The organism is Eikenella sp. Marseille-P7795 (assembly GCF_916618725.1).
GTDB lineage: Bacteria > Pseudomonadota > Gammaproteobacteria > Burkholderiales > Neisseriaceae > Eikenella > Eikenella longinqua.
On the sequence record NZ_CAKAJZ010000005.1, the window covers coordinates 1 to 55,177 of the forward strand.

General features: G+C 59.5%; 57 protein-coding genes, 1 tRNA gene and 4 pseudogenes. 30 read left to right on the top strand and 32 right to left on the bottom strand.

Annotated elements, in window-relative coordinates:
* Positions 1-77: 77 nt before the first annotated feature.
* Positions 78-1,433, top strand: coding sequence for a M23 family metallopeptidase (locus tag LG371_RS08215; protein WP_225748239.1), 1,356 nt, complete (start codon positions 78-80; stop codon positions 1,431-1,433).
* Between the two features lie 180 nt (positions 1,434-1,613).
* Positions 1,614-2,468: a protease HtpX gene (gene htpX / locus LG371_RS08220; protein WP_067594167.1), complete on the top strand. Its 855-nt coding sequence runs from the start codon at positions 1,614-1,616 to the stop codon at positions 2,466-2,468.
* A 233-nt stretch (positions 2,469-2,701) separates the two neighbouring features.
* Here htpX and LG371_RS08225 read toward each other — a convergent pair whose 3' ends face one another.
* Positions 2,702-2,896, bottom strand: a complete 195-nt coding sequence (locus tag LG371_RS08225) for a cyanate hydratase (protein WP_067594169.1) — start codon at positions 2,894-2,896, stop codon at positions 2,702-2,704.
* A 78-nt stretch (positions 2,897-2,974) separates the two neighbouring features.
* Complete coding sequence (locus LG371_RS08230) at positions 2,975-3,835, bottom strand: phosphoribosylaminoimidazolesuccinocarboxamide synthase (protein WP_067594171.1); 861 nt, start codon at positions 3,833-3,835, stop codon at positions 2,975-2,977.
* A gap of 189 nt (positions 3,836-4,024) precedes the next feature.
* Here LG371_RS08230 and LG371_RS08235 point away from each other — a divergent pair, with 189 nt between their 5' ends.
* Positions 4,025-4,354 carry an FKBP-type peptidyl-prolyl cis-trans isomerase gene (locus LG371_RS08235; RefSeq protein ID WP_225748314.1) on the top strand — a complete coding sequence of 110 codons (330 nt, stop codon included), beginning with the start codon at positions 4,025-4,027 and terminating at the stop codon, positions 4,352-4,354.
* A gap of 310 nt (positions 4,355-4,664) precedes the next feature.
* Here LG371_RS08235 and LG371_RS08240 read toward each other — a convergent pair whose 3' ends face one another.
* Positions 4,665-5,660, bottom strand: coding sequence for a malate dehydrogenase (locus tag LG371_RS08240; protein ID WP_225748240.1), 996 nt, complete (start codon positions 5,658-5,660; stop codon positions 4,665-4,667).
* A gap of 517 nt (positions 5,661-6,177) precedes the next feature.
* Here LG371_RS08240 and sdhC point away from each other — a divergent pair.
* From sdhC to LG371_RS08300, 12 genes are all read left to right on the top strand, one after another.
* A complete protein-coding gene (sdhC, locus tag LG371_RS08245) occupies positions 6,178-6,555 on the top strand; it encodes a succinate dehydrogenase, cytochrome b556 subunit (protein ID WP_067594181.1) in 378 nt (125 codons plus the stop codon).
* On the top strand, positions 6,549-6,890 hold the full coding sequence (sdhD, locus tag LG371_RS08250) for a succinate dehydrogenase, hydrophobic membrane anchor protein (RefSeq protein ID WP_067594185.1): 342 nt from the start codon (positions 6,549-6,551) through the stop codon (positions 6,888-6,890). Before sdhC ends, sdhD begins: the two co-directional genes overlap by 7 nt.
* A gap of 5 nt (positions 6,891-6,895) precedes the next feature.
* Positions 6,896-8,680 carry a succinate dehydrogenase flavoprotein subunit gene (gene sdhA, locus LG371_RS08255; protein WP_067594187.1) on the top strand — a complete coding sequence of 595 codons (1,785 nt, stop codon included), beginning with the start codon at positions 6,896-6,898 and terminating at the stop codon, positions 8,678-8,680.
* A gap of 143 nt (positions 8,681-8,823) precedes the next feature.
* Positions 8,824-9,531, top strand: a complete 708-nt coding sequence (locus LG371_RS08260; RefSeq protein ID WP_067594191.1) for a succinate dehydrogenase iron-sulfur subunit — start codon at positions 8,824-8,826, stop codon at positions 9,529-9,531.
* A 62-nt stretch (positions 9,532-9,593) separates the two neighbouring features.
* Positions 9,594-9,854, top strand: coding sequence for a succinate dehydrogenase assembly factor 2 (locus LG371_RS08265; protein WP_067594194.1), 261 nt, complete (start codon positions 9,594-9,596; stop codon positions 9,852-9,854).
* A 654-nt stretch (positions 9,855-10,508) separates the two neighbouring features.
* Positions 10,509-13,325 carry a 2-oxoglutarate dehydrogenase E1 component gene (locus tag LG371_RS08270; RefSeq protein WP_225748241.1) on the top strand — a complete coding sequence of 939 codons (2,817 nt, stop codon included), beginning with the start codon at positions 10,509-10,511 and terminating at the stop codon, positions 13,323-13,325.
* Positions 13,326-13,424: 99 nt separating this feature from the next.
* On the top strand, positions 13,425-14,621 hold the full coding sequence (odhB, locus tag LG371_RS08275) for a 2-oxoglutarate dehydrogenase complex dihydrolipoyllysine-residue succinyltransferase (RefSeq protein WP_067594198.1): 1,197 nt from the start codon (positions 13,425-13,427) through the stop codon (positions 14,619-14,621).
* Positions 14,622-14,808: 187 nt separating this feature from the next.
* The gene (gene rnhA, locus LG371_RS08280) at positions 14,809-15,261 is read left to right on the top strand and encodes a ribonuclease HI (RefSeq protein ID WP_067594200.1); all 453 of its coding nucleotides are present in this window, start codon (positions 14,809-14,811) and stop codon (positions 15,259-15,261) included.
* 233 nt (positions 15,262-15,494) lie between these two features.
* On the top strand, positions 15,495-15,971 hold the full coding sequence (greA, locus tag LG371_RS08285; RefSeq protein WP_067594202.1) for a transcription elongation factor GreA: 477 nt from the start codon (positions 15,495-15,497) through the stop codon (positions 15,969-15,971).
* 13 nt (positions 15,972-15,984) lie between these two features.
* A complete protein-coding gene (locus LG371_RS08290; RefSeq protein WP_067594204.1) occupies positions 15,985-16,590 on the top strand; it encodes a hypothetical protein in 606 nt (201 codons plus the stop codon).
* Positions 16,591-16,876: 286 nt separating this feature from the next.
* Positions 16,877-17,215 carry a hypothetical protein gene (locus LG371_RS08295; protein WP_067594208.1) on the top strand — a complete coding sequence of 113 codons (339 nt, stop codon included), beginning with the start codon at positions 16,877-16,879 and terminating at the stop codon, positions 17,213-17,215.
* Positions 17,216-17,397: 182 nt separating this feature from the next.
* The gene (locus LG371_RS08300) at positions 17,398-18,681 is read left to right on the top strand and encodes a DUF945 family protein (protein WP_225748242.1); all 1,284 of its coding nucleotides are present in this window, start codon (positions 17,398-17,400) and stop codon (positions 18,679-18,681) included.
* Positions 18,682-18,806: 125 nt separating this feature from the next.
* On the opposite strand, the gene dut is transcribed toward LG371_RS08300, so the two are convergent.
* The 4 genes from dut to guaB all read right to left on the bottom strand — a co-directional run bounded on the left by dut (position 18,807) and on the right by guaB (position 22,721).
* Positions 18,807-19,259, bottom strand: coding sequence for a dUTP diphosphatase (gene dut / locus LG371_RS08305; protein WP_225748243.1), 453 nt, complete (start codon positions 19,257-19,259; stop codon positions 18,807-18,809).
* Between the two features lie 98 nt (positions 19,260-19,357).
* Positions 19,358-20,104 (bottom strand): 3-oxoacyl-ACP reductase FabG, encoded by a 747-nt coding sequence (gene fabG, locus LG371_RS08310; RefSeq protein ID WP_067594215.1) that lies wholly within the window; start codon positions 20,102-20,104, stop codon positions 19,358-19,360.
* A gap of 68 nt (positions 20,105-20,172) precedes the next feature.
* Positions 20,173-21,099 carry an ACP S-malonyltransferase gene (gene fabD, locus LG371_RS08315; protein WP_225748244.1) on the bottom strand — a complete coding sequence of 309 codons (927 nt, stop codon included), beginning with the start codon at positions 21,097-21,099 and terminating at the stop codon, positions 20,173-20,175.
* A 155-nt stretch (positions 21,100-21,254) separates the two neighbouring features.
* Complete coding sequence (guaB, locus tag LG371_RS08320) at positions 21,255-22,721, bottom strand: IMP dehydrogenase (protein WP_067594221.1); 1,467 nt, start codon at positions 22,719-22,721, stop codon at positions 21,255-21,257.
* A gap of 168 nt (positions 22,722-22,889) precedes the next feature.
* On the opposite strand from guaB, the gene LG371_RS08325 reads away from it, so the two are divergent.
* The 3 genes from LG371_RS08325 to pgsA all read left to right on the top strand — a co-directional run bounded on the left by LG371_RS08325 (position 22,890) and on the right by pgsA (position 25,877).
* A complete protein-coding gene (locus LG371_RS08325) occupies positions 22,890-23,360 on the top strand; it encodes a DUF4124 domain-containing protein (RefSeq protein ID WP_067594223.1) in 471 nt (156 codons plus the stop codon).
* Positions 23,361-23,435: 75 nt separating this feature from the next.
* Positions 23,436-25,265, top strand: coding sequence for an excinuclease ABC subunit UvrC (gene uvrC / locus LG371_RS08330; RefSeq protein WP_225748245.1), 1,830 nt, complete (start codon positions 23,436-23,438; stop codon positions 25,263-25,265).
* 21 nt (positions 25,266-25,286) lie between these two features.
* Positions 25,287-25,877: a CDP-diacylglycerol--glycerol-3-phosphate 3-phosphatidyltransferase gene (gene pgsA, locus LG371_RS08335; protein WP_067594227.1), complete on the top strand. Its 591-nt coding sequence runs from the start codon at positions 25,287-25,289 to the stop codon at positions 25,875-25,877.
* Positions 25,878-25,925: 48 nt separating this feature from the next.
* Here pgsA and LG371_RS12265 read toward each other — a convergent pair whose 3' ends face one another.
* Positions 25,926-26,051 (bottom strand): hypothetical protein, encoded by a 126-nt coding sequence (locus LG371_RS12265; protein ID WP_255593108.1) that lies wholly within the window; start codon positions 26,049-26,051, stop codon positions 25,926-25,928.
* 107 nt (positions 26,052-26,158) lie between these two features.
* Between LG371_RS12265 and LG371_RS08340 the strand changes: the two genes are divergently transcribed.
* The 6 genes from LG371_RS08340 to LG371_RS08365 all read left to right on the top strand — a co-directional run bounded on the left by LG371_RS08340 (position 26,159) and on the right by LG371_RS08365 (position 32,202).
* Positions 26,159-26,848, top strand: coding sequence for a uroporphyrinogen-III synthase (locus LG371_RS08340; RefSeq protein WP_225748315.1), 690 nt, complete (start codon positions 26,159-26,161; stop codon positions 26,846-26,848).
* A gap of 149 nt (positions 26,849-26,997) precedes the next feature.
* Positions 26,998-28,167 (top strand): uroporphyrinogen-III C-methyltransferase, encoded by a 1,170-nt coding sequence (locus tag LG371_RS08345; protein ID WP_225748246.1) that lies wholly within the window; start codon positions 26,998-27,000, stop codon positions 28,165-28,167.
* Positions 28,164-29,384, top strand: coding sequence for a heme biosynthesis HemY N-terminal domain-containing protein (locus LG371_RS08350; RefSeq protein ID WP_067594238.1), 1,221 nt, complete (start codon positions 28,164-28,166; stop codon positions 29,382-29,384). The genes LG371_RS08345 and LG371_RS08350 overlap by 4 nt, the downstream gene beginning before the upstream one ends.
* 417 nt (positions 29,385-29,801) lie before the next feature.
* Positions 29,802-30,641: a basic amino acid ABC transporter substrate-binding protein gene (locus LG371_RS08355; protein ID WP_067594241.1), complete on the top strand. Its 840-nt coding sequence runs from the start codon at positions 29,802-29,804 to the stop codon at positions 30,639-30,641.
* Between the two features lie 436 nt (positions 30,642-31,077).
* Complete coding sequence (nrdR, locus tag LG371_RS08360; RefSeq protein ID WP_067594248.1) at positions 31,078-31,557, top strand: transcriptional regulator NrdR; 480 nt, start codon at positions 31,078-31,080, stop codon at positions 31,555-31,557.
* 54 nt (positions 31,558-31,611) lie between these two features.
* Positions 31,612-32,202: a hypothetical protein gene (locus LG371_RS08365; RefSeq protein WP_225748247.1), complete on the top strand. Its 591-nt coding sequence runs from the start codon at positions 31,612-31,614 to the stop codon at positions 32,200-32,202.
* Between the two features lie 212 nt (positions 32,203-32,414).
* Here the strand turns inward: LG371_RS08365 and LG371_RS08370 are convergent, their stop codons facing one another.
* The 4 genes from LG371_RS08370 to LG371_RS08385 all read right to left on the bottom strand — a co-directional run bounded on the left by LG371_RS08370 (position 32,415) and on the right by LG371_RS08385 (position 35,530).
* Complete coding sequence (locus tag LG371_RS08370; RefSeq protein ID WP_225748248.1) at positions 32,415-32,909, bottom strand: DUF1841 family protein; 495 nt, start codon at positions 32,907-32,909, stop codon at positions 32,415-32,417.
* Positions 32,910-32,929: 20 nt separating this feature from the next.
* Positions 32,930-33,508 carry an RDD family protein gene (locus tag LG371_RS08375; protein WP_225748249.1) on the bottom strand — a complete coding sequence of 193 codons (579 nt, stop codon included), beginning with the start codon at positions 33,506-33,508 and terminating at the stop codon, positions 32,930-32,932.
* A 146-nt stretch (positions 33,509-33,654) separates the two neighbouring features.
* On the bottom strand, positions 33,655-34,176 hold the full coding sequence (locus tag LG371_RS08380) for a DUF3465 domain-containing protein (protein WP_225748250.1): 522 nt from the start codon (positions 34,174-34,176) through the stop codon (positions 33,655-33,657).
* A gap of 136 nt (positions 34,177-34,312) precedes the next feature.
* Positions 34,313-35,530: a uracil-xanthine permease family protein gene (locus tag LG371_RS08385; protein WP_067594258.1), complete on the bottom strand. Its 1,218-nt coding sequence runs from the start codon at positions 35,528-35,530 to the stop codon at positions 34,313-34,315.
* A 310-nt stretch (positions 35,531-35,840) separates the two neighbouring features.
* Here LG371_RS08385 and LG371_RS08390 point away from each other — a divergent pair, with 310 nt between their 5' ends.
* Entirely contained in the window at positions 35,841-36,311 is a 471-nt protein-coding gene (locus LG371_RS08390) for a Dps family protein (RefSeq protein ID WP_225748251.1), read from the top strand.
* Positions 36,312-36,494: 183 nt separating this feature from the next.
* Here the strand turns inward: LG371_RS08390 and pyrH are convergent, their stop codons facing one another.
* The 3 genes from pyrH to LG371_RS08405 all read right to left on the bottom strand — a co-directional run bounded on the left by pyrH (position 36,495) and on the right by LG371_RS08405 (position 39,112).
* Positions 36,495-37,208, bottom strand: coding sequence for a UMP kinase (pyrH, locus tag LG371_RS08395; RefSeq protein WP_067594262.1), 714 nt, complete (start codon positions 37,206-37,208; stop codon positions 36,495-36,497).
* Positions 37,209-37,350: 142 nt separating this feature from the next.
* Positions 37,351-37,950, bottom strand: coding sequence for an SMI1/KNR4 family protein (locus tag LG371_RS08400; RefSeq protein ID WP_067594264.1), 600 nt, complete (start codon positions 37,948-37,950; stop codon positions 37,351-37,353).
* A 190-nt stretch (positions 37,951-38,140) separates the two neighbouring features.
* A complete protein-coding gene (locus tag LG371_RS08405) occupies positions 38,141-39,112 on the bottom strand; it encodes a YheT family hydrolase (protein ID WP_067594265.1) in 972 nt (323 codons plus the stop codon).
* Positions 39,113-39,372: 260 nt separating this feature from the next.
* Between LG371_RS08405 and LG371_RS08410 the strand changes: the two genes are divergently transcribed.
* Positions 39,373-39,660, top strand: coding sequence for a hypothetical protein (locus LG371_RS08410; RefSeq protein ID WP_067594266.1), 288 nt, complete (start codon positions 39,373-39,375; stop codon positions 39,658-39,660).
* Positions 39,661-39,974: 314 nt separating this feature from the next.
* On the opposite strand, the gene LG371_RS08415 is transcribed toward LG371_RS08410, so the two are convergent.
* The 13 genes and pseudogenes from LG371_RS08415 to ccoN form a co-directional block, all read right to left on the bottom strand.
* A complete protein-coding gene (locus tag LG371_RS08415) occupies positions 39,975-40,658 on the bottom strand; it encodes an alpha/beta hydrolase (protein WP_067594267.1) in 684 nt (227 codons plus the stop codon).
* 84 nt (positions 40,659-40,742) lie between these two features.
* A complete protein-coding gene (locus LG371_RS08420) occupies positions 40,743-41,288 on the bottom strand; it encodes a hypothetical protein (protein WP_225748252.1) in 546 nt (181 codons plus the stop codon).
* Positions 41,289-41,488: 200 nt separating this feature from the next.
* The gene (gene radA / locus LG371_RS08425; RefSeq protein WP_225748253.1) at positions 41,489-42,868 is read right to left on the bottom strand and encodes a DNA repair protein RadA; all 1,380 of its coding nucleotides are present in this window, start codon (positions 42,866-42,868) and stop codon (positions 41,489-41,491) included.
* Positions 42,869-42,974: 106 nt separating this feature from the next.
* Positions 42,975-43,081: pseudogene (locus LG371_RS08430) on the bottom strand (IS5/IS1182 family transposase); the annotation flags it as partial.
* 43 nt (positions 43,082-43,124) lie between these two features.
* Positions 43,125-43,520, bottom strand: a complete 396-nt coding sequence (locus tag LG371_RS08435; protein WP_225748254.1) for an Imm63 family immunity protein — start codon at positions 43,518-43,520, stop codon at positions 43,125-43,127.
* 551 nt (positions 43,521-44,071) lie between these two features.
* On the bottom strand, positions 44,072-44,239 hold the full coding sequence (locus LG371_RS08440) for a hypothetical protein (RefSeq protein ID WP_156503567.1): 168 nt from the start codon (positions 44,237-44,239) through the stop codon (positions 44,072-44,074).
* A gap of 151 nt (positions 44,240-44,390) precedes the next feature.
* The gene (locus tag LG371_RS08445; protein WP_067594271.1) at positions 44,391-44,660 is read right to left on the bottom strand and encodes a hypothetical protein; all 270 of its coding nucleotides are present in this window, start codon (positions 44,658-44,660) and stop codon (positions 44,391-44,393) included.
* A gap of 65 nt (positions 44,661-44,725) precedes the next feature.
* On the bottom strand, positions 44,726-45,559 hold the full coding sequence (locus LG371_RS08450) for a PHP domain-containing protein (protein WP_067594273.1): 834 nt from the start codon (positions 45,557-45,559) through the stop codon (positions 44,726-44,728).
* Positions 45,560-45,629: 70 nt separating this feature from the next.
* Entirely contained in the window at positions 45,630-46,922 is a 1,293-nt protein-coding gene (gene serS, locus LG371_RS08455; protein ID WP_067594275.1) for a serine--tRNA ligase, read from the bottom strand.
* A gap of 183 nt (positions 46,923-47,105) precedes the next feature.
* Positions 47,106-48,122 (bottom strand): annotated as a pseudogene (gene ccoP, locus LG371_RS08460) (cytochrome-c oxidase, cbb3-type subunit III); the annotation flags it as partial.
* A complete protein-coding gene (locus LG371_RS08465; protein ID WP_067594279.1) occupies positions 48,122-48,334 on the bottom strand; it encodes a hypothetical protein in 213 nt (70 codons plus the stop codon). The gene LG371_RS08465 and the pseudogene ccoP, both read right to left, overlap by 1 nt.
* Before the next feature lie 17 nt (positions 48,335-48,351).
* On the bottom strand, positions 48,352-48,975 hold the full coding sequence (ccoO, locus tag LG371_RS08470; RefSeq protein WP_225748255.1) for a cytochrome-c oxidase, cbb3-type subunit II: 624 nt from the start codon (positions 48,973-48,975) through the stop codon (positions 48,352-48,354).
* Positions 48,976-49,012: 37 nt separating this feature from the next.
* Positions 49,013-50,455 carry a cytochrome-c oxidase, cbb3-type subunit I gene (gene ccoN, locus LG371_RS08475; protein ID WP_067594283.1) on the bottom strand — a complete coding sequence of 481 codons (1,443 nt, stop codon included), beginning with the start codon at positions 50,453-50,455 and terminating at the stop codon, positions 49,013-49,015.
* A 289-nt stretch (positions 50,456-50,744) separates the two neighbouring features.
* Here ccoN and LG371_RS08480 point away from each other — a divergent pair.
* The 4 genes and pseudogenes from LG371_RS08480 to LG371_RS08495 all read left to right on the top strand — a co-directional run bounded on the left by LG371_RS08480 (position 50,745) and on the right by LG371_RS08495 (position 53,398).
* A pseudogene (locus LG371_RS08480) lies at positions 50,745-52,515 on the top strand (M61 family metallopeptidase).
* 152 nt (positions 52,516-52,667) lie between these two features.
* Positions 52,668-52,970: an integration host factor subunit alpha gene (locus LG371_RS08485; RefSeq protein ID WP_067594286.1), complete on the top strand. Its 303-nt coding sequence runs from the start codon at positions 52,668-52,670 to the stop codon at positions 52,968-52,970.
* A complete protein-coding gene (locus LG371_RS08490; protein WP_067594290.1) occupies positions 52,954-53,298 on the top strand; it encodes a hypothetical protein in 345 nt (114 codons plus the stop codon). Before LG371_RS08485 ends, LG371_RS08490 begins: the two co-directional genes overlap by 17 nt.
* Positions 53,299-53,321: 23 nt before the next feature.
* Positions 53,322-53,398, top strand: a tRNA-Pro gene (locus LG371_RS08495).
* A gap of 167 nt (positions 53,399-53,565) precedes the next feature.
* Here the strand turns inward: LG371_RS08495 and LG371_RS08500 are convergent.
* From LG371_RS08500 to LG371_RS08515, 4 genes and pseudogenes are all read right to left on the bottom strand, one after another.
* The gene (locus LG371_RS08500; RefSeq protein WP_225748256.1) at positions 53,566-54,474 is read right to left on the bottom strand and encodes a site-specific integrase; all 909 of its coding nucleotides are present in this window, start codon (positions 54,472-54,474) and stop codon (positions 53,566-53,568) included.
* 59 nt (positions 54,475-54,533) lie between these two features.
* Positions 54,534-54,668: pseudogene (locus tag LG371_RS12425) on the bottom strand (helix-turn-helix domain-containing protein); the annotation flags it as partial.
* A gap of 25 nt (positions 54,669-54,693) precedes the next feature.
* The gene (locus tag LG371_RS08510) at positions 54,694-54,870 is read right to left on the bottom strand and encodes a hypothetical protein (protein ID WP_225748257.1); all 177 of its coding nucleotides are present in this window, start codon (positions 54,868-54,870) and stop codon (positions 54,694-54,696) included.
* The gene (locus LG371_RS08515; protein ID WP_225748258.1) at positions 54,870-55,175 is read right to left on the bottom strand and encodes a MazG-like family protein; all 306 of its coding nucleotides are present in this window, start codon (positions 55,173-55,175) and stop codon (positions 54,870-54,872) included. Before LG371_RS08515 ends, LG371_RS08510 begins: the two co-directional genes overlap by 1 nt.
* Positions 55,176-55,177 lie beyond the last annotated feature (2 nt).

Consider the following 55,177-nt stretch of genomic DNA (forward strand, 5'->3'; position numbering starts at 1 on the left):
ACCCCCGCCCGAGTGCAAGTAAAAAACCGCAAAACGGCAGGCAGCCCCCGCAGCCTATCCATTAAAATAGCGCATCTTTGATAAGCCCCGCCGGCGCCCCGCGCCGCCCGTTTTTGCAACACATGCCCGCCTTATTTGTCCGATTCCTCCGCCTGCCGCGCCGCATCCGCCTGGCCGCTTATGCCGCAGCCGCCCTGCTCGGCGTTTTCGTGCTGCTTGCCGCCATCGCCGGCAGTGCGAAAACCGACGAACCTATGCAAAGCGCGCCCGTTACCGAAACGCTACCCGCCGTGCAGGCCAAAGGCAGCCCCGCCGCCACCGGCTACTGGAGCGACGAAGTCGTCCAGCCCGGCGACTCCCTGCGCGACGTGCTCCAGCGCTTCAGCCTCACCCCCGCCCAGCTGCAAAGCATCGCCCAAGCCGCCGCCCCCGAAGGCAAGCAGCCGCATCTGCAGCCCGACCAAATCGTCAGCATCCGCCGCGACGCCCAACACCAGCCCGTGCAGGTGCAGTTTTTCAACGACGACGACAACGGCGAAACCCAGCTCGTGGATTTGGTGTATGCCAACCAGCAATGGCAGGCCAAAATGGACGACGTGAAAACCACCGTCATCCCCACGCTCAAATCCGTCATCATCCGCTCCAGCGGCACCACCGCCGGCGCCATGTCGCGCGCCGAAATCCCCGCCGAAGTGCGCGATTCCCTGCGCGAGCTCTTCAGCAACCGGCTCGAACTCTACAAGCTCGACGCCGGCGACACCGTGCGCATCTTCTACAACGTCAACTACTTCCACGGCCAGCAGATTTCCATGGGCGACATCCTCGCCGTGGAAATCACCCATCAAGGCAAGCTCTACCGCGCCTACTACTTCGGCGAAGACGGCAACGGCCGCTACTACGACGAACACGGCCAGCCGCTGAAAAAAGGCTTCGAAACCCAGCCCGTGCCCGGCAGCCGCATCAGCTCCCCCTTCGGCATCCGCGTCCACCCCGTGCTGGGCTACCTGCGCATGCACACCGGTATCGACTACGCCGCCCCCACCGGCACGCCCATCCACGCTCCCTCTGACGGCGTGGTCGAATTCCGCGGCCCCAAAGGCGGCTACGGCAACACCGTCATCCTCCGCCACAGCGACAGCATGCAAACCCTCTACGGCCACATGAGCGCCTTCTCCGCCAACGCCGCCCCCGGCCAGCGCGTGCGCGCCGGCGACGTGATCGGCTTTATCGGCAGCACCGGCCGCAGCACCGGCCCGCACCTGCACTACGAAGTGCGCCTCAACGGCGTGCCGGTGAACCCCGCCGGCGTCGCCCTGCCCGCCAAACGCCTCACCACCGCCGAGCTGGCCGAATTCCGCCGCCAGCAGCAAGCCGTAGAACAAAAACTCGCCCAACTGCGCGGCATCGGCAAAACCGTTGCCCAGCTGGATTAACAGCGGCAGCCGGGCTCGCCGCCGCAGCCGGCTGCACGGTTGCAAGCGGCTTAATAAAAACACACACCACACCGGAAGCATTTAGATTAGAATAGCAACAGCAAACCAAAAGGCTACCTGAAACAGCCGCAGCATTTTTCAGGTAGCCGCCAAACCACCCACCACCCGACCAGGATCATCGTGAAGCGCATATTCCTTTTCCTCGTTACCAATATGGCCGTCTTGCTGGCCGTCCGCCTCCTGCTCGGGCTGTTTGGCGCCAACCCGCAAGACCTCTCCGGCCTGCTCATCCTCTCTGCCGTGGCCGGTTTTGCCGGCTCGCTGATTTCGCTGCTCATGTCGAAAAGCACCGCCAAGCACGCCGTGGGCGCGCACGTTATCCGCGAGCCGCGCAACGAAACCGAACACTGGCTGCTCAACGTGGTGCAGGCGCAGGCGCGGCAGTGGAACCTGCAAACGCCCGAAGTGGCCATTTACGAAGCGCCCGAGCCCAACGCCTTCGCCACCGGCGCCAGCCGCAATAATTCCCTGGTAGCCGTGAGCACCGGCCTGCTGCGCAGCATGACCCGCGACGAAGTGGAAGCCGTGCTGGCGCACGAAATGGCGCACGTGGGCAACGGCGATATGGTTACGCTCACGCTGATTCAGGGCGTGGTGAACACCTTCGTGCTGTTTTTCTCGCGCCTGATTGCCGGCGTGGTGGCCTCTTCGCTGCGGCAAAACCAAAACAGCAGCGGCGGCCAGGGCGTGTATTTGCTGGTGAGCATGGTGTTTCAGGTAATCTTCGGCTGGATTGCCGGCATCATCGTGATGTGGTTCAGCCGCCAGCGCGAATACCGCGCCGACGCCGGCGCCGCCAAGCTGGTGGGCGCGCCGAAAATGATTGCCGCGCTGCAACGGCTCAAAGGCAGCACCGGCGGCCTGCCGCAAGACATGAGCGCCATGGGCATCAACGACAACACCCTGCGCTCCCTGTTCAGCACCCACCCCACGCTCGACGACCGCATCGCCCGCCTGCAACGGCTGCCCTACTAGCTTCGCCCAAACAATAAAAGGCTACCTGAAAATCATTTGGAGATTTTCAGGTAGCCTTTTTATACACCGCTTGTGCGTATCAGGCACACGGCAATATGCCCGCCGCACAGTAGCGTCCCATATCGGAGATAATTTTCCGTGCGGAGCGGACATGATTTTCCGCCAGACTGAACGTTTTCAGGTAGCCCCAAATAGCAGCTGAGGCTACCTGAAAACCATGCCGGCCGTATCCGCTATTTCCCAAACAGCGCCGCCACCATCTCGGCCTGTTCTTCGGTAAACGCGGGCTCGCCGAGGCGGGCGGCCACGGTGAATTCGTTGGCGAACTGCCGCTGCTCGGATACGGCCTGCCATTCTTTGAGTTTGGCGGTTTTGCCCTGTTTGATTTTGGCGGCGGCTTGCAGGGCGGCTTGTTTGCTTGCTGGCATGATGTAAACGTTTGGTTTGGCGGTGGAATAAATTTCAGGTAGCCTCAGCTGCTATTTGGGGCTACCTGAAAATTTCGGCTACTTGGTCAGCAGCTCCAAGGCTTCGCGGTATTTGGCCAAGGTTTTTTCGATGACTTCGGCGGGCACGGCGGGGGCGGGGGGCTGTTTGTTCCAGCCGCTTTGTTCGAGCCAGTCGCGGATGAATTGTTTGTCGAAGGAGGGCGGGTTGCTGCCCACTTGGTATTGGTCGGCGGGCCAGAAGCGGCTGGAATCGGGGGTGAGCACTTCGTCCATTAGGGTGAGCGTGCCGTTTTGGTCGAGGCCGAATTCGAATTTGGTGTCGCAGATGATGATGCCGCGGCTGCGGGCGTGTTCGGCGGCTTCGCGATAAAGGACAATGGCTTTGCGGCGCACTTCTTCGGCCAGCTCGCGGCCGATGATTTGGGCGCATTGCTCGAAGCTGATGTTTTCGTCGTGGTTGCCCACGGCGGCTTTGGTGGAGGGGGTGAAGATGATTTCGGGCAGTTTTTCGGCTTCGCGCAGGTTTTCAGGTAGCCTGATGCCGCACACGGCGCCGGTTTGGCGGTATTCTTTCCAGCCGCTGCCGGCAAGGTAGCCGCGCACGATGGCTTCGATTTTGAGCGGTTCGAGCCGCTTGGCCACCACGGCGCGTTTTTCCAGCGCGGCGGCGATGTCGTGCGGCAACACGTCGTACACGGTTTGGCCGGTGAAGTGGTTGGGCATGATATGGGCGAGTTTGCCAAACCAGAAATTGGAGATTTGGGTGAGGATTTCGCCTTTGCCTGGAATGGGTTCGTTTAGGATTACGTCGAAGGCGGAGAGGCGGTCGGAGGCGACGATGAGCATGGTTTGGCTGTCGATTTCATACAAATCGCGCACTTTGCCGGAGTAGATTTTTTTCAGCGGGATGGTGGTCATGATGGGTTGGCGGGTGGGTGGTGGGAAAACCGATATTTTAGTCCAATTGCCGCGCGGAAAGAATGGCGGGGAGGCAAAAAGGTTGCCGAAGTGCATTTTATGCTTGAGAATGCAGCCCGCATCGGCAGGCCGGCTGAGCGTGTGCAGTTTTCAGGTAGCCTGCCCTCCCCCACCTTACAAGGAAAAGCCATGAGCAATCTGATTATCGAAGACATCGAAACCGGCAGCGGCAAAGCCGCCGAAAAAGGCAAACGCATCACCGTGCACTACAGCGGCTACCTCTCCGACGGCAGCAAGTTCGACTCCAGCCTCGACCGCGGCCAGCCGCTCACCATCATCTTGGGCGTGGGCCAGGTTATCCGCGGCTGGGACGAAGGCTTCGGCGGCATGCGCGAAGGCGGCAAACGCAAGCTCACCATCCCGCCGGAAATGGGCTACGGCACACGCGGCGCCGGCGGCGTGATTCCGCCCAACGCCACGCTGGTGTTTGATGTGGAATTGCTGAAAGTGCACGATTAAGCGGCTTCTTTCCGCACAACAAAAAGGCTACCTGAAAACCGTTATCTAGGTTTTCAGGTAGCCTTTACCTTTTCTTTGCCGATATAGCGAACCAACTTAACTTTCGCTACGGCGCTAGCTCGCCTTGTCATACTCCTGTACTACCTGCGGCTCGCTGCCTTGTATCGAAAGCCAATTTGATTCGCTATAGATTTTCAGGTAGCCCCTTACACATAAAAGGCTACCTGAAAACGATGTTTGAGCGCAGCCCAAGCTGAGTTTCTGCGAAGCTAAAAATACAGCGCGACAAATTTTCTGCGCCGCCGAAGCGTTACAGCAAATGCGCCACCGCCGCGCGTTCGTCTTCCAGCTCCTTGAGCGTGATGCCGATGCGCTCGCGGCTGAAATCGTCGATCGGCAAATCTTTGATCACGCGGTATTCGCCGTTTTCGCACACCACGGACAGACCGAACACCAGTCCTTCGGGAATGCCGTAAGCGCCGTCGGAAGGCACGCCCATGGTAACCCAGCGCCCCTTGCTACCGAGCACCCAGTCGCGGACATGCTCGATGGCGGCATTGGCGGCGGAAGCGGCGGAGGAAAGGCCGCGCGCTTCGATGATGGCCGCGCCGCGCTTGGCCACGGTGGGCAGAAAGTGCTCAGCATACCATTGCGCGTCGTTGATGAGCTGCGGCACGCTTTGGCCGTTTATTGTGGCGAAGCGGTAGTCGGCATACATGGTGGGGCTGTGGTTGCCCCACACGCAAAGCTGCTCGATGTCGTTGAGTGAGCGGCCGGTTTTGAGGGCGATTTGGTTGAGCGCGCGGTTGTGGTCGAGGCGCAGCATGGCGGTGAAGTTGCGCGCGGGCAGGTCGGGCGCGGACTTCATGGCGATGTAGGCGTTGGTGTTGGCGGGGTTGCCCACCACCAGCACTTTCACGTCGCGGCTGGCCACTTTGTTCAGCGCGGCGCCTTGGGCGGTGAAGATGTTGGCGTTGGCGTGCAAAAGGTCGGCGCGCTCCATGCCTTTGCTGCGCGGACGGGCGCCGACGAGGATGGCGATTTGCGCGTCTTGGAAGGCAGTTTCGGGGTTGTCGGTGGCAAACACGTCGGCCAAGAGCGGGAAGGCGCAGTCGTGCAGCTCCATAATCACGCCGCGCACGGCCTGCTGCGCCTGCGGCAAATCGAGCAGCTGTAAAATCACGGGCTGGTCGGCGCCGAGCATGTCGCCGGAGGCGATGCGGAACAGCAGGGAATAGGCAATCTGGCCGGCGGCGCCGGTAACGGCCACGCGGATGGGGGCTTTTTGTGTGCTGGAAGTGATCATGGCGGGATATGTTTGATAGCGGCGCGGGCGGGCTGAAGGCTCCGTGCTATTTTTAGCTTCGCAGAAACTCAGCTTGGGCTGCGCTCAAACATCGTTTTCAGGTAGCCTGTTGCCTGCGCGGCGGTTTGGGATAACAAAAGTTTAAAGGGGCGAATGATACCGCAAAGCCGCCCGGCTGAGGCGATTTTTGTTATTTTTTATTAAGGGGTGCGGCTCCGGCTATCGGGCAAGCCGGCCTGTGTGGCATAACTGGCAAGCCGTTGCGGCAAACGCACAAGTTCCGGCCGGCATTGTTCAATGTTAAGTTGATTTAAATCAAGAGCTGCTATATTATCCGCACATCTGCAATCCGCGCGCCGTCTAGGGCAAAACATGGCGCCACGGTTGCCGATTCCGCCGGCTTTTCGGTTGCCGGCGTCAGGCTACCTGAAACCGCTCGTCGGCAGGCAGCCCTTCGACTATGGATGCCGGTTTCGCGCCGGCTTTGGGATATTGCCAACTCTGAGGAAGTTTCGCCATGCGGACGACTAACAGACCGATATTCCTGGATATTCTCAGCATCCGGCTGCCGATTCCGGGGATTGTTTCCATTCTGCACCGCATCAGCGGCGTGCTGCTGTTTATCAGCCTGCCGCTTTTGCTGTGGCTCTTCTCCGGCACGCTGAACCGTGCCGACGCCTTTGAAAGCTACCGCGCCTTCGTGGCGCACCCGCTGGTGAAACTCGGCCTGCTCGGGCTGCTGTGGGCCTATCTGCACCACTTCTTTGCCGGCATCCGCTTCCTGCTTTTGGATATGCACAAAGGCCTGGAGCTCAACACCGCCCGCGCCACGGCCAAAACCGTAATGGCGCTGGCTCTGCTTTGCACCGCTGTTTTGGGAGTATGGCTATGGTAGACCGCAAACTCACCGGCGCGCACTACGGCCTGCGCGATTGGATCATGCAGCGCACCACCGCCGTGGTGATGCTGGTTTACACTCTGGCGCTGGTTGCCTTCCTGCTCGCGCTGCCGGGCGATTATGCCGCGTGGCAGGCGTTTTTCGGGCAGATTTGGGTGAAAGTGTTTACCCAAGTGAGCCTTATCGCACTGTTTCTGCATGCTTGGGTAGGCATCCGCGATTTGTGGATGGACTACATCAAGCCTTTCGGCCTGCGCCTGTTTCTTCAGGTAGCCACCATCGTATGGCTCGCCGGCTGCACGGTTTATTCGGTTAATGTAATTTGGGGTTGAACGAGATGACTTATCCTGTCCGAAAATTCGATGCCGTCATCGTGGGCGGCGGCGGTGCCGGCCTGCGCGCGGCGCTGCAACTTTCCAAAGCCGGCCTCAACACCGCCGTGCTCTCCAAAGTGTTCCCCACCCGCTCGCACACCGTGGCCGCGCAGGGCGGCATTTCCGCCTCGCTGGGCAACGTGCAGGAAGACCGCTGGGACTGGCACATGTACGACACCGTGAAAGGTTCCGACTGGCTCGGCGACCAAGACGCCATCGAATTTATGTGCCGCCGCGCGCCCGAAGCCGTGATTGAGCTGGAACACATGGGCATGCCGTTCGACCGTGTGGAAAGCGGCAAAATCTACCAGCGCCCCTTCGGCGGCCACACCCGCCTGAGCGATCCCGACGATCCGAACAGCGCCCGCATTGCGGTGGAGCGCGCCTGCGCCGTGGCCGACCGCACCGGGCATGCCATGCTGCACACGCTCTACCAGCAAAACGTGCGCGCCAACACCCAATTCTTCGTGGAATGGACCGCGCTCGACCTCATCCGTAACGAGCAAGGCGACGCCGTGGGCATCACCGCCATGGAAATGGAAAGCGGCGACGTGTATATCTTCCACGCCAAAGCCATCCTGTTTGCCACCGGCGGCGGCGGGCGCATCTACGCCTCCTCCACCAACGCCTTCATGAACACCGGCGACGGCTTGGGCATCTGTGCCCGCGCCGGCATCCCGCTGGAAGACATGGAATTTTGGCAGTTCCACCCCACCGGCGTGGCCGGTGCCGGCGTGCTGATCACCGAAGGCGTGCGCGGCGAAGGCGGCATCCTGCTCAATGCCGACGGCGAACGCTTCATGGAGCGCTACGCCCCCACAGTGAAAGACCTCGCCTCGCGCGACGTGGTTTCCCGCGCCATGTCGCTGGAAATCTTAGAAGGGCGCGGCTGCGGCAAAAACAAAGACCACGTGCTGCTGAAAATCGACCACATCGGCGCGGAAAAAATCATGTCCAAGCTGCCCGGCATCCGCGAAATTTCCATCAATTTCGCCGGTGTCGACCCGATTAAAGACCCGATTCCTGTGGTGCCCACCGTGCACTACATGATGGGCGGCATTCCCACCAACTATCTGGGCGAAGTGGTGGTGCCACAAAACGGCAACCCCGAAGCCCCCGTGCCCGGCCTGTATGCCGCCGGCGAATGCGCCTGCGCCTCGGTGCACGGCGCCAACCGCTTGGGCACCAATTCCCTGCTCGATTTGGTGGTGTTCGGCAAATCCGCCGGCGACAGCATGATCGAGTTCATCAGGCAGCACCCTGAAATCAAGCCGCTGCCCGAAAACGCCGGCGCCTTCACCGAACAACGCCTGGCTCGCCTCAACGGCCAAACCGGCGGCGAAAACGTAGATGCCCTGCGCGGCGAATTGCAGCGCACCCTGCAGCGCCACGCCGGCGTATTCCGCACCGACGCCATCCTCAAAGAAGGCGTCGACAAAGTCCTCGCCCTGGCCGAGCGCGTGAAACGCACCGAAATCGGCGACAAGAGCCAAGTGTGGAACACCGCCCGCATCGAAGCGCTGGAGCTCGACAATCTGATGGAAGTGGCCAAAGCCACCATGATTGCCGCCGAAGCCCGCAAAGAATCGCGCGGCGCCCACGCCTCCGACGACCACCCCGATCGCGACGACGAAAACTGGATGAAGCACAGCCTGTTCTATTCCGCCAACAACAGCCTGGCCTACAAACCCGTGCACACCCAGCCGCTCACCGTGGACTACATCAAACCCGCCAAACGCGTTTACTAAAAAGCACCAACGGCTGCCGGTTTCAGCTTTGCCGAAAACCACTCCCATATTTTTCAGGTAGCCTCTCCCCGAATAGAGGCTACCTGAAAAATAAAAACACCAATCCAAGCCGCAGCCGCACCGAAGCAAAAGGAACACCCGCCATGGAAACCATCCGCCTCAAAGTGTACCGCTACAACCCCGACGCCGACGCCAAACCCTATATGCAAGACTACGAGCTCCAAATCGAGCCCTCCGACGTCAAGCTGCTCGACGCCCTCATCAAGCTCAAAGCCCAAGACGACAGCCTCTCCTTCCGCCGCTCCTGCCGCGAAGGCATCTGCGGCTCCGACGGCATCAACATCAACGGCAAAAACGGCCTCGCCTGCCTCACCGACATCCGCAGCCTCAAGCAGCCCATCGTATTGCGCCCCCTGCCCGGCCTGCCCGTGGTGCGCGACCTCATCGTCGACATGACCCAATTCTTCAAGCAATACCACTCCATCAAGCCCTATGTGGTCAACGACACCCCCGCCGACCCGCAGCACGAACGCCTTCAAAGCCAAGCCGAGCGCGCCGAGCTCGACGGCCTCTACGAATGCATCCTCTGCGCCTGCTGCTCCACCGCCTGCCCCTCCTTCTGGTGGAACCCCGACAAATTCGTCGGCCCCTCCGGCCTCCTCAACGCCTACCGCTTCATCGCCGACACCCGCGACACCATCACCAACGAGCGTTTGGACAACCTCAACGACCCCTACCGCCTGTTCCGCTGCCACACCATCATGAACTGCGTGGACGTCTGCCCCAAACACCTCAACCCCACCCGCGCCATCGGCAAAATCAAAGAAATCATGCTCAAACGCGCCGTTTAGCATTATCCGCACATTCAGGCCGCCCCCAAAGCGGCCTGCTTCCAACACGCAGGAGCCCAGCCATGCCCCAATTCGACGACACCGCCAAACGGCGCATCCGCTTCCAAACCCGCCGCGGGCTGCTCGAGCTCGACATCCTGCTCCAACGCTTCATGGCCGAAGACTTCGAGCGCCTCAGCAATACCGAGCTGGCCGTATTCAGCGAGCTGCTCGCCCTGCCTGACCCCGAATTGTTTGCCCAAATCAACGGCCAAACCGAAGCATCCTCCGCCCCCGCAGCCGCCCTGCTGGATAAAATCCGCGCCGGCCGCGCCGCCGTGTAAAATCGTGCCAACTCGATAGCAAACAAACTTTAACATTTCCGTTTTTCAGGTAGCCTTTCCGGCTATCTTCCTGTTTAATCAACACCCATTCCCTCCCTCCCCCGCGCCGCCGCCCTCGGCTCGCAACCCCACGTCCAACCCGCCCGCCTAAACACTGCGCCTTATTGACGTACCCCATATCGGGCCGTATGATTGCCCCCACTGCCCGGACGACAGAAAATATTGCCCCAAAAGGCAAAACCGTCCGCCGCCGTTACGGTAAACCGCTAACCTTACGAAAGGCTGGGTGTTCAAAGAACCTTGGTAATCATGATGCAATCACTTTCAGGTAGCCGGCTTTCCTGTTTTCCGTGCCGGCCGTTTCATCATCTGCCAAGTCTCTTTCCTTCCCACCGGCTTCCCGCCATCCTTCCCTTTCCCGCCCACACCGTTCCGGCCACAGGCTACCTGAAAGCGCAAGCTTCAGCGAAGCTAAAAACCAGGCTACCTGAAAATGCCGATTCCGAATCACCATACCCCGTTGCGCCAAGAGCCGTGTGGCGATTCGGAATCGGCATTCGCTTCATAGGATAAGGTTCATTTGCCCTACCAGGGATACCCTGCGAGCAAGCGTGCTGCTCTTCAAACCGTCATACTTGATTAAGGATCTTTGCCATGATGAAAGAACAAAGTAGTTTGTCCTACCTATACGGCACCAACGTTCCGTATATTGAAGATTTGTACGAAGCCTATCTCGCCTCCCCGGATTCCGTGGACAGCCAATGGCGGCAGTATTTCGACCAAGTGGCCGCCCTGCCCGGCAACACCCCCAAAGACGTGGCGCACCGCCCGATTCAGGAAGCCTTCGCCAACCTCGCGCACCAGCGCGGCGGCGCAGCCGCAGGCGGCGTGGATTTTGCCGCCATGCAGAAACAAGTGGCCGTGTTGAGCCTGATTGCCGCCTACCGCGAACTGGGCGCCCGTGCTGCCGACCTCAACCCGCTCGACCGCACCCACCTCGCCCAGCTGCCCGAGCTTGACCCGCAAACCTACGGCCTCACCGCTGCCGACATGAATACCGCATTCCATGTCGGCACCGATCTTTCAGGTAGCCCCAAGCTGCCCCTGGCCGAAATCATCCGCCATCTCAAACAAATCTACTGCGGCCCGCTCGCGCTGGAATACACCCACATTCCCGACACCCGCGAAAAAGAATGGCTGCAAGCGCGCTTGGAAGCCAACGGCGCCCGTCCGCAGTTTGATGCCGAAACCAAACGCCGCATCCTCAAAGAGATCACCGCCGCCGAAACCATGGAGCGCTACCTGCACACCCGCTATGTGGGCCAGAAACGCTTCTCCCTCGAAGGCGGCGAAAGCACCGTGCCCGCGCTGAACCACCTCATCCGCGCCTCCACTGAAAAAGGCGTGCAGGAAATCGTTATCGGTATGGCGCACCGCGGCCGCTTGAACGTGTTGGTGAACACCCTGGGCAAAGCCCCGCAGGCCATTTTCGACGAATTCGAAGGCAAAGTGGACGCCAAATTCCCCAGCGGCGACGTGAAATACCACATGGGCTTCAGCTCCGACGTGCCCACCCCGCACGGCCCGGTGCACCTCTCCCTGGCCTACAACCCCTCACACTTGGAAATCACCAACCCCGTGATTGAAGGCTCCGTGCGCGCCCGCCAAGACCACCGCGGTGCCGAAGGCCGCAAACAAGTGCTGCCCATCCTCACCCACGGCGACTCCGCCTTCATCGGCCTCGGTGTGAACCAATCCACCTTCAATATGTCGCAAACCCGCGGCTACACCACCGGCGGCACCATCCACTTTGTGATCAACAACCAAGTGGGCTTCACCACTTCCGATCCGCGCGATACCCGTTCTACCCTGTATTGCACCGACATCGCCAAGATGGTGAGCGCGCCGATTCTGCACGTGAACGGCGACGATCCGGAAGCCGTGTGCCACGCCGCCCAAATCGCGTTGGACTACCGCACTACCTTCCAAAAAGACATCGTGATCGACCTGGTTTGCTACCGCAAGCTCGGCCACAACGAAGGCGACGACCCCACCCTCACCCAGCCTCTGATGTACAAACAGGTGGCCGCACATCCCGGCTCCCGCGCCGTGTACGCCGAGCAGCTGATCAAAGAAGGCGTGGTAACCCAGGAAGAAGCTGACAAGCTGATCAGCGACTACCGCGCCGCCATGGACAAAGGCGACCGCATCCAGGAAATCCTGCCCGAGCAGAAACGCGAACACGCCGTGGATTGGAGCAAATACCAGCCCATCAGCTGGCGCACCCCGGTGAAAACCGCCCTGCCCGCCACCGAAATCCAGCGCCTGGCCGCCAGGTTTACCAGCATTCCGGCCGATGTGAAGCTGCACAACACCGTGAGCAAAATCATCGAAAACCGCAAAGCCATGGCTGCCGGCGAGCTGCCGATTGACTGGGGTATGGCCGAAACCATCGCCTACGCCAGCCTGCTCGAAGCCGGCCACGACATCCGCATTTCCGGCGAAGACTCCGGCCGCGGCACCTTCTCGCACCGCCACGCCGTGCTGCACGACCAAAACCGTGCCGAACGCACCGGCGGCGTGTACATCCCCCTGCAGCACATCAGCGAGAAACAGGGCCACTTCAATGTAATCGACTCCATCCTGAACGAAGAAGCCGTGATGGCCTACGAATACGGCTACGCCTCCTCCGCTCCGGAAGACTTGGTGATTTGGGAAGCCCAGTTCGGCGACTTCGCCAACGGCGCACAAATCGCCATCGACCAGTTCATCACCTCCGGCGAAACCAAGTGGGGACGCTGGTGCGGCCTCACCGTTATCCTGCCGCACGGCTACGACGGCCAAGGCCCGGAACACTCTTCCGCCCGCGTAGAGCGCTGGCTGCAACTGTGTGCCGAAGAAAACATCCAAGTGCTGATGATGTCTGAAGCCTCGCAGATGTTCCATGCCCTGCGCCGCCAGATTCTGCGCCCCTACCGCAAACCGCTGGTGATCTTCATGTCCAAACGCCTGCTGCGCTTCAAAGACGCCAGCAGCCCGCTGGCCAACTTCACCGACGGCGAATTCCGCCTGGTAATCGGCGACACCGTGCAGGGCCGCGACAACGACGTGAAACGCGTTATCCTCTGTGCCGGCCAGGTGTACTACGACTTGGCCAAAGCCCGCGCCGACCAAGGCTTGGAAAAAGACATCGCCATCGTCCGCATCGAGCAGCTCTACCCCTTCCCCTACGAAGAAGTGGCTGCCGAGCTGGCACGTTTCCCCAACGCCGCCGAAGTGATGTGGGCGCAGGAAGAGCCGAAAAACCAAGGCGCTTGGTACCAAATCCGCCACCGCCTGGAAAAAGTGCTCGGCGCCAACCAGCGCCTCACCATGACCAGCCGCCCCGCCAGCGCCTCTCCGGCAGTCGGCTACGCGGTGAAACACAAAGCCGGCCTCGACGGTCTGCTCGAAGTGGCCATGAAGCTCTAAACCCAAGAGAGAGGCTACCTGAAAAACCGAAAGCCGTTTTTCAGGTAGCCTCCAGAATGCGATAAACCAATTTATTTCACTTATTCAAAGGATAAAACCATGATTATCGAAATCACCGTACCCCCGCTGCCGGAAAGCGTTACCGAAGCCACCCTGATGAGCTGGCACAAAAAAGTGGGCGACTATGTGAACCGCGACGAAAACCTGATCGACCTCGAGACCGACAAAGTGGTGCTCGAGCTGCCCGCCCAGCAGGCCGGTGTGATTGTGGAAATCATCGAGCAAGACGGCGCCACCGTTACCGCCGGCCAGCTCTTGGCTAAAATCGACACCGAAGCCAAAGCCGCCGCTGCCGCTCCGGCTGCCGCCCAAGCCCCGGCTGCCGCCCCCGCCGCAGGCCATGTGGCCGCTGCCGGCGCGCAAGCAGGCGTGGCCATGCCCGCCGCCGCCAAGCTGGCTGCCGAAAAAGGTGTGGACGTATCCGGCGTGCAAGGCTCTGGCCGCGACGGCCGCGTGCTGAAAGAAGACGTGGCCGCCATCCCCGCCGCCGCGCCCAAAGCCGCTGCCGCCCCCGCCGTGGCCGTGCCGCTGGGCGACCGCGTAGAACAGCGCGTGCCGATGAGCCGCTTGCGCCAGCGCGTGGCCGAGCGCCTGCTGCAATCCCAGTCGCAAAACGCCATCCTCACCACGTTTAACGAGGTGAACATGAAGCCGATTATGGATTTGCGCGCCAAATACAAAGACAAGTTCGAGAAACAGTATGGCGTGAAACTGGGCTTCATGTCCTTCTTCGTGAAAGCCGCCGTGGCCGCGCTGAAGAAATTCCCCGCCGTAAACGCCTCGATTGACGGCAACGACATCGTGTACCACGGCTACTTCGACATTGGCATCGCCGTGGGCAGCCCGCGCGGCCTGGTGGTGCCCATCCTGCGCAACGCCGACCAGATGAGCATCGCCGACATTGAGCTGGCCATCGTGGACTACGCCAACAAAGCCAAGAGCGGCAAAATCGCCATCGAAGACCTCACCGGCGGCACCTTCAGCATCACCAACGGCGGCACCTTCGGCTCGATGATGTCCACCCCCATCATCAACCCGCCGCAGTCTGCCATCTTGGGCATGCACGCCACCAAAGAACGCGCCGTGGTGGAAAACGGCCAAGTTGTAGTACGCCCGATGATGTACCTGGCCCTCTCCTACGACCACCGCATCATCGACGGCCGCGAAGCCGTGCTCACCTTGGTAACCATCAAAGAAGCCCTCGAAGACCCGGCCCGCCTGATTCTGGAAATCTAATCCTTTCCGCAATCTAAGCCCTTAGCGGCATCAGGCTACCTGAAAAACCATTTTTCAGGTAGCCTTACTCTTTGCCAATCAAACAGCATTGCAGGCTACCTGAAAACTAAACTCCAGTGAAATGAAACACAACGCAGCCAAAGTTCTGCACAGCTAAATTTTCAGGTAGCCCCAAACAGGAAACACCATGACCGACACCACCGTCCACCTCTACACCGACGGCGCCTGCAAAGGCAATCCCGGCCCCGGCGGCTGGGGCGTACTGCTACGCTACGGCGCACACGAAAAAGAACTCTGCGGCGGCGAGCCCGACACCACCAACAACCGCATGGAGCTCACCGCCGTCATCCGCGGCCTCCAAGCCCTCACCCGCCCCTGCCGCGTCGCCATCCACACCGACTCCCAATACGTGAAAAACGGCATGGAAAGCTGGATACACGGCTGGAAACGCAACGGCTGGAAAACCGCCGCCAAAAAGCCCGTGAAAAACGCCGAACTGTGGCAGCAGCTCGACCAGCTCGTCGTCCGGCACCAAGTATCCTGGCAATGGGTCAAAGGCCACGCCGGCCACGCCGAAAACGAACGCGCCGACCAGCTCGCCAACCAAGGCGCCGCCTCACTACACGGCAGCCAACAATAACAATAATAATCAAATTATTAACACAACTTACCAAAACCGCCGCCGCAGCCAATCCACAGTTGGCGTTCCGCCCGCCATCTGATAGAATAGCGCCCGATTCAGTCAATCAGCGCGTGGTGAGAGCCACCTTTTGATTGGCCAAAAAATTGATTCCACAAGCCGCCGGCCTATGGCGGCTTGCATTTTTATGTAAAAACGGCTGCCATGCGCAGCCACCTCCTGCGGAGAAACCCATGCAAAAGATCCCCCTAACCGTACGCGGCGCCGAGCTGCTCAAGCAAGAACTCCAGCGCCTCAAGAGCATCGAGCGCCCCGCCATCATCGAAGCCATCGCCGAAGCCCGCACCCACGGCGACTTGTCTGAAAACGCCGAATACGAAGCCGCCAAAGAAAAACAAGGCTTTATCGAAGGCCGCATTTCCGAATTGGAAAACAAGCTCTCCATCGCCCACATCATCGACCCCACCGAAATCCACGCCGAAGGCAAAATCGTGTTCGGCAGCACCGTGGCGCTGGAAGACTTGGAAAACGAAACCCAAGTGCGCTACCAAATCGTCGGCGACGACGAAGCCGACCTCAAAGACAACAAAATCTCCATCAGTTCCCCCATCGCCCGCGCCCTGATCGGCAAAGAAGAAGGCGACATTGCCGAAGTGCAGGCACCCGGCGGCATCCGCGAATACGAAGTGATCGAAGTGCTGTATATCTAAGCACAGCCGGCAAATGAACCGCGATTTCAACCCCTACCAAGCCCCGCAAAGCCAAGACTACCGCCCGCAAAGCAGCCCCGAATGCTGGCGGGAAGGCAAACGCGTCTTCCTGCCCAACGGCGCCGACCTGCCCTGCCGCTGCATCCGCTGCGGCGCGGAAGCCGAACCGCCGCGCCGGGCAAAAAAGCTGTTTTGGTATCATCCCGCTTGGAATCTGCTGCTGGTGCCGCTGATATTTATTGCTTGGCTCATTGCCTTAATCATCGCGCTGTGCGTGCGCAAAACACTACAAATCCACCCCGCCCTCTGCCCGCAACACCAGCGGCAGATGCGCCGGCTGTTTTGGGGCGTGCCCGCCTTGGTGCTGGTGTTGCTGTTGCTGCCGATGCCCATACTCACCGGATCCATTTCGTTTTTAAGCGGAATCCTCACGCCCGATCTGATTATTTTTTGGTATTGCGGCATCATTATCTTCTGCCTTATCTTCGCCATTGCCACCTCTCCCCTGCGTCCGCGCATGGTGAAAATGACCGAAGAATACAGCATCCTCAAAGGCTTCGGCCAAGGCTTCCTCGACACCCTGCCGGAAGAATACGAAGCCAAAAGCCGTTGGGATTAGCCGCTCACTCAACCCACTCCGCAACAATGCGGCAAAAGGCTACCTGAAAATACAGCCGAATCAAAAATGGGAGCAGTAAAAACCGCTGGAAGGCCGCAAAGCCGGATTTCCAGCGGTTTTATTGCCCCTTCCCTTGCCCCTCAGCCCGCCAACCTCAAGCCTGCCCCTGACTGTTACGTTATACAGCAATATAAAATCAAACAAATCAATAAATTACTTGCCATCAGCCTTATTTGCGCCTACCATATCCCCACACATCCATCACCCCGCAAGAAAGGACGCGAAAATGAGCAACTGCCACACCCATCCCCACCATGAACACATCCACGGCGCCGGCTGCGGCCACACCGCCATCAAACACGGCGACCACATCGACTACATCCACGACGGCCATCTGCACCACGCCCACAACGGCCACTACGACGAACACAGCCTCGAAGTCAGCGCCACCAACCCCGACGGCTGCCACCCCGTGCACAGCTGCGGCAGCCACGTTCACGGCCCCGGCTGCGGCCACGAAGCCGTGCCCCACGGCAACCACACCGACTACATCGTAAACGGCCGCCTGCACCACCAGCACGGCGACCACTGCGACGACCACGGCCCGGTGGAAATCGTCAAATAATCCGCCGATCAGTTTTCATTTTGTTCAAACTATTTTTCAGGTAGCCTCCACCCATCGGCAGGCTACCTGAAAACCTTTCCGCCATCTCATCCAACCTTTTCCAGCCAGCCTCCCGCCGCCAACATCCACCGCCCTTTCTGTTAAAATCAACCCATCTCCCCCCTCTCGGAAAGCACCCCATCATGAACAAAAAAATCCTCATCGGCGGCATTGCCGGCGTCCTCCTCATCGGCGGCGCAGCCGCAGGCGGCAGCCTCTACGCCGACAAACGCCTCACCGACACCGTATATTCCCCCGAGCTCATGCAGCGCTCCTTCGGCCTGGCCAACTTCCAAGCCCAAACCAACATGGGCGCCTTCAACGGCACCGCCCAATGGCAAGGCGACTTCCTGCCCGACCCCTGCCGCCCCGAACAGAAAATCACCATCCGCGGCACCGACACCCTGCGCCGCTCCTTCGCCGGCTACCAAATCGACACCAAAGTCTACATCGTTTCCGATTCCGAAGAATTAAACCGCATCCTGCCCCAAGGCTTCCTGCTCAATGCCCGCCACCACATCTTCTGGAGCGGCAACGTGCAAACCAGCATCCAAGTGCCCGGCCGCAGCGTGCAGAAAGACGGCACCACCATCACCTGGCAAGACATCAGCGGCAGCGCCACCCTACACAAAGAAAACGACGAGCTCGTGCCCGACGAAGTGCAATTCAACATCCCCTCCATCCAAGTGCAAGCCGATCGCGCCACCTTCGCCCTGCAAAACATCAGCCACCGCAGCCGCCACGCCTTCATCGGCCACGGCAGCCTCCAATCCGGCAACGCCGAAACCACCCTCGCCAGCCTCAGCTTCAGCAGCACCCCCGGCCACAGCATCGTGCTCAACAACCTCACCAGCACCAGCAGCCAAAACATCAACGGCCAAAACATCGGCTGGGGCAGCCGCTTCAACATCGAGCGCATCAACATCACCCAGCCCAACGGCACACACACCATCCAAGACCTGCGCCTCAACACCGTGCTCAACGGCCTCGCCACCCCCGCCGTGCAAGCCTTCAGCGACCTCATGGCACGCCAGCGCAGCAGCTGCATTCCGCAAGAAGAGCTCAAAGCCAAGCTCAGCGAAATCGCCACCGCCGTGCTCAACAGCGGCCTGAGCATCCAAGCCCAAGGCAACCAAATCAAGCTCGACGGCGCCCCCCTCACCGCCGACGCCCAGCTCACCCTGCCCCCCGGCCAATACGCCAACCTCGACCAAGTCAACCCCAGCACCCTGCTGAGCAAACTGCAATACCGCGCCGACATCCGCATCAGCAAAGGCTTCATCAGCGCCGCCGGCCGCACCTTCGCCGACTGGTCCAACAGCAGCCACAGCGAAGCCGACACCCAGCAGATTATCGACAAACTGCTCGCCCAGCCCGGCGCCAGCCAAGAAGGCGACACCATCCGCCTCAGCTACCAGCAGCCCTAACCCCGCCGCACAGCAAACGGCTACCTGAAACCATTTTCAGGTAGCCGTTTTTGTCTGATACGGCCGATAAATTTTCAGGTAGCCTCTTGGTGTACGAAAGGCTACCTGAAAACTTTATTCCCCCATCACATCCGCCCCGTGCTGCCGAAGCCGCCTTCGCCGCGCGTGCTTTCGGCAAACTCGTCCACCACTTTAAACTCGGGCTGCACCACCGGCACAATCACCATCTGCGCCACGCGCGCCATCGGCTCGATGGTGAAGCTTTCGCTGCTGCGGTTCCACAGCGAAATTTTCAGCTCGCCCTGGTAGTCGGAATCGATCAGGCCCACCAAGTTGCCCAGCACGATGCCGTTTTTGTGGCCGAGGCCGGAGCGCGGCAGCAGCACGGCGGCATAAGCGGGGTTGGCCAAGTGGATGGCGATGCCGGTGGGCACGAGGTAGGTGGCGCCGGGGGCGAGCTCGACGGCTTCGTCCAGGCAGGCGCGCAAATCGAGGCCGGCGGCGCCGGGGGTGGCGTAGTGCGGCAGGTGCGCCTGCATTTTGGGGTTGAGGATTTTGAGTTCGACGGTGGGGGTCATAGACGCCTCTTTAACTATTTGAATTTTCATGATGATAAATTTTCAGGTAGCCTGCCGCAGGGCATAAAGGCTACCTGAAAATCCGGCTGCACTGCGGCTTAGGGCATCAGCATACCGCCGTTCACGTGCAGGGTTTGGCCGGTGATGTAGCGCGCCTGCTCGGAAGCGAGGAACAAAACGGCGGCGGCCACGTCGTCTGCTTCGCCGAATTTGCCCAGCGAAGTTTGCGCGGTAAATGCGGCGCGGACTTCTTCCGGCAGGGCTTGGGTCATGGCGGTATCGATGAAGCCGGGCGCCACGCAGTTTACGGTAATGCCGCGGCTGCCCACTTCGCGCGCCAGGGATTTGGAAAAGCCGATGAGGCCGGCTTTGGCGGCGGCGTAGTTGCTCTGGCCGGCGTTGCCCATCGCGCCCACCACGGAAGTGATGCTGATGATGCGGCCGCCGCGCTGCTTCATCATGCCGCGCAACACGGCTTTGCTGGCGCGGAACACGGATTTGAGATTCACCTGCATAATCTCGTCCCACTCTTCTTCTTTCATGCGCATCAACAAGTTGTCGCGCGTGATGCCGGCATTGTTCACCAAGATATCCAATTTGCCAAACTCTTTTTCGATGCCGGCAATCAGGTTTTCAATGCTGTTTTCTTCGTTGATTTCCAGCACGCGGCCATGCCCCTGCCATTGCGCCAGCTGCCGGCCGACGGCGGCGGCGCTTTCTTCGGTAATAGCAGTACCAATAACGGTAGCGCCGGCTTGCGCCAGCGTGGCGGCAATGGCCGCGCCGATACCGCGCGAGGCGCCGGTAACCAAGGCAATTTTTTGAGAGAGATTTTGGGTAAGCATATCGGGATTCCTTTTCAGTGGGAAATGGGGTTTCAGGTAGCCTCCAAGCGTTGGAGGCTACCTGAAAATTAATGCGCGGCGATAAACGCGTCCACGGCTTCCTGCGAAGTGAGCGCGGCGCACGCGGCAGATTTGTCGATGCGTTTGGCCAGGCCGGCCAGCACCTTGCCCGGACCGCACTCGGCAGATTCGGCAAGGCCTTCGCGCACCAGGAGCGCCACGGTTTCCGTCCAGCACACCGGGCTGTAAAGCTGGCGCACCAGCGCGTCTTTGATTTGCGCCGGGTCGGCATAAGAAGCCACGTCCACATTGTTGATCACGCGGATTTGCGGCGCCTGCAAGGCCACGTTTTGCAGCGCGGCGGCCAGCTTCTCGGCAGCGGGCTTCATCAGGCTGCAATGCGAAGGCACCGATACGGGCAGCGGCAGCGCGCGTTTGGCGCCGGCTTCCTTGGCGGCGGCCATGGCGCGTTCCACCGCGGCCGCGTCGCCCGCAATCACCACCTGGCCGGGCGAATTGAAGTTCACCGCCTCCACCACCTGCCCTTGCGCGGCAGCGGCGCAAACTTGGCGCACGGCATCGTCTTCCAAGCCCAACACGGCGGCCATCGCGCCCTGCCCCTGCGGCACGGCCGACTGCATCAGCTCGGCGCGCAGGCGCACCAGGCGCACGGCATCGGCAAAATCCAGGCTGCCCGCGGCCACCAGCGCGCTGTATTCGCCCAGGCTGTGCCCGGCCACGGCGGCGGGCGCTTTGCCGCCGGCTTCGAGGTAGGCGCGGTAGGTGGCCACGCCGGCGGCCAGCATCAGCGGCTGGGTATTCACGGTTTGGCCGATGAGGGCGGCGTCTTCGCCGTTCATCATCGCCCACAAATCCTGATTCAGCGCGGCGGAGGCTTCCTCGAAGGTGTGGCGCACCACGGATACGCCGTCGAAGCCGGCCATCATGTTCAGGCTCTGCGAGCCCTGGCCGGGAAAGAAAAAGGCAAAAGACATGGGGTTTCCTTATCTGAAAGAGAGGGAGAGTGTTGGCATCATACAGGCTACCTGAAAAGCAATTCGGATTTTTCAGGTAGCCTCATATCGGTTTGCCGCTGCAAAAGGCTACCTGAAAAACAGCATGCCGTATTTTCAGGTAGCCTCACATCGCATCAGCGCACGTGGTAGTTCGGCGCTTCTTTGGTAATCTGCACATCGTGCACGTGCGATTCGCTCATGCCGGCGGCGGTGATTTCCACAAACTCGGCTTTTTCGTGCATTTCGGCAATGCTGGCGCAGCCGAGGTAGCCCATGCTGGAGCGCAGGCCGCCCACCAGCTGGTGAATAATATTCACAATCGGGCCTTTATACGGCACGCGGCCTTCAATGCCTTCTGGCACGTATTTGTCGGCGCTGTCTTGCTTGTCTTGGAAATAACGGTCGGAAGAGCCCTGGCTCATCGCGCCCAGCGAGCCCATGCCGCGGTAGGATTTGTAAGAACGGCCCTGATAGAGCTCGATTTCGCCCGGCGCTTCGTCGGTGCCGGCAAACATGCCGCCCAGCATCACGGTGGAGGCGCCGGCAGCCAAGGCTTTGGCCACGTCGCCGGAGAAGCGGATGCCGCCGTCGGCAATCAGCGGCACGCCGGTGCCCTTCAGCGCTTCGGCCACATTATGGATTGCCGTCAGCTGCGGCACACCCACGCCGGCCACGATGCGGGTGGTGCAGATCGAGCCCGGGCCGATGCCCACTTTCACCGCGTCTGCCCCGGCCGCCACTAAATCGCGCGCTGCCTGCGCGGTGGCAATGTTGCCGCCGATTACCTGCACCTGCGGGAAGTGCTCCTTCACCCATTTAACGCGGTCCAACACACCCTGGCTGTGGCCGTGCGCGGTGTCCACCACCACCACGTCCACCCCGGCGGCCACCAAAGCGGCCACGCGCTCGTCGGTTTCCGGGCCCACGCCCACCGCCGCGCCCACGCGCAAACGGCCGTCGTTATCTTTGTTGGCACGCGGAAACTCGGTGGTTTTCAAAATATCGCGCACGGTAATCAGCCCTTTGAGCTCATCTTGCGCGTTCACAACCAAAACGCGCTCGACCTTATGCTGATGCATGAGTTCGCGCGCGTCTTCAATGCTGGTGCCCTCCGGCACGGTAACCAGTTGCGATCTGGGCGTCATGATGGCAGACACCGGCTGGTCGAGGCGAGTTTCAAAGCGCAAATCGCGGTTGGTGACCAAGCCCACCAGTTTGCCGTTTTCCACCACCGGCAGGCCGGACATCTGGCGCTTGCGTTGCGCCCGCATTTCCAAAAGCTGGCCGATCAGCATATCCGGCGCAATCGTTACCGGGTCTTTCACCACGCCGCTTTCGTGGCGCTTCACTTTGGCCACAGCCTCGGCCTGGCGCTTGATGCTCATGTTCTTGTGGATGATGCCGATGCCGCCTTCCTGCGCCATGGAAATGGCCAGGCGCGCCTCGGTAACGGTATCCATGGCGGCGGAAATCAGCGGCAGGTTCAGGGAGATATTGCGGGTGAGCTGCGTTTGCAGGGAGACGTGCTTGGGTAGCACTTGGGAATGGGCGGGAACAAGCAATACATCATCAAAGGTGTAGGCTTTTTCAACGATTCGCATGATTATAAACCTTCTCGTCGGTTGCTAATAATGCGGCGGCATTGTAGCAAATTTGCCGGCATTTAGTAAGCACCCCCGCCACAAACCCGCTCCAAGCATGACAGGCCGATATTATTTGAAGTACAATGAAACCGATTGTGTAACCATACTCAACGGGAAGACTTCCAAATGAATAAAAAACTCTCTCTTTTGGCTGCCTGCGCGGCCGCGATGCTGTTTTCAGGTAGCCTGATGGCCGAAGACGTGTATGAATGGAAATCCGGCCGCGTTTCCACCTATTCCGACGTGCCGAAAAACCTCACCCCGGCCACCAGCAACATTGTGAACGTGCGCACGCAAACCTCCCGCCCCGCCGCCGCTCCGGTGAGCCAGCAGCAAAACCAGCTGCCGCAGATTCAAAACAATAACGGCGAAATTTCCGCCGCCGATTTGCAAGCCATGGCCAACCAACGTCAGATGGAAGAAAACAAAGCCACTGAAGAAGCCAACCGCAAAGTGCAAGAGCAAAACGAAGCTGCCCGTGCCAGCAACTGCAACGTGGCGCGCATCAACCTGCAACACGCGCAAACCGCCCGCATCCAAAACCGCGAGCAGCTGATTCAGCAATACCAAAGCAACGTCAACCAATACTGTAACTAACGGTTGAACCAAACTCCCGGCTTCGATTCAGCCGGCCGTTTCGGTCTGCCGCAACATTCCCGACCCCATCCGGCCATGTCTGATTTCGATCCGAACACCATACTCGGCAACCTGCCCAACCTGCCCGGCGTTTACCGCTTTTTGGACAAGGACGGGCAGGTTTTGTATGTCGGCAAAGCGGTAAACCTCAAACGCCGCGTGAGCAGCTATTTCCAGAAAAACGACCTCTCCCCGCGCATCGCCCTGATGGTGCGGCAGATTGCCCACATCGAAATCACGGTTACCCGCTCCGAAACCGAAGCGCTGATTCTGGAAAACAACTTCATCAAAGCCCTGTCGCCCAAATACAATATCCTGTTCCGCGACGACAAATCCTATCCCTATCTGATGCTCACCGGCCACGCCTTCCCGCAGATGGCCTACTACCGCGGCACCCTAAAAAAGCCCAACCAATACTTCGGCCCCTACCCCAACAGCTACGCCGTGCGCGACAGCATCCAGATTCTGCAAAAAGTTTTCCTGCTGCGCACCTGCGAAGACAGCGTGTTCGAACACCGCGACCGCCCCTGCCTGCTCTACCAAATCAAACGCTGCTCCGCCCCCTGCGTCGGCCACATCTCGCAGGAAGACTACCGCACCAGCGTCGAGCAAGCCGTTACCTTCCTCAACGGCAAAGCCGACAGCCTGCTGCACAGCCTCACCGCCAAAATGCAGCATGCCGCCGAAACGCTCGACTTCGAACACGCCGCCCGCTACCGCGACCAAATCCAAGCCCTCGGCAAAATCCAGAGCCAGCAGTTTATCGACAGCAACAACCCCAACGCCGCCCACAACATCGACATCCTCGCCCTCGCTGCCGAACAAGGCAGCGTCTGCATCCACTGGGTCAGCATCCGCAACGGCCGGCGCGTGGGCGAAAAAAGCTTCTTCCCCGACAGCCGACACACCGCGCCCGAAGAAGCCGCCGAATACGGCGAAGCCTTTACCGCCCAGCATTACCTCGGCCGCGACAAGCCCGACATCATCATCAGCAACTTCAGGCTACCTGAAAACCTGCAAGCCGCCCTGATAGAAGAACAAGGCAAACAAATCCGCTTCGTTTTCAAAACCACCGGCGAGCGCCGCGTCTGGCTGCAAATGGCCGAGCAGAACGCCCGGCTCGCCCTCAGCCAGCACCGGCAGCAAAACCAAAACCAGCAGCAGCGCCTCCAATCCCTGGCCGAACTGCTGCAACTGCCCGCCGCCGAGCTTAACCGCATCGAATGCTTCGACATCAGCCACACCCAAGGCGAAGCCACCGTTGCCTCTTGCGTCGTGTATGAAAACGAAAGCATGCGCCCCGACCAATACCGCCGCTACAACATCCACACCGCCCAGCCCGGCGACGACTACGCCGCCATGCGCGAAGTGCTCCCCCGCCGCTATGGCAAACTCGCCGAAGGCAACGACGAAGACGGCAAATGGCCCGATTTGGTGCTCATCGACGGCGGCAAAGGTCAGGTAAACATGGCACGGCAAGTGTGGCAGGATTTGGGCATCAGCCTGCCCATGGTCGGCATCGCCAAAGGCCCCGAGCGCAAAGCCGGGCTCGAAGAATTGATTATTCCCCACTTGGGCACTACCATGCAGCTGCCGCCGCACCACCCCGCCCTGCACCTATTGCAAACCGTGCGCGACGAATCGCACCGCTTCGCCATCCCCGCCCACCGCCGCAAACGCGGCAAAGTCCGCGTTACCTCCTCGCTGGCCGAAATCCCCGGCGTGGGCGACAAACGCCGCCGCAGCCTGCTCACCCGCTTCGGCGGCCTGCGCGGCATCCAAGCCGCCAGCATCGACGACCTGGCGCAAACCGAAGGCATCAGCCGCGCCCTCGCCGAAAAAATCTACGATGCCCTGCATCACTAAAACCATAAAAGAGACAACAAAATGCCGTGGAACGTCCCCATCCTGCTCACCTGGTCGCGCATCATCATGATCCCCCTGTTCACCGCCCTGTTCTACCTGCCGGCGGCCTGGCGGGTGAGCATCCAAACCATCAACTGGTGCGCCGCCGCCCTGTTCGTGCTCGCCGCCGTTACCGACTGGTTCGACGGCTACCTCGCCCGCAAATGGCAGCAAACCTCCGATTTCGGCGCCTTCCTCGACCCCGTGGCCGACAAGCTCATGGTGGCCGTGGCCCTCATCCTCTTGGTGAAGCTCGACCGCACCTGGGCCATCTACGCCATCATCATCATCGGCCGCGAAATCACCATCTCCGCCCTGCGCGAATGGATGGCACAGTTGGGCAAACGCAACAGCGTGGCCGTGGCCACCATCGGCAAATTCAAAACCGCCGCCCAAATGGTCGCCATCACCCTGCTGCTGCTGGAAAGCTGGCCCGCCCTCGGCCTCGACTTCCTCTGGCTCGGCAACGCCCTCATGTTTGCCGCCTGCGTGCTCACCCTGTGGTCGATGTTCTACTACCTCAAAATGGCCGCCAAAGAATTCAAACAGCCCCGCCCGCCCGAGGCAGCCTAAACACTCCGCGCACGCCGTTCATCCACCGCACCGAAGCCCGCATATTTTTCAGGTAGCCTCCACCCAAACCCAAGCTACCTGAAACACGACGCACAAGATGAAATTCACAAACATTCCCAACATTTTCAGGTAGCCTTCCACCATGCCAAAGGCTACCTGAAAACATAAGTTCAACACAATTTCTGTGAGGCCAAAACACCAGCCCACCCAATCTCCCCCCCGCCGATGCCTACCCCGCCCCCTCCTATCCGCCCGCCGCCCGCATTCCCGCCGACGCCGCCCTGTGCCGCCGCGCCGGCTGGCAGCCCGTGCCCTTCCCGCTCATCCGCATTGCCGCCGAGCTGGCCGCGCTGGCCGAGCTGCCCGTGCAGATGCGGCAGGCCGCAGCCGCCGTGTGGGTGAGTCCCGGCGCCGTGGAAACCGCCCTGCCCGCATTTTCAGGTAGCCTTTCGCATTTAACCCGGCCGCAAATCGCCGTGGGCGGCGGCACCGCCCAAGCCCTGTGGCAGGCCGGCTGCCCGCATATCGTCGTTCCCGACGGCGGCCACGACAGCGAAGCCGTGCTCGGCCTGCCCGTGTGGCGCACGCTGAACCGAGGCGCCAACATCCTGATTGTGCGCGGCGCACACGGCCGCAATCTGTTGCCCGAAAGCCTGCGCCAACGCGGTTTTCAGGTAGCCTGCGCCGATATTTACCAGCGCCTGCCGCTTGAGCCCGATTGGGCGCAATTCCGCGCCGCGCAGCCCGCCGCCGCTTGGATTACTTCCGCCGAACAAGTGCGCCTGCTGTTTGCCGCCGCGCCCGCAAACCTAACGCAGGCACTGCAATCCTTGCTATACTTCGCCCATCATCCGCGCATCGCCCAAGCCCTGAGCCAGGCCGGCGCGGCACGCATCCGCCTGCTCGGTTCGGCCGCAGAGCTGGAAAACGCGTTGATTGCCGAACGGCAAAACCTCATTCAGGCTACCTGAAAACATACAGTGCACGCCGCGCCCTATTTTTCAGGTAGCCTCATAAGCCACAGAACAGATTGAACATTAGGAAAGGAATAGCATGAGCCAACCGGAAAACGAAGCCGTACCCGCCCCCAGCCGCCCGCTCCCGCCACGCCCCCGCACCCGTGGTAATCAAATCCGGCGGCAAAGGCTTGGGCTTGTTTGCCCTGGTGCTGGCCGTGCTCGGCCTCGGCGCCAGCGGCTTTTTGTTCGTGCAGGGGCAAAACCTGCTCAAACGGCAAGAAATGCAGTTCGACCAAAAAATCAGCCAGGCCGCGCTGGGCGAATCGCAAAACGCCGCCCTCCTGGCCGACAACAGCCGCAAACTGGAAAGCAGCGAAACCCTCTTCAAGCAGCTGCAAACCGACATGCAAACCCAGCAGGCCGAAGCCGCCGCCAACAACCGCGCGCTACAAGAATTGCTGAAAACCCGCAGCGACTGGGTGGTGGACGAAGCCGAAGCCGCGCTCAACCTGGCCGGCCAGCAGCTGATGATTGCCGACAACGTGCCCGCCGCCGTGGCCGTGCTGGAGGGCTTGGATGCCCGCCTGGCGCGCTTCGAACAGCCGCAGCTTCTGCCGCTCAAGCAGGCGGTGAGCAGCGATTTGGCCAAGCTCAAACAACGCCCCTTCACCGACACCGCCAACGCCGCGCTGCGCTTGAGCCGCCTGGAAGCCGCCGTGGGCGGGCTGCCGCTCTTGGCCGATTCCAGCCTGCGCCCGCCGCAGGCCGCCGCGCCCGCTGCCGCCGCCCCGAACGCGCCGTGGTGGCGCAATGCCTGGAACCGCACCGTGAGCGGCCTCAGGGGCATGGTGGAAATCCGCCGCTTAAATAACTCGGATGCCATCCTGATGTCGCCCGAGCAGGCGTTTTACGTGCGCGAAAACCTGCGCCTGCATCTGCTCAGCGCCCGCGTGGCCCTGATGCAGCGCCAAAACGATATTTACCAAAACGACTTGGCCACCTCCGAAAACGCCGTGCGCCAATACTTTGATGCCGCCACGCCCGCCGCCCAATCTTGGCTGCGCGAAATCGAGCAGCTCAAAGCCTTGCAGCCGGGCGCCGGCAACGTGGGCGACAGCTTGGCTGCCAGCCTGAAAGCCATTGCCGACTACCGCCAGCTGCGCCAAGGAGAAAGCATATCCCAGCCTGAAATCGGCGCCGCCGCCTCTCAGCCCGCCGCCGCACCGGCTCAAACACCGGCCGTTTCCGCGCCGGCCGCACCGGCCACCTCTGCTCCCGCCGCGCCCGCTCCGGCGCAGGCTTCCGCCGCACGCAGGGGGATTGAATCATGAAAGGGCTGATTTGGATTATCGTACTGTTTGCCGCCGCCGTCGGCCTCACCATCGCGGCGCAGCATTACAGCGGCAATGTGTATATCACCGTAGATCAAACCCAATCCATGCTGGTGGTAAACCTGCATCTGTTTGTGGGCGCGATGCTGCTGTTCGTGGTGCTGCTGTATCTGCTGCTGCGCCTCGTGGCCGGTTTCATCAGCATTCCCGGCCGCCTGCGCCGCTTCGGCCGCAGCCGCCAGGCGCACCACGCCGAAACCGCGCTCAACAAAGCCGGCTTGGCTTTCTTTGAAGGCAAGTTCCAACACGCCGAGCAGGAAGCCGCCAAAGTGCTGGAAAACAAACAGGCCGGCCACAACCGCACGCTGGCCCTGATGCTGGCCGTGCACAGCGCCGACCAAATGGGCGACGATGCCAAACGCGAAGGCTACCTGAAAGAAATCGCCCAGCTGCCGCACAAAGCCCAGCTCTCGCGCTATCTCCTGGAAGCCGAATCTGCGCTCAACCGGCAGGATTACCCCGCCGCCGAAGAAGCCCTGGCCGCCGCCGGCGCCATCAACCCCAAGCTCACCCGCTTGGTGCGCCTGCAACTGCGCTATATGTTTGAGCAAAACAACCCGATGGAAGTGCTCGACCGCGTGGCCAAGCTGGAAAAGGCCGCCGCCCTCAATGCTGCCGAAGCCGCGCAATACCGCGAATGGGCCTACCGCGAACTCCTCGCGCTCGCCGCCGACTATCCCGCGCTCAAAGCCTGCCTCGGCCGCATTCCCAAAGACATACAACAAGGCGAGCTGTGTGTGCCGATTGCCGAAAAATTCCTGCAAATCGGCCAATATCCGCGCACCGTAAAATGGGTGAAAACCCACTACCCGAACACCCGCAACGCCCGGCTGCTGCCGCCCATGATCGAAGCCGCCCGCTACCTGAGCGCGCGCGAACAGCAGAAAATCATGGACACCGTGGAAGCCTGGCTGCGCGAATCCCCGCAAGACGCGCAACTGCTGCTGCACCTCGGCCAAATGGCCTACGCCAAACAACTGTGGGGCAAGGCACAAAGCTATCTGGAAGCCAGCATCCACGCCCAAGCCAGCCCTCAGGCGCGGCTAGTGCTGGCCAAAGTGCTCGACGAAATGGAAAAGCCGCAGCAGGCCGAAGAGCAGCGCCAGCTGGTGTTGGCCGAAATCACGCCGGAAGACGACGAAAGCGCCGCCGAATAGGCCGTTTCCTGTATAGCGAACCAAATTGGCTTTCGATACCAGGCAGCGAGCCGCAGACAGTACAAGAGTACGGCAAGGCGAGCTAACGCTGTAGCGAAAGTTAAGTTGCTTCGCTATATCATCCAGCAATGCGGGGCTGCCTGTTTTCAGGTAGCCCCAAATCCGGCCCAACCCGCAACCAAGGCTACCTGAAACGGATATCGCAAGTTTTCAGGTAGCCTTTCCTTGTTTGAAAGCAAACATTCACACCGCAATATTCGAGCAGGATTTTTGCAAACAACAGCACAAGCGCCCCAAAAACCGGCCGCACCCCTTTAGAATTTCCAAATATAGTTGTATGATTCACTTCCCGAAGATAAGGGAACCCATTGCATTATTGCCAAAATACAACCCAACTTTTACTAGGAGACTGATATCATGAACATGAAAAAATGGCTGGCCACCGCCCTGGCCTGCTCCGCCATGGCCTTGAGCGGCTGCGGCAATTCCGGCAGCACCCAGCAGGCCTCGCAGCCCGCAGCCGGCTCCGACGCCGCCGCCAGCACCGCTTCCGCCCCGGCCGAAGGCAAAGTGCTGCGCGTGGCCACCAACGCCGAATTCGCCCCCTTCGAATTCAAAAACGCCGACGGCTCCGTGAGCGGCTTCGATGTGGATTTGATTAACGCCATCGCCAAAGAAGCCGGCTACCGAGTGGAATTCAAAGACCAATCTTGGGACAGCCTGTTCAACAGCCTGCGCAACGGCGATGCCGACATCGTAGTAGCCGCCGTAACCATCACCCCCGAGCGCGAGCAAACCATGCTCTTCACCGAGCCCTACTTCGAAATCACCCAAGTGGTGGCCGTGCCCGAAGGCAAACAGGTGGCTTCCGTTGAAGACCTGAAAAACCTCAACCGCGTCGGCGTGGTAACCGGCAACACCGGCGACTTGGCCGCCTCCAAAATCCTCGGCGCTACCAACCCCAAAGTAACCCGCTTCGAAACCCTGCCCCTCTTGCTCAAAGAACTGCAAAACGGCGGCGTGGACGCAGCCGTGAGTGACAGCTCCGTGGTGATGGAATTCATCAAACACAACGGCGATAAAGGCTTCACCATGATCAAAGTGCCCGATTTCGAAGCCGAACACTACGGCATCGCCCTGCGTAAAGAAGACACCGAGCTGCGCGACACGCTCAACAAAGCCCTGGCCGCCATCCGCGCCAACGGCGAATACGACCGCATCCACCAGCAATACTTCGGCACCGCCGCCGCCAAATAACCGGCTCCGCGTGTTCCGCAAACTGCCTGCCCCGCGCAGGCAGTTTTTCGTGCGCCAGCCAGGCTACCTGAAAACAGCCAACTCAATTGATATAGCTGACTCACTATAAATCGATACAAGGCAGCGAGCCGCAGATAGTACAGTAGTACAGCAAGGCGAGCTAACGCTGTAGCGATTTAAAAGGGAGTTAGCTATACGGTTTTCAGGTAGCCTCTTGCCCCCCGGCTGGGCAAAGCCACACCGCCTGCAATAAATTCAGTGTTGGAGCACCAAACCTTAGAGTATAATTCCAAACCATAGTGGATTGAATTTAAATCGGGACAAGGCAGCGAGCCGCAAACAGTACCAGCAGTACGGCAAGGCGAGCCAACGCCGTAGCGGTTTAAATTGAATTCACCATACTATTCCCTAACCGATTAGCACACCAACCCCGCCCATGAAATGCCCCTTCTGCCACCATAGCAACACCCAAGTTATCGATTCCCGCCTGCTCGAAGAGCAAAACAGCATCCGCCGCCGCCGCCGCTGCGCCGCCTGCGACCGCCGCTTCAGCACCTACGAAACCGTGGAGCTGCGCATGCCGCAAATCATCAAAACCAACGGCGACCGCGTCATGTTCGACCCCCTCAAACTGCAAACCAGCCTCCAGCGCGCCCTGCACAAACGCCCCATTTCCGCCGAAACCATCGAGCAAACCGTGCGCGACATCGAAGAGATGCTCTACAAAACCGGCAGCAAAGAAGTGCCCTCCCGCCTCATCGGCGAGCTCGCCATGGAGCAGCTCGCCCGGCTCGACCAAGTGGCCTACGTGCGCTTCGCCTCCGTATATAAAAGTTTCAAAGACGTGGCCGAATTCACCCGCACCATCGCCGGCCTCGAAGGCCAAGAGCAAAATCCTGCAAACCCCCTGCGTTAGCCCGCCCGTTTTTGCTATACTGCGCCCCATTTATTCCAACACAATCAGATCATCATGAAACACAAGCGCCCCTCCCTCTTCCTGCTCGCCATCGGCAGCGCCCTGCTCCTGGCCGGCTGCGAACAAAAAGCCGAAACCTCCGTGGTTGCCCCCAGCGCCAGCGAAGTGGCCGCCGCCTCGCAAGCCGCTGCCGCATCCGAAGCCAGCCCCAGCCAAACGATCACTTCCAGCGACGGCGCAATCAGCTTGGTTGTAAACGGCCATTTTGAAGACAAATCCGCCGAAGCCGCCCAATACATCGACGGCGCCGACAGCAACAAACCCATCCTGCTGCAACACGACGCCGAAAACGACATCACCATCTACATCAACAACTTCGGCGCGCCCAAACAGCCCGCCGACGCCTACTTCGCCAAACTGGCCGAAAGCATCCGCGCCGGCGAAGGCCTGGAAAACACCGAAGTGGACGCCCCCGCCGAACAGCGCATGGCCTACCGCTTCAGCCACGGCAAAGACGACAACGCCCTAAACGAAAGCTGTGTGGCCGTGTATGCCAAAAACATCTACAACGTCTGCGCCACCAGCGGTACCGCCTCGCTGGCCGAGCTGGACACCCTGCTGAGCCAAATCACGGTGAAAGAATAAGCCGCGCGTTTTGCCTTATCCGCCAAGTTTGCCGAGCTTGGCGGATTTTGTTTGGCCGCAAGCCCGCGCCACCCCTGCGCGGCTACCTGAAAACCGGTGCGCCCAGCCAAACCCAAGCAGTGCAACAAGCTTTGCGTAATTCAGCCCTACCCCGCCAATAGTCGCCAACATTTTTCAGGTAGCCCTACCTTGATTGCGGGCATTCGTACTATTTATTCCGCCTGCCCCATCTTTTCTACTTCATGCGGATTGAGCCGTGCCTCGTCTTCCTGCCCCAAGCCCACCAGGCGGCGCAGGCGGGTCATATACAGGTTCACATCCAAACCCTGCCCGCTGCGCTGCGCCGTCCAGATGGTTTCGGCCAGGGCTTCCATCATGTCGTGCTCGGCGCGCACCCAGTCGCCGGCATAGCGGCCTTGCAGCTGGCGGTGGATGGCGCGGATGCCGGGCGGTTGGTCGATGTCGCTCTGCTCCTGAATGGAAAGGTGCAGCGACAGGTGCAGGAAGGGGTTGGTTTCGCCCTGCTCGGGCGTCCAGTTATGCTCCAGATAGCGCTCGATATTTTCCAGATAATGGTGGTATTCGGGGTGCGCTTCAATAATGCGCAGCGCCTTCTGCTGCAATTTGCTCAGCTGCAGGGGCGAGAGCCGCTGCCGCCACACTACGGCAAAAAAGCGGCGCACATCCTGCGTGTTCACGTCATACATTTTTCAGGTAGCCTCAAGCCTTAGGCGCGAATAACCAGGGTGTTGGCCAGCCAATCTTGCGGCGAACGGCGGCCTTCTTCGTCCATAAACATCATGATGATGCTGGCGGCCAGCAGCACCAGTGCCAGCAATGCGCCCACCACGGGCAGCAAGGCCGCCACGATTTGCAGCACCAGAAACACCACCCATTCGCGCAGCAGCACGCCTTTGAGCAATCCGATCGGCTCGCCGTCTGCGCTAATCACGCGGATGCGCATGATTCGTTTGCCCAAACTCTGTCCGGTTTTCACCATCATCATGGTTTGGCCGATGGCGTACACCAGCATCACCACCAATCCGACCACGGCATTATTCCAGCCGTCGGTGATGTTTTTCCCCAACGCTCTGCCCACAAAACCGAGGATAAAGCCCACCCCAAGGGCAAACACAAACATCAACACCGCATTCAGCGCAAAAGCCACCACGCGCCGCCACGGTTCGGCCAGCTCCACTTTCATGCCGTCGTCGTCGCTATCACCTTGCAGGGCGGAGGAATAGTAGGCCTGACGGAAATTTTCCACCGTGCTGCGGCCGGATGAACGGGTACGGAAATCTTGCATGATGCTTCCTTTCTTATTGTGGTTGAGACGTTTTCTGATGGAGGCTACCTGAAAAACGATGTTTCGGCATAGCCAAGGCCGGGTTCTGCGAAGCGAAAACCCGTTTCCCCTCTCGCTGATTTTTCAGGTAGCCTTTTGCGGGCCGGCTATTGATAGCGCTGCCCGTTGTGTTCCAGCCAGCCGTCGGCATGGCGGCCGGCCGGGTCGTGGTGCGTCCAGTGGATTACGCCGCCTTGGGCGTTGTATTCGTATTCGCCGGAAAAGCCCACCGTGTCGCCGCGCTGCAAACGCGGAATGCGCGGGGCGAGGTCGATATTGTGCGCCACGAGCACGGTTTGCCCGTTGGCGAGCTTCATGATGAAACGCTGGTGGCGCGAGCCTTGCGTGTCGTCCGGCAGGGTGCGGTGCACTTTGCCGCTACCGGTTACCTGCACGTCGCTGCGCTGCTCGGCAAAGGCGCGGGCAATCAGCTCGGCGCCGTTGTCGCCGGTGGGATTGCCTGCGCCGCCCGCGCGGCCGGCAGAGTTCGCGCGCGGCTGCTCGATTACAGCGGTCTGTTGCGGCGCGGCGGCCTGCTCCGGCTTGGCCGGCTGTTCGGCAAAGTGCACATAAGCCGCCATACAAAGCAACACCAGCAGCCACAACCATTTGTTTTGTTTTCTGTTCATTGTTCTTTCAATATATTATTCACACGGCTTGGGGCTACCTGAAAATATTAGGCAGGCCGCTTTCCGTTTCGCCGAAATCCGGTTTGAGCTACGCCCAAACACTTTTCAGGTAGCCTCAAGCCGTCCAATTCATCCGCTAATCATCATGCCGCACATCCGGCAGCAGCAGGCTCAGGAGAATTGCCAGCAGCGCGCACAGGCCCACGCCAGCAAAGCTGAAACTGCCCAGCTTCATCTCCATGCCGCCCACGCCCACCGTGAGCACCGAGCTCACAATCACCAAATTCTTCGGCTGCATCAGGTTTACCCGCGCATCAATCAGCGTTTTCAAGCCCAGCGAAGCAATCGTGCCAAACAGCAAAATCATCACCCCGCCCATCACCGGCAGCGGAATCGAAGCCAGGAAGGCATTGAATTTGCCGAAAAACGCCATGCAGATGGCAAACACCGCCGCCCAAGTCATGATCACCGGATTGCTGTTTTTCGTGAGCATCACCGCGCCCGTTACTTCGCCGTAAGTGGTAACCGGCGGGCCGCCGATCAGCCCGGCCACGCACACGCCCAAGCCGTCGCCCGCCAGCGTTTTGTGCAGGCCCGGGTCGGCCGCATAATCGTTGCCCGTTACCTTGCCGATGGCCATGATGCCGCCGATGTGCTCAATCGCCGGCGCAATCGCCACCGGCAGCATAAACAGCGCCGCCTGCCAATTCACCTGCGGCGAATGGAAATGCGGCACGGCAAACCAAGGCGCCGCCGCAATCGGCGCGGTATCCACCATGCCCATCGCCAAGGCCGCCAGATAGCCCGCCGCCACCCCGATCAAAATCGGAATCAGCTTCATCATCTTGCTGCCGAACACCGCCACCATCACCGTTACCGCAAAAGTAAAGCCCGAAAGCAGCAGCGAATGGCCGTAGTCCAACACCTGCCGGCCGCCGGCCTGACCCATCGCCATGCTGCTGGCCACCACCGCCACCGAAAGCCCGATCACCATAATCACCGGCCCAATCACCACCGGCGGCAGCAAACGGTTTACCATCGGCAGCCCGAAATACTTAATCAGCGCCGCAAACACAAAATACATAAAGCCCGCCGCAAACAGGCCAAACATCGTGCCGCCCATGCCCCATTCCTGCAAGGCATAAATAATCGGCGCAATAAAAGCAAACGACGAGCCCAAAAAAATCGGCACCTTGCGCTTGGTGGCTACCTGAAAAAGCAGCGTGCCGATGCCCGCACCCAGCAGCGCCATCGCCGGGTTCAGCCCCGTGAGCAGCGGCACCAGCACCATCGCCCCGAAGGCCACAAACAAAATCTGCGCCCCCGCCACCGCCGTTTTCAACGATTGAAACATCATCCCTCCTCAACAATCGGCCAAAGATTGAAACAAACAGCCGGCATTATACCCCAGCCGCAAAACGCCGCCCATCACGCCCGGGCAGGCAAAAGGCTACCTGAAAATGCCGGCTTCCGCGCCGTATAAAGCCGCCCGCCCGTTGATAAAACCTATCCGCCCAAGCGCATTAAAATAAAAAATCAATCTAAAAGCAATTTTTAATTGACTAAAACAAACAACAAGCCTACAATCCCGCCCAACAAAGCAATCAAAGCGCACCGCAGCGTGCACCATCATTCCCGTTCAATTTCCATTTAAGGAGTCAAACATGAGCATCAATATCGGCATGACCGAAACCCAACGCAAAACCATCGCCGAAGGCCTCACCAAAGTATTGGCCGACAGCTACACCCTCTACCTCAAAACCCACAACTACCACTGGAACGTAGAAGGTCCCCAATTCCGCACCCTGCACCTGATGTTTGAAGAGCAATACACCGAGCTGGCCGCCGCCATCGACGAAATCGCCGAACGCATCCGCGCCCTGGGCTACTACGCCCCCGGCTCCTACAGCGAATACGCCGCGCTCACCAGCATCAAAGAAGCCAAACCCAACACCGACGCCACCACCATGATTCGTGAACTGGTGGACGACCAGGAAACCGTGGTGCGCACCTGCCGCGTTTTGCTGCCCGCCGTGGACGAAGCCAGCGACGAGCCCACCAACGACCTGCTCACCAACCGCATGCAGACCCACGAAAAAGCCGCCTGGATGCTGCGCGCCCTGTTGGAAAAATAAACCCGCTTCCCAAGCACACCACGCCCGTTGCCGCAACGGGCGTTTTTTATCGCCCCTCCCTGCACGCCAAATTTTTCAGGTAGCCTCATGCACAAAAAGAGGCTACCTGAAAACGGTGCAAGCCAAAACTTCAGGCCGCCCTCCCAACGGAAAGCGGCCTGAAACCGATGCCACGGCAATCAATCAAACGTGCACCAACGTGCCCTCATCCTCGCCGCGCACCACGCGTTTGAGCGCGCCTTCTTTGGCAATGCCAAACACCACAATGTTCAGCTTGCGTTCGCGGCACAGCGCCAGCGCGGTGGCGTCCATCACCTTCAGGTTTTTCACAATGGCTTCGTCGAACGTGATGTCTTGATAGCGGGTGGCCGAAGCGTCTTTTTTCGGATCGGCGGTGTACACGCCGTCCACATTGGTGGCCTTGAGCATGATGTCGCAGTTCATTTCCGCGCCGCGCAGGGCTGCGGCGGTGTCGGTGGTGAAGAAGGGGTTGCCGGTGCCGGCGGCGAAAATCACCACTTTGCCCTCTTCCAGATACTGGATGGCTTTGGGGCGGGCGTAGGTTTCGGCAATCTGCTGCATGGAAAGCGCAGACTGCACGCGCGCGGGCTGGCCGAGGCTTTCAAACGCATCTTTCAGCGCCAGCGCGTTCATCACCGTGGCCAGCATGCCCATGTAGTCGGCGGTGGCGCGATCCATGTCGCTGGCCTGCGCCGCCACGCCGCGAAACAGGTTGCCGCCGCCCACTACCACGCCCACTTCCACGCCCATCTGGGCGATTTCCACAATCTGCTTCACGATGCCCATGATGGTGGTGCGGTTGATGCCGAAGGCGTCGTTGCCCATCAGGGCCTCGCCGGAAAGTTTCAATAAAACGCGTTTGTAGCGGATAGTCATGGCGGTCTCTCTTGTTTCTGGTTGGTGAATGCAAACGCCCGGCATTATACGCGCTTTCGGCTGGCTCGGCTGGCAGATTTTTGCGGTTTGTTAACAAAGGCTACCTGAAAATTTTCGGTTTTCAGGTAGCCTCTTTCCCTGCTTAAAAATAGTCTTCTTGGATGAAGTCGTAGCCGTCTTCGATAAGGTGCTGCAAATATTCATCGAAGCTGTCGACAATCACGTAGAGCTCGTCGGGGTCATGCAGATAGCGGACAATCTGCCCTACCTTGCCGGAAGGCGACGGGGTGAAATCGATGAAGAGCTGGGAGGTGCCGCCGTTGTTCATGCAGTCGGAGAAGTGCAGCCAGCGGGCGTTATCGGCATCGCGGGTGAGGCGATCATCCACGGCCACGTCTTCGGCCGGGTAAACGCGGGCGATGTAGTCGGACAGATATTGCTGTGATTTGCTTTCCAGCATCTGCCGGGCGGAGAGCAGATAGTAGGGGTATTCCATCACGTCGGAGCCGAGCAGGAACAGGCTGAAGGTTTGGCCTTGGTATTCGTGCCAGTAGGTGCCGTCGGCGAAGGTGAGCAGCTCGAGCAGGGAGGCGGGCGTGTGCGGATAGGCGGCTTGCAGAGCGGCGGCATCGGCGGGGCTGATGCCTTGTTTCACTTGGGCAAAGCGCGCCCATTCGTCTGCGCCGCCGCGCTGGGCGTAGGCTTGTTGCAGGCCGGCGAGGTAGGTTTGGGTGGTGCTCATGGCGTGTTCCTTTTCATGTTCATTTGTTTGAGGCTACCTGAAAAATGTGGGTGGCAATTTTAACTTCGTTGAAGCCGCGTTTTAGCTTCGTAGAAACTCCGCCTTGCTTCGCAAGACATCGTTTTAGCTTCGCAGAAACTCCGCCTTGCTTCGCAAGACATCGTTTTCAGGTAGCCTGTATCACTCGGCTTCACTCTGCGGGCGCAGCCAAATCGAAATAGCGCAACACGGTATCCGGCAGCCAATCCAAATCGGCGCGGCCGGGGAAGCCGGCGTGGCCGCCGTATTCGGGCTGCAACAGCGTTACCGCTGCCGACACGTCGCCCGCATCCGGCAGGGAATAGGCGGGAATGAAGGGGTCGTTGCGCGCGTTCAGAATCAGCGTGGGCACGGCGATTTGGCGCAGCAGCGGCTTGGCGCTGGCGCGGCGGTAGTAGTCGGCGGCATCGGCAAAACCGTGCAGCGGCGCGGTGAAAGCGTTGTCGAAGTCGGTGAGGTTGGCCGAGGCCTGCACCGCCGCCGCGTCAATCTGTGGGAAACGCGCGGCCGAAGCGGCGGCTTTGGGCAGCAGCGAGCGCAGGAAATACGGCGCATACAGCATTTTGCTCAAGCCCTGCTCCAGCCGCCGTGAAGCCGCGATTAAATCCAACGGCGCGCTCACCACGGCGGCAGCCTGCGGGATGGCGGCGGCGCCCTGCTCGGCCAGGTATTTGGCCAGCGCGTTGCCGCCCAAGGAAATGCCCACGGCATACACGCGGGCATAACGCGCCGCCATCAGCCCGAGCATATGCGCAACTTCGGCCGTGTCGCCGGAATGGTAGAACACGCGGGCGCGGTTTTCCACGCCACCGCAGCTGCGGAAATGCGCCACCACGCCGTGCCAGCCCTGCCTTTGCGCGGCCAGCATCAGGGCGCGGGCGTAGTGGCTTTCGCTGCCGCCTTCCAGCCCGTGAAACAGCATCAGCAAGGGCGCGTCGGCGCGGCTGCCGTCGGCAAAATCGTAGGCCACTTCGGTTTCGCCCCGGCTGTCGGGCAGCAGCTCGCGCCGGTAGGCCGGGCTGCCGATGCGCACGAGCTTGGGCCAGATGCTCTGCATATGCCCGCCGCGCAGCCACACGGGCGGATGATAGGCCGGCAGGCAGTTTGCCAGATTTTGTGTCATGCTTGAATCCATTGAAAATATTTAAGCGGCGGCAGGCAGTTTGCTATCGCCCGCTTGGCAAGGTCAGGCTGCACTATACGCCAAACTGTTTATAAAAAAGCAGATTTTTTTGCTTTGCCCGCCCCGTTTCCCGCAAAACACGACAGCGCCGCCGTGCAATCGGGTAAAAATGGCGCACAAACGTTGTCAAACCGCATACCGATGTAGTAGAGTGCCCACAGCTGCCGCTAAAGGCAGCCGTTTTTCACAGGAGAACCACTATGCAACGCAAACTGACTATTCTGATGCTGGCCTTGCTGCCTATTGCGTCCGCATGGGCGGCCGACAGCGTAAAAATCGCCAACGATTCTTCCGGCCTGCCGCCGGATTTGGTGCAAAACCTGGCGCACACGTCTAAATCCATGGGCGTGAAAGAGCCGATGAACGTGAGCGTCCGCAGCGAAGGCGGCGCGCGCTACGCCGTGGTATCCGGCACTTCCGGCACCACCTGCCGCATCAAACTGTCCAACGGCAACCCGCCCACCATCTTGGGCTTGTCCTGCCGCTAAACTTTCCACCGGATACGCAAACAGCCCGAGCCTTCGGGCTGTTTTTTCATGCGTGCGCAATCCGTTTGCCGGTTTTCAGGTAGCCTCTAGCGCACATTAGGCTACCTGAAAATATTACCCACTGATTTTCATGCAAATTATAGTGGATTAACAAAAATCCGGCCAAGGCGAGGCAACGCAACCCTAGTTTAAGTTAATCCACTATATTTTTCAGGTAGCCTCAAGCACGCCCTAGGCAACCTAAAAGCGTAAACCTCAACGCAGTGAACACCATGCCTTCGCGCAGCCAATTTGAGCTTCGGCGAAGCGGAAACCTATTTCGCCAGCCAAGCGACCGCCCGCGCCATCCGCTGCGCCACCTCGGCCACATGGCCGCCCGGGTTCAGCTCGAAGCGCGTGTTCACGCCGCGCTGCCGCCACAGTTCGGCCGTGGCGCGGATATTGTCTTCCACGCAGGCCAAACGCGGGTTGCGGCTGTTTTTCTCCTTGTCGCCCACCGAAAAATAGGCGCGCTGCGGCGGCGTGCGGAAGGCGTGTTCGGCGGCAAACTCCGGCCAGCCGTCGAACCACAGCGAAGCCGACACCGCCGCCAGACGGGCAAACGCACCGCTGCGGTAGGCCGCATATGCCGCCAGCAGCCCGCCCAGCGAAAAGCCCGCCAGCCCGCGCCATGCGGGCTGTATTGCCAACTCCGCCTCCAACTGCGGCAGCAGCCGTTGTTCCAGCATGGCCAAGTAATCATCCGCCCCGCCGCCGAAATCGGCCGCGCCCTTAAACGCACGCGGTGCCGCCCACGGCGTGAACGCCGCCTCCCAATCCGGTTCGTCCACCGCCGCCAGCCGCAGCGGGATTTCAGGCAGCAGGGCGGCCAGCTCTGCGGTTTCTTTTTGGGACAGGAAGGTCAGCACCAGCGGGCTGTCGGGGCGGCAGTCTGCGGTTTCGGCAAGATAAACGGTTTTGCCGGCGGCTTGTAGGGTGCGGATGGGAAACTGGGTCATGATGTTTGCTCTCTATGTCAAAGAATTTTGAATAAGGGGCTACCTGAAAAACGGCAGCGCATTTTCTGCGAAACCAAAAGCTGCCTAGCCGCCCAAGGCCTGCGCCTGCTGCACCAAATACTGCCGCCCGTCTTGCCGCGCCAAGCGTAAATATTGGGGCAGCAAGGGCGAGCCCATCGCGGCCAAAGCCTGCAACACGGCGATTCTCTGGTATTCCTCGGCATCCCAGCCTTTGGTATGGCGGAAAGTGTCGCGCTGCCAAAACCATTCGGCGTAGCGTTCGGTGTGCGGCGCGTGCAGGCTGCCGGATACCGTCAGGGCACGGCGGCAGGTGTATTCGTCGGGGTCGTTGCAGAAATATTCCGCCCATTGCCATGCGGCGGCACGGTCGGACAGGCGCGGGAGCTGTACAGCCAGCTGCCAGCCCGCATCGTACACGGGCTGCTGCCGATAGGTGTCGCACAGGCGCAGCAGGGCGGGCTCGGGCAGCATTCCCGCAATGTATTCGCTTTCGTTGTCGCGGGCGGTGAGGATAAAGCAGCTGCGCGGCCTGCTCCGGCTGCCATTGGTGCGCGGGAAGCTGCTGCGCGAAATCGAAACACGCCGCCCACACTTCGGGCATGGCGGCATAGTTGCATTCCCATTCGCCGCCGATTTCCTGCTCGGGCAGGCTGCCGAATTCGGCGGTTTTCCAGGCGAGGAAATCGGTGTAAGCGCGGTGCAGTTTTTCGATAATGGGGGATAGGTTCATCATAAATTTACCGTGTGCATTTCAGCCTTACAGATATACTTTTCAGGTAGCCTTTCGCCGATTGCAGGCTACCTGAAACTTAATCTACCAAATCCCTGCACAACCGCACCGCCTCGTCCAGCCGCTCCACGCCGAAGAGTTCGAGCTTGGGGAATTCTTTTTTATTGCGCGGCAGGTTGGCCTTGGGGACGATGGCGCGCTGGAAGCCGAGTTTTTCCGCTTCTTTCAGCCGCTCCTGCCCGCGCGCCACGGGGCGCACTTCGCCGCTCAGGCCGATTTCGCCGAAGGCCACCATTTTTTCGGGCAGCGGCTTGTTGCGGAAGCTGGACACCATCGCCAGAATCACCGCCAAATCCGCCGCTGGCTCGCTGATTTTCACGCCGCCCACGGCGTTGATGAACACGTCTTGGTCGAAGCAGGCGATGCCGGCGTGGCGGTTGAGCACGGCCAGCAGCATGGCCAAGCGGTTTTGCTCCAAGCCCACGGTGAGCCGTTTGGGCGTGAAGCCGTGCGCGTCGTCCACCAAGGCTTGGATTTCCACCAGCAGCGGGCGGCTGCCTTCTTGGGTAACCAGCACGCACGAGCCCGCCACGTCGTCGCGGTAGCTGGCGAGGAAGATGGCGGAGGGGTTGGACACGCCTTTGAGGCCGGTTTCGGTCATGGCGAACACGCCCAGCTCGTTGGCCGCGCCGAAGCGGTTTTTGATGGCGCGTATCATGCGGTAGTTGGAATGCTGGTCGCCCTCGAAATACAGCACGGTGTCCACCATGTGTTCGAGCACGCGCGGGCCGGCAATCGCGCCGTCTTTGGTTACATGGCCGACAAAAATCATGGCGGTGCCCATCTGCTTGGCCATGCGCGTGAACTGCGCGGCGCACTCGCGCACCTGCGACACGGAGCCGGGCGCGGAGATGATTTGGTCGGAATACATGGTTTGAATGGAGTCGATGACCACCACGGCAGGTTGGTGCTGCTTTAAGGCAGCCTGAACGGCTTCCAAACGGATTTCCGCCAACAGATGCACGCCGTCCGCGTTCAGGCCGAGCCGTTGGGCGCGCAGGGCGACCTGTTGGGCGGATTCCTCGCCGGACACATACAGCACGTTGCGCTTTTTCGCCATCAGGGCAATGGTTTGCAAGAGCAGCGTGGATTTGCCGATGCCCGGGTCGCCGCCGAGCAGGATGACCGCGCCGTCCACCAGCCCGCCGCCGAGCACGCGGTCAAGTTCGCCCATGCCAGTGGGCTCGCGCGGCACTTCGGCGGCGGTTACTTTGGACAATTCCTGCACTTGCGAGGTGTCCGCCGCCCACGACTGGAAGCGGGCGTTTTTCGGCTCGGGCGCGGCAATGCCTTCTTGCAGGGTGTTCCATTCGCCGCAGTGCGGGCATTTGCCCTGCCACTTGGGCACGGTGCCGCCGCATTCGGTGCAGGTGTAGAGGGTTTTGGGGGCTTTGGCCATGGGGGTCCTTTGTGGGGTTATTTTTCAGGTAGCCTTTGGCTGGGGAGGGAGACTACCTGGAAGTGGTGTCTTTGTGGAGCAAGGCTGGGTTTCTGCGAAGCTATCGCGGATTAAATTTAAACCGGTACGGCGTTGGCTCGCCTTGCCGTACTGCTTGTACTGTCTGCGGCTCGCCGCCTTGTCCCGATTTAAATTTAATCCACTATAAAACGTAGCGTAACGGAATTTCTGCGAAACGGAAATCGGATTGGGCGTTTCAGGCTGCATCGTCGCGATAGGGGTGTTGCCGCAATATGGCGTCGATTTCGGCTTGGCGGCGAGCGGCGTAATCAGGGTGGATTTTTGCCAAGAGTTTGAGCTGCTTGACAAACAGGATACGGCGGAAATCTTGGTTGGGCTGCCGGTGGTCCAGCTCGTGGCGGCAGGCGGCTTGGTGGGTGATGTCTTGCAGGGGGTAGTAGAGAAAGCGGTGCAGGCTGGTTGAGCGGTCGTCGCGCAGTATTCTGCCACGCTCGGCAATGATGTAGCGGTATGAGCCGTGCGCGGCGGTTTGGCGGTAGGCGATGGTGCAGCCGTCGGGAAAGGCTTCGGTGGTGCTGTCGGCGAAATACAGCCAAGCAAAGCTGTCGTCGGGCAAGCCGGCGCGGCGCACGGCGGCGAGCAGACCGTCGCGCGCTTGGTGGATTTTTTGGCGCAGCGTGGCGAGGGATCTGATGGCATGGTTGGCTCCGTAATGGGGTGGGGGGGGTGCAGACTACCTGAAAATCTGTTTTGCAGAAATTCAGCGTGTAATTGCTCTCGTTGCCGAATTGCGCGGCTGAAGTGAAGCCGTGGCGGGCAAGCTGGTGGGGAAAGGTACGACCGGACTGGTTGAGGCCTTGCCAGATGGTTTTGAGGATGTGGAACATGGCGCTTGTTATATGCCAGATTGGGCTTGCGCCCGATTGTACCGCGTTGCCACGCTGGAATTAAGCCGTTGGCGTTTGGTATGCAGAAGCAGCCGCCCGAAGCCGACAAGTTAGCTTAACTTTGCAGAAACTTTATTTCGGCTGCGGCAAGATTTTGTTTTAACTTCGTTGAAGCTGCGCTTTCAGGTAGCCTTACCCTGAAAGCAAAGCAAATCGGCCGCCCGAAAGCGGCCGACTGACAGGCGGCATTGCACGGATTTGCCAAGCAAACCGTGCGGGCCAAAACCCAAACGGATCAGTTCAGCGTTTTATCCTGCTCGATTTCTTTGCGTTTGCGTTCCAAAATCTTTTCGATTTCTTCTTCGCGGCGCTCGCGTTCCAATTCCTGCTCGATTTTGCGGTTGCGGAAAAAGAAGAAAGCCACCACGCCGCCCAAAATAATTGCCAACCATACTAAAAACATTTCAACCCTTTCTCATTTGCTAAATATTGACTTCCCACGCCCTGCTCTGACGTGGAAACTATTGGCGGCAGCCCGCACAGGCAGGCTACCTGAAAACGAAGCCCCGGCGCCGTTCAAACCCGTGCTTCAAGCCAAACGCCGCCGACGCGGCTTATTTCTTCTTGGCCGGTTTGGCGGGCGCTTGCAGACGTTCTGCAATAAAGCCCTGAATTAAATCGCGCTTTTCCCAGAAGAAAGCTTGCATTTTGCCCAGCGAATAAATTTTGCGCACCATGCCGGGCAGGCCGCCGTGCACGATGGCGGCAATCTCGTTGTTGCTGGCTTCTTCGGCCATGGCCTGCTCCAGCGTGAGTTTTTTCTCGTTGAGGTAATCTTGCAGCTGTTTTCTCACGTAGTTGTTGATTTCAAATTGTTTCAACATGTTATTTCCTTCTGATACCGTTTTCCTAGGATGAGGCATGGCGGCCGCGGCCGCCCGATTCTGGTTTACAAGCAAAATTCCTGCCAAACCGGCCGGCAACGCTCCGGCAACGGCGGGCAGGCGCCCAATCTGCCGCTGCCGAAGTCGCCCACGCGGTGGAAATCGCTGCCGGCGCTGGCGAGAAAACCGTACTGCTCGGCCAGTCGGGCGTAGTTGAGGCGGTCGTTCAGATTGGTGGTGGCGCTGTGCACTTCGATGGCTTGTCCGCCTAGTGCTTTGAATTCGTTAAATAAATTGTGCTGCGCGGTGGCCGACAAACCGTAGCGGATGGGATGAGCAATCACCGCGATGCCGCCTGCGCCGAGCACAGCTGCCACCGCCTCTTCCAGCAATGCCCATTCGTGCTTTACCCAGGCGGGTTTGCCATCGCCCAGGTATTTTTTGAAGGCCTGCTGTTTGTTGCGCACATGCCCTTGCTCGATCAGCCATTGCGCCAAGTGGGTGCGGCTGGCCATTTCGCGGTTGGGCACCAGCGCGAGCGCGCCTTCATAGGCGCCGGCCATGCCTCTGCGCTCGAGTTTTTCGGCCATGCGGGCAAAGCGTTCGAGCCGCCCCTGCCGCACGCGCGCAAGCAGATTTTGCAGCCCGCTGTTGTGCTCGTCGAAATTCAGGCCGACCATGTGGATGGTGCGCTTGCGCCAGCTCACGGAGATTTCCACGCCGCTAATCAGGCGCATGCCCAAGGCGTCTGTTTCCTGCCGCGCTTCGGCCAGGCCGCCGGTATGGTCGTGGTCGGTAAGGGCGAGCAGGGTGCAGCCGTTGGCGTGCGCCAGCCGCACCACTTCACGCGGTGGCAGGGCGCCGTCGGAGATATTGGAGTGGCAGTGTAAATCTATCATTCAATCAGGTAGTTGGCAGCATTAAAGGCTACCTGAAAACGGAAAATCAGTTTTCAGGTAGCCTTTTAATTTACGGAACGAGCTTTTCCAAACCGCCCAAATAGGGGCGCAGGGCGGCGGGGATGTTGATGCTGCCGTCGGCGTTTTGGTGGTTTTCCAGCACGGCCACCAAGGTGCGGCCGACAGCGAGGCCGGAGCCGTTGAGGGTATGCACAAGGCGGTTTTTGCCACTCTCGTCTTTGAAGCGGGCTTTCATGCGACGGGCTTGGAAGTCTTCGCAGTTGGAGCAGCTGGAAATTTCGCGGTAGGTGTTTTGCGCGGGCACCCACACTTCCAGGTCATAGGTTTTGGCAGCGCCGAAGCCCATGTCGCCGGTGCACAGGGTAATGACGCGGTAGGGCAGCTTGAGCAGTTGCAGGATGCGCTCGGCGTGGCCAACCATTTCTTCCAGCGCGGCGTAGGAGGCTTCGGGGTGGACGATTTGCACCATTTCCACTTTGTCGAACTGGTGCTGCCGGATGAGGCCGCGCGTGTCTTTGCCGTGCGAGCCGGCCTCGCTGCGGAAACAGGGCGAATGGGCGGTGAGCTTGATGGGCAGGGCGTCGGCGGGCAGGATGCGCTCGCGCACGGTGTTGGTGAGCGTTACCTCGGCGGTGGGGATGAGATATTGCGTGGTTTTGCTCTCGTCGCCGCCGCGGGTAACGTGGAACAGGTCTTCGCCGAATTTGGGCAGCTGGCCGGTGCCGACCAGGGTACTGTCGCTCACGATATAGGGCGTGTAGCATTCGGTGTAGCCGTGCTGCTGGGTGTGGGTGTCGAGCATGAATTGCGCCAGGGCGCGGTGCAGGCGGGCGGCCGGGCCTTTCATCAGGCTGAAGCGGGCGCCGGAAAGGGCGGCGGCAGTTTCGAAATCGAGGCCGAGTTTTTCGCCTAAATCCACGTGGTCTTTGATTTCGAAATCAAATTGGCGCGGCTCGCCCACGCGGCGCACTTCTACGTTTTCGGTTTCGTCTTTGCCCACGGGCACGCTGTCGTGCGGCAGGTTGGGAATGCCTAGCAGCAGGGCGTCGATTTGCGCTTGCACGGCTTGGTAATCGGTATCGGCTTGTTCTAAATCAGTTTTGATTTGCGCCACTTCGGCCATGGCAGCTTCGGCTTCGGCGTGTTTGCCCTGCCCTTTCAGCGCGCCAATTTGTTTGGACACACTGTTGCGCCGCGACTGCAATTCTTCGGTGCGCATTTGCAGGGCTTTGCGTTGTGTTTCCAAGGCATCAAAGGCGGCGGAATCGAAAACAAATCCGCGCTGAGCCAGTTTGGCGGCTACGGCGGCGGCATCGTGGCGGAGGAGTTGGATGTCTAGCATGGCGTTGCTCCTGTGAAAGTTCGGCGGTTGCCAAAAGGTGGCTTCCCGGGGCGGCTCGGCCGCTTGGGCGGGAATGCAATGATTTCGGCCGTATATTGTAAACGTGGGATAAGGGAAAGGCTACCTGAAAAACGGGATTTTGTTTTTCAGGTAGCCTCAGCTATGCGGCGACAGGGTTTATTTTGCTGCGGCCGAAGCGCTTCCTGAAGCAGCAGAGGCTTCAGCGGCGGCAGATGCCGGCGCTGCCGGGGCGGAAGCGGGCACGGCAGCCGGCTTGTCTGCGCCGTTGGGATGGGATTTGCCCCATACGTAGGCGGTCAGGATGTGGATTTTGTTTTCATCCAAGAAGCCTTCCCAGGCCGGCATTTGGCTGTGGCGGCCGTTGGTGATGGTTTCGATGATGGCTTTTTCGCTGCCGCCCCACAACCAGACTTTGTCGGTCAGGTTCGGACCGGCGCCGGGCACGCCTTGGCCTTTGTCGCCGTGGCAAACGAAGCAGTTGGCGGGCGGGCCGTGGAAAATGGCGTCGCCGCGTTTGGCACGCTCTTCGTCGTGTGCCGCGCCAGACAGAGACAATACATAGTTGGCGGCGTTTTTCACGCCTTCTTCACCCAATGCCGGCCCCCATGCTGCCATCACGCCGATGCGGCCTTTCGCGATGCTCTGGTGGATTTGCTCGGGCGAGCCACCCCACAGCCAGTCGTTGTCGGTGAGGTTGGGGAAGCCGGTTTGGCCTTTCGCGTCGGCCGCGTGGCACTGGATGCAATAGGTGTCAAACAGGTCTTTACCGATGAGCTGCGCCTGAGGATCGGCGGCCACCTGTTCCACACTCATACCGGCAAATTTGGCATATACCGGCGCAAACTGGGCATTAGCCTCTTTTACTTCGGTTTCGTATTGGTTGGTGCTGGTCCAGCCGATGGCGCCTTTGTAGTCGCCCAAGCCGGGATACACATACAAATAGCCGATACCGAACAACCAAATCAGGATATACAGATAAAACCACCAACGCGGCAGCGGGTTGTTGTATTCCTCGATGCCGTCCCAAGCGTGGCCGGTGGTTTTCACGTCTTCGCCTTTGGGCGGTAGTTTAACCTTGTTTTGCGACAAAATCAGCCACAATAGCCCGATAAAGCTGACCACGACAATGACGGCGATATAGTAGTTCCAAAAATTGCTGGTGAAGTGGGATGTATTCATTATTGTGCTCCGTTATCTCTTGAATGCGGCATATCGGGGCTGTCGGCGGAAGATTCGGCAGACACAACGCTGTCTTCATCCTCCACCACGCGCCAACCCTCATCTTGATAGTATTGTTTGGTTTTACGGCTGAACGCGATCAGCACAATCGCCAAGAATACGATACCAACCAAGAAGGGCGACACTTTAGCCCATACGATACCCGCTTCCATCGATTACCCTGCCTTTATTATTGTTTTCCAATATTGTTATTTTTCAGCGCCAAACCCAAGCCTTGCAGGTAGGCGATAACTGCCTCCATCTCGGATTTGCCTTCCACCTCGGCCGGGGCGGCGGCGATTTCCTCATCGGAATAAGGCACGCCTACCGCACGCAAGGCGCGCATATGGCGGGCAACTTCCGCACCGTCCACACGCTTACGCGCCAGCCAGGGGAAAGCCGGCATATTGGATTCAGGCTGTACGGAACGCGGATCCATCAAGTGGCGGCGATGCCACTCGTCGGAATAACGGCCGCCCACACGAGCCAAATCCGGACCGGTGCGTTTGGAACCCCATTGGAAGGGATGGTCGTACACCGATTCTCCGGCCACGGAATAATGGCCATAGCGCTCAGTTTCCGCACGGAACGGACGAATCATCTGCGAGTGGCAGTTGTAGCAGCCTTCGCGAATATAAATATCGCGGCCGGCTACCTGAAGAGCGGTATAGGGCTTCACGCCGGGAATGGGCTCGGTTACCACCGGGCTGAAATACAGCGGCACGACTTCAACCAACAGCCCGATACTCACCAGCAGAAAGGTAAAAACAATCAGGTAGCCTACTTTTTCTTCGGCAAGTTTTTGTAGTTGCATTTTGGTAGCCTGTTCTTTCTTCTGTTATTTTATCGTGTTAATGCTGCTGGCTGTGCGTAAGCGCGGGGATCTCGGCATCCACCGGCTTGCCCGCCGTTGCGGTGCGGTACACGTTGTAGGCCATCAGCAGCATGCCGGACAGATACAGCAAGCCGCCCATCAAACGAATCAGGTAATACTTCATCGTGGCTGCCACGCTGGTAACGAAATCCGGGTTGGCCAAAGTGCCGTTGTCGGTGAGCTGCCCCCACATCAAGCCCTGCATCACGCCGGCAATCCACATGGAAGCGATATAGAGCACGATACCCACGGTGCCAATCCAGAAATGGGCTTCAATCAGCTTGGTGCTGTACATTTCTTTGCGGCCGAACAGGCGCGGAATCAGATAGTAAATCGAACCCATGGTTACGAAACCCACCCAGCCCAAGGCGCCGGCATGCACGTGGCCGACCGTCCAGTCGGTGTAGTGGCTCAAGGCGTTCACGGTTTTGATCGACATCATCGGGCCTTCAAAGGTAGACATGCCGTAGAAAGAGAGGGAAACCACCAGGAATTTCAGGATTGGATCGGTGCGCAGTTTGTCCCACGCGCCGGAGAGGGTCATGATGCCGTTGATCATGCCGCCCCAAGAAGGCACAAACAGAATCAGCGACAACACCATGCCCAGAGATTGAGTCCAGTCGGGCAGAGCGGTGTAGTGCAGATGGTGCGGGCCGGCCCACATATAGGTAAAGATCAGCGCCCAGAAGTGCACCACCGACAAACGATAGGAATACACCGGGCGGCCGGCCTGTTTGGGCACGAAGTAATACATCATGCCCAAGAAGCCTGCGGTCAGGAAAAAGCCCACCGCATTATGGCCATACCACCACTGCACCATCGCATCGATGGCGCCGCCGTAAATCGGATAGGAGGTCATGCGGAACAAGCCCACCGGCACGGCAATATTGTTCACAATATGCAACAGCGCCACTGCCAAAATGAAAGCACCGTAGAACCAGTTGGCCACATAAATATGCTTGATTTTGCGCTTGGCGATGGTGCCGAAGAACACGATGGCATAAGCCACCCACACTACGGCAATTAAAATATCGATCGGCCAGGCCAATTCGGCATATTCCTTGCCCTGGGTGTAGCCCAACGGCAGGGTGATGGCAGCAAGCACAATCACTGCTTGCCAGCCCCAAAAAGTGAAGGCCGGCAACCAGCCGCCGTATAGGCGGGCGTTACAGGTGCGCTGCACCACATAATAAGACGTGGCAATCAAGCCGCAGCCGCCGAACGCAAAAATAATGGCATTGGTGTGCAGCGGGCGCAGACGGCCGAAGTGAAACCACGGGCCGACTTCAGACAAATTCAGCTGGGGGAGATAGAGCTGAGCCGCCACAATCACCCCAACCAGCATCCCAACCACACCCCACACCACCGTCACCACGGCAAACTGCCGCACTACCTTGTAGTTATAGGTTTGTGTTTCCATGAAAAACCTCCATAAAGATGGCTGTACACTTCAATATCGGCTTTGCCGGCAAAGCCTTGCCGCCGTGTCCGATTTATTTTTAATATGAAAAGCAACCGCCGCCGGTCCGTCCAACATAGACTGCGCACAGTTTAAGCGGTATATTTTAAAACAAAACACACACTATAACCACAAAAATACACATCATCTTTTTATTTTTAACACAAGCAGGCTACCTGAAAACCGGCAAACACCGCCTCAGCAAAGCCAAAACCATCCCCTCCTTTCAAATTAAACGAAATCCACCCAAATGCCCCACTACACCATTACTCCCCTACCCCAGCAACACCTCTTCCAAGTCCAACTTCGCTTCAACCATAGCGGCCAAGAGCCCGTCTGCCTCAGCCTGCCCAACTGGATACCCGGCAGCTACATGATCCGCGAGTTCGCCCGCCACATCGTCTGCATAGAAGCCCGCTGCAACGGCCAACCCGCCGAGCTGCAAGCCATCAGCAAAAACAACTGGCAATCCGCCAAAGCCCAGCAAGGCGAATGGCTCGTCGAATACCGCGTATACGCCTTCGACCTCTCCGTGCGCGGCTGCTATATGGACAACCAACGCGCCTTCTTCAACGGCGCCGCCCTCTTTTTTCAGGTAGCCTCAGACAGCCAAGAGCCCCACCAAATCCAGCTCAACTTCCCCCAACACTGGCAAACCGCCACCGCCCTGCCTCACCTCGGCAGCAGCCTCTACCAAGCCCAAAACTACCGCCACCTCATCGACTGCCCGCTCGAAGCCGGCACACTCGAAATCCTCCGTTTCACCGCCGGCGGCATCCCCCACCGCATCGTCCTCAGCGGCCACTACCCCGATTTCGACCGCCCGCGTCTGCTCGCCGACACCCAAGCCATCTGCGCCGCCCAGCTCCAATTCTTCCCTCCCCCGCCCCCTTCGGCACTACACCTTCCTGCTCCACCTCGGCGACCACGTTTACGGCGGCCTCGAACACAGCAACTCCACCGCCCTGCTCGCCGACCGCAACTGGCTACCTGAAAAAAACCGCCCCGAAGCCTCCGACAACTACAGCCAACTGCTCGGCCTCATTTCCCACGAATACTTCCACACCTGGAACGTCAAATCCATCCAGCCCGCCGCCCTCGCCCAATCCGACCTCAACCAAGAAGCCTACACCCGCCTCCTCTGGGCATTCGAAGGCATCACCTCCTACTACGACGACCTCTTCCTCGTGCGTAGCGGCAGCATTTCCCCCACCGCCTACCTCACACAACTCGCCCACACCCTCACCCGCGTGCGCCGCAACCCCGGCCGCCGCCAGCAAACCCTCGCCCAATCCAGCTTCCACGCCTGGGACAAATACTACAAACAAAACGAAAACAGCCCCAACGCCATCACCAGCTACTACCAGCAAGGCGCCCTCGCCGCCCTCTGCCTCGACCTCACCCTCCGCCAGCACAGCCCCCACAGCCTCGACACCCTCATGCAAGCCCTCTACCAAGACTGGCTCACCCGCAAAACACCCCTCACCGAAACCGAATGGGAAGAATTCGCCCAACGCACCACCGGCCTAGACCTGAGCGAACTATTCGACCACCTCATCCGCAGCACCCGCGACCTCCCCCTAGAAAGCTGCCTCGCCGCCGCCGGCATCCACCTGCACTGGCTGCCCCTCCCGCCCACGCACAACGGCGGCTGCGGCAGCCCGCCCCACATCAGCCCCGCCAACGACTTCGGCGCCCGCTTCCAGCAAAGCAGCAGCGACATCACCCTCAGCCACGTCCTTACCGGCGGCAGCGCCGAACAAGCCGGCCTCGCCCCCGGCGACCGCATCGTCGCCCTCAACCGCTACAGCACCGCCGATTTCGCCCAACAATGGCAGCAACAAACCCCCGGTAGCCAAGTCGAGCTGCACTACTTCCGGCACGGCGTCCTCCACCGCACCCAGGCCACCGTACAAACCGCCCGCCCTGACACCGCCTGGCTCACCATCGAAAACCCCGCCGCACTCGACGACTGGCTGCAAGCCCCGCAACCATTTTCAGGTAGCCTCAAAACCCCTTAAATAACAACACACAACACAAAGCCCAAGCAAAACAAACAACACAATCCGCAGCCGGATTCCGCCGAATTTCCCACATATCGCAGCATTCACTTGATTTCTAAAACTTAATTAGCGATAATCCGCAACCTACGCAATTTTAAGAGGTAACACCGATGACACTCACCAAAGCAGAACTGGCCGATATCCTGGTCGAAAAAGTCAGCAACATCAGCAAGAACGACGCCAAAGAGCTCGTTGAACTGTTTTTCGAAGAAATCCGCGCCACCCTAGAGCGCGGCGAAGAAATCAAAATCTCCGGCTTCGGCAACTTCCAACTGCGCGACAAACCCCAGCGCCCCGGCCGCAACCCCAAAACCGGCAAAGAAGTGCCCATCACCGCCCGCCGCGTCGTTACCTTCCACGCCAGCCAAAAACTCAAAGGCATGGTAGAACACAACTATGGCAAACAAAGCTAAACACCCCCTGCCGCCCATTCCCGCCAAACGCTACTTCGATTTGGAAGAACTGTGCTACCTGGCCGACATCCAGCCCGAACAGTTCTACCAATGGCAGCAGGATAACGGCATCGTAATCGGCCGCGGCGGCAACCAATACACCCGGCAAGACGTAGTCAAACTGCGGCAGCTCAGCGGCAGCTTCCCCGCCTACGTCGACCGCTTCAACCTCAACGGCCGCGACAAACTCGGCCGCAACGCCGCCACGGCAGACGAAGTAAAAGCCGATTTGCAAAACATTTTAGGAAAAATCGAAGCAGTTCTTGCCAAACCGCAAAAAACAGCTTAAAATTCGCGCTTCCTTTCAAGAGTCGGAGTGTGGCGCAGTCTGGTAGCGCACTTGCATGGGGTGCAAGGGGTCGAAGGTTCGAATCCTTTCACTCCGACCAAAACGATACATAAAAACAGTCAGTTATACTGGCTGTTTTTTCTTTGTCCGTCTTGGTTTGCTACTGGTGTCAAATTGGTGCCAAAACGTGAGGCGTTATCTGCAAATTCTTTCAGGTGTTCCACGTTGAGATGGGCGTACTTTTGCACCATCTCCATGCTTGACCAGCTACCCAGTTCCTTCAGTTGGTAGATGGGCGTCCCGGAAATCTGCCCATGTGTGGCGACAGTCGTGAAACCTGAAATCCGATAAGCCCGCCCGGTCTCGTGCTTTGCGCCATGCTGCTTGGTTGGCTCGCTTAATGGGTTTGCCTCGAAAGATAAAGACAAACTCAGGATGCTTCCCCATCTGTGAACGCAGCGTATCCATCGCTTCATGGTTCAGCGGCACACCGATGGGGCGTCCGGCTTTGGTGCTGTCGGCGAATATCCAGGCAGTCTGCCGGTGCAGGTCGATTTGCGACCATTTCATCTGCGTGATATTGCTCATACGCAGTCCGGTAGCGAGTGCGAAGCGGACAATCGGAATCAGGTGTTCCGGCAGTTCGGCAAACAGTCTTTCTTTCTCGTCCGAGGTCAGCCAGCGTTCCCGCCGCTTGGGTTCTTCCAACAGCGTGAACTTGGGTACCCTGTCTAACCAGCCCCAATCATAGGCTGCCCGCAACACGATACGGATTTGTTGCAGGTAGGCATTCACGGTACGGGGTTTGACCTGCTCCGCCATCTTGGCGTCCCGCACCTGTCGCAATACTTCGCGGTCAATCTGCGAGATGTTCAGATGCCCTAAGTGGTTATCCAACCAGCGAAGAAACAGCAAGGTGTTGTAATCTTGCTGTTTCTTCGGGTTTTCTTTTAACCACTCAACCACGGTTTCCTGCCACGAGTGCTCCGGCTTGCTGCCTAAACGCTGTACTTCAAACAAGCTGTTGTAGTGTTTGGCGGCTAATTCCTTTGCTTGCTGCTCGTCGTCAGTTTGAGCATGGCGGCGTATTCGCTGTCCGTTTGGCGCGGTGAACGAATAGTACCAACCTCTCCTCTCTTTCCTTTTGTACACCTTGATGATGTTTTTGCTGGACATGAGAAACTCCTTTCATGTGCAGCCTCTTGCAAGGCTGCATTGTTATCCGATTTGATGTAGGCGTCCAGTTCGTCGGCGAAGAAGTACCACTTCCCGTTCTTCTTGTATGCCGGGATTTCTTTGGTTCTCGCCTTCAGCCGCACGGTTTCGGGATGCAGAAACAATCTCTCGGCTGCTTGTTCTACGTTGAGCATTTTGAATCTCCAAACTAAAGCCGCATTACGCGGCGGGGTTTGTGGATTGAGAGGCGCGGGCTTGCCAGCCTTCCCACTTGTACTGTGTACCTAGGCGGCTGTATTCGTCGCCCACCCACTCCGTTTGAGGATTGGTTGGATAGAGCTCAGCCATCCACGCCTCAAATGCTTTGCGCTCTTGTTCGATTCTTTCGGGTGTCATCACGCATCCTCCTCTTTCACGAATACGCCGTCTTTCATCACGCCGCGCCGGTCTTTGATTTCGTCATAGGCTTGGGCGATGCAGTCCTCAATTTTCAGGCCGTTCTGGGCGGCAAGGATGGTGAGCACCACCGCGCAATCGCCGATGCTGTCGGCTATCTTGCCTCTTGCCCTGCCACGGGATATATCGGATGCCAGCTCGCCGGCCTCCTCTGTGAGCTTGGCAAGCTGGCGGAAGCTGTCGCTGCCGTCGATAAGGTTGCGGGCTTCTGCCCAGTCGCGGATTTGGGTAAATACTTGGGTCATGG

What these genes read in the sequence shown, in the direction of transcription:
- LG371_RS08225 (WP_067594169.1), bottom strand. Translation starts at nt 2,896, where the DNA reads ATGCCAGCAAGCAAACAAGCCGCCCTGCAAGCCGCCGCCAAAATCAAA.
- LG371_RS08230 (WP_067594171.1), bottom strand. Translation starts at nt 3,835, where the DNA reads ATGACCACCATCCCGCTGAAAAAAATCTACTCCGGCAAAGTGCGCGAT.
- LG371_RS08235 (WP_225748314.1), top strand. Translation starts at nt 4,025, where the DNA reads ATGAGCAATCTGATTATCGAAGACATCGAAACCGGCAGCGGCAAAGCC.
- LG371_RS08240 (WP_225748240.1), bottom strand. Translation starts at nt 5,660, where the DNA reads ATGATCACTTCCAGCACACAAAAAGCCCCCATCCGCGTGGCCGTTACC.
- sdhC (WP_067594181.1), top strand. Translation starts at nt 6,178, where the DNA reads ATGCGGACGACTAACAGACCGATATTCCTGGATATTCTCAGCATCCGG.
- sdhD (WP_067594185.1), top strand. Translation starts at nt 6,549, where the DNA reads ATGGTAGACCGCAAACTCACCGGCGCGCACTACGGCCTGCGCGATTGG.
- sdhA (WP_067594187.1), top strand. Translation starts at nt 6,896, where the DNA reads ATGACTTATCCTGTCCGAAAATTCGATGCCGTCATCGTGGGCGGCGGC.
- LG371_RS08260 (WP_067594191.1), top strand. Translation starts at nt 8,824, where the DNA reads ATGGAAACCATCCGCCTCAAAGTGTACCGCTACAACCCCGACGCCGAC.
- LG371_RS08265 (WP_067594194.1), top strand. Translation starts at nt 9,594, where the DNA reads ATGCCCCAATTCGACGACACCGCCAAACGGCGCATCCGCTTCCAAACC.
- LG371_RS08270 (WP_225748241.1), top strand. Translation starts at nt 10,509, where the DNA reads ATGATGAAAGAACAAAGTAGTTTGTCCTACCTATACGGCACCAACGTT.
- odhB (WP_067594198.1), top strand. Translation starts at nt 13,425, where the DNA reads ATGATTATCGAAATCACCGTACCCCCGCTGCCGGAAAGCGTTACCGAA.
- rnhA (WP_067594200.1), top strand. Translation starts at nt 14,809, where the DNA reads ATGACCGACACCACCGTCCACCTCTACACCGACGGCGCCTGCAAAGGC.
- greA (WP_067594202.1), top strand. Translation starts at nt 15,495, where the DNA reads ATGCAAAAGATCCCCCTAACCGTACGCGGCGCCGAGCTGCTCAAGCAA.
- LG371_RS08290 (WP_067594204.1), top strand. Translation starts at nt 15,985, where the DNA reads ATGAACCGCGATTTCAACCCCTACCAAGCCCCGCAAAGCCAAGACTAC.
- LG371_RS08295 (WP_067594208.1), top strand. Translation starts at nt 16,877, where the DNA reads ATGAGCAACTGCCACACCCATCCCCACCATGAACACATCCACGGCGCC.
- LG371_RS08300 (WP_225748242.1), top strand. Translation starts at nt 17,398, where the DNA reads ATGAACAAAAAAATCCTCATCGGCGGCATTGCCGGCGTCCTCCTCATC.
- dut (WP_225748243.1), bottom strand. Translation starts at nt 19,259, where the DNA reads ATGACCCCCACCGTCGAACTCAAAATCCTCAACCCCAAAATGCAGGCG.
- fabG (WP_067594215.1), bottom strand. Translation starts at nt 20,104, where the DNA reads ATGCTTACCCAAAATCTCTCTCAAAAAATTGCCTTGGTTACCGGCGCC.
- fabD (WP_225748244.1), bottom strand. Translation starts at nt 21,099, where the DNA reads ATGTCTTTTGCCTTTTTCTTTCCCGGCCAGGGCTCGCAGAGCCTGAAC.
- guaB (WP_067594221.1), bottom strand. Translation starts at nt 22,721, where the DNA reads ATGCGAATCGTTGAAAAAGCCTACACCTTTGATGATGTATTGCTTGTT.
- LG371_RS08325 (WP_067594223.1), top strand. Translation starts at nt 22,890, where the DNA reads ATGAATAAAAAACTCTCTCTTTTGGCTGCCTGCGCGGCCGCGATGCTG.
- uvrC (WP_225748245.1), top strand. Translation starts at nt 23,436, where the DNA reads ATGTCTGATTTCGATCCGAACACCATACTCGGCAACCTGCCCAACCTG.
- pgsA (WP_067594227.1), top strand. Translation starts at nt 25,287, where the DNA reads ATGCCGTGGAACGTCCCCATCCTGCTCACCTGGTCGCGCATCATCATG.
- LG371_RS08350 (WP_067594238.1), top strand. Translation starts at nt 28,164, where the DNA reads ATGAAAGGGCTGATTTGGATTATCGTACTGTTTGCCGCCGCCGTCGGC.
- LG371_RS08355 (WP_067594241.1), top strand. Translation starts at nt 29,802, where the DNA reads ATGAACATGAAAAAATGGCTGGCCACCGCCCTGGCCTGCTCCGCCATG.
- nrdR (WP_067594248.1), top strand. Translation starts at nt 31,078, where the DNA reads ATGAAATGCCCCTTCTGCCACCATAGCAACACCCAAGTTATCGATTCC.
- LG371_RS08365 (WP_225748247.1), top strand. Translation starts at nt 31,612, where the DNA reads ATGAAACACAAGCGCCCCTCCCTCTTCCTGCTCGCCATCGGCAGCGCC.
- LG371_RS08370 (WP_225748248.1), bottom strand. Translation starts at nt 32,909, where the DNA reads ATGTATGACGTGAACACGCAGGATGTGCGCCGCTTTTTTGCCGTAGTG.
- LG371_RS08375 (WP_225748249.1), bottom strand. Translation starts at nt 33,508, where the DNA reads ATGCAAGATTTCCGTACCCGTTCATCCGGCCGCAGCACGGTGGAAAAT.
- LG371_RS08380 (WP_225748250.1), bottom strand. Translation starts at nt 34,176, where the DNA reads ATGAACAGAAAACAAAACAAATGGTTGTGGCTGCTGGTGTTGCTTTGT.
- LG371_RS08385 (WP_067594258.1), bottom strand. Translation starts at nt 35,530, where the DNA reads ATGTTTCAATCGTTGAAAACGGCGGTGGCGGGGGCGCAGATTTTGTTT.
- LG371_RS08390 (WP_225748251.1), top strand. Translation starts at nt 35,841, where the DNA reads ATGAGCATCAATATCGGCATGACCGAAACCCAACGCAAAACCATCGCC.
- pyrH (WP_067594262.1), bottom strand. Translation starts at nt 37,208, where the DNA reads ATGACTATCCGCTACAAACGCGTTTTATTGAAACTTTCCGGCGAGGCC.
- LG371_RS08400 (WP_067594264.1), bottom strand. Translation starts at nt 37,950, where the DNA reads ATGAGCACCACCCAAACCTACCTCGCCGGCCTGCAACAAGCCTACGCC.
- LG371_RS08405 (WP_067594265.1), bottom strand. Translation starts at nt 39,112, where the DNA reads ATGACACAAAATCTGGCAAACTGCCTGCCGGCCTATCATCCGCCCGTG.
- LG371_RS08410 (WP_067594266.1), top strand. Translation starts at nt 39,373, where the DNA reads ATGCAACGCAAACTGACTATTCTGATGCTGGCCTTGCTGCCTATTGCG.
- LG371_RS08415 (WP_067594267.1), bottom strand. Translation starts at nt 40,658, where the DNA reads ATGACCCAGTTTCCCATCCGCACCCTACAAGCCGCCGGCAAAACCGTT.
- LG371_RS08420 (WP_225748252.1), bottom strand. Translation starts at nt 41,288, where the DNA reads ATGCCGCCATGCCCGAAGTGTGGGCGGCGTGTTTCGATTTCGCGCAGC.
- radA (WP_225748253.1), bottom strand. Translation starts at nt 42,868, where the DNA reads ATGGCCAAAGCCCCCAAAACCCTCTACACCTGCACCGAATGCGGCGGC.
- LG371_RS08440 (WP_156503567.1), bottom strand. Translation starts at nt 44,239, where the DNA reads ATGTTTTTAGTATGGTTGGCAATTATTTTGGGCGGCGTGGTGGCTTTC.
- LG371_RS08445 (WP_067594271.1), bottom strand. Translation starts at nt 44,660, where the DNA reads ATGTTGAAACAATTTGAAATCAACAACTACGTGAGAAAACAGCTGCAA.
- LG371_RS08450 (WP_067594273.1), bottom strand. Translation starts at nt 45,559, where the DNA reads ATGATAGATTTACACTGCCACTCCAATATCTCCGACGGCGCCCTGCCA.
- serS (WP_067594275.1), bottom strand. Translation starts at nt 46,922, where the DNA reads ATGCTAGACATCCAACTCCTCCGCCACGATGCCGCCGCCGTAGCCGCC.
- LG371_RS08465 (WP_067594279.1), bottom strand. Translation starts at nt 48,334, where the DNA reads ATGGAAGCGGGTATCGTATGGGCTAAAGTGTCGCCCTTCTTGGTTGGT.
- ccoO (WP_225748255.1), bottom strand. Translation starts at nt 48,975, where the DNA reads ATGCAACTACAAAAACTTGCCGAAGAAAAAGTAGGCTACCTGATTGTT.
- ccoN (WP_067594283.1), bottom strand. Translation starts at nt 50,455, where the DNA reads ATGGAAACACAAACCTATAACTACAAGGTAGTGCGGCAGTTTGCCGTG.
- LG371_RS08485 (WP_067594286.1), top strand. Translation starts at nt 52,668, where the DNA reads ATGACACTCACCAAAGCAGAACTGGCCGATATCCTGGTCGAAAAAGTC.
- LG371_RS08490 (WP_067594290.1), top strand. Translation starts at nt 52,954, where the DNA reads ATGGCAAACAAAGCTAAACACCCCCTGCCGCCCATTCCCGCCAAACGC.
- LG371_RS08500 (WP_225748256.1), bottom strand. Translation starts at nt 54,474, where the DNA reads ATGTCCAGCAAAAACATCATCAAGGTGTACAAAAGGAAAGAGAGGAGA.
- LG371_RS08510 (WP_225748257.1), bottom strand. Translation starts at nt 54,870, where the DNA reads ATGACACCCGAAAGAATCGAACAAGAGCGCAAAGCATTTGAGGCGTGG.
- LG371_RS08515 (WP_225748258.1), bottom strand. Translation starts at nt 55,175, where the DNA reads ATGACCCAAGTATTTACCCAAATCCGCGACTGGGCAGAAGCCCGCAAC.